This window comes from Cohnella fermenti (assembly GCF_004801405.1).
GTDB classification, from domain to species: domain Bacteria; phylum Bacillota; class Bacilli; order Paenibacillales; family Paenibacillaceae; genus Cohnella; species Cohnella fermenti.
In genome coordinates, this window is record NZ_SSOB01000005.1 from 57,672 (window position 1) to 115,342 (window position 57,671).

At 62.3% G+C, this 57,671-nt stretch carries 34 protein-coding genes (2 of these 34 cut by a window edge); 2 read left to right on the forward strand and 32 right to left on the reverse strand.

What is annotated here, in order from left to right:
• The 20 genes from E6C55_RS05180 to E6C55_RS05275 form a co-directional block, all read right to left on the reverse strand.
• A protein-coding gene (locus tag E6C55_RS05180) for an S-layer homology domain-containing protein (RefSeq protein ID WP_136368730.1) crosses the window boundary here: on the reverse strand, window positions 1-4,945 show its 5' portion. 3,581 nt of this gene lie to the left of the window's left edge; the window shows 4,945 of its 8,526 coding nt (coding positions 1-4,945); its start codon is at window positions 4,943-4,945; its stop codon lies beyond the left edge, outside the window.
• A 514-nt stretch (window positions 4,946-5,459) separates the two neighbouring features.
• Window positions 5,460-7,544 carry a helix-turn-helix domain-containing protein gene (locus E6C55_RS05185; RefSeq protein ID WP_168735468.1) on the reverse strand — a complete coding sequence of 695 codons (2,085 nt, stop codon included), beginning with the start codon at window positions 7,542-7,544 and terminating at the stop codon, window positions 5,460-5,462.
• 562 nt (window positions 7,545-8,106) lie between these two features.
• Window positions 8,107-11,610 (reverse strand): glycoside hydrolase family 44 protein, encoded by a 3,504-nt coding sequence (locus tag E6C55_RS05190; protein ID WP_136368732.1) that lies wholly within the window; start codon window positions 11,608-11,610, stop codon window positions 8,107-8,109.
• Window positions 11,611-11,629: 19 nt separating this feature from the next.
• The gene (locus E6C55_RS05195; RefSeq protein WP_136368733.1) at window positions 11,630-12,394 is read right to left on the reverse strand and encodes an SDR family NAD(P)-dependent oxidoreductase; all 765 of its coding nucleotides are present in this window, start codon (window positions 12,392-12,394) and stop codon (window positions 11,630-11,632) included.
• Window positions 12,395-12,432: 38 nt separating this feature from the next.
• Window positions 12,433-12,864, reverse strand: coding sequence for a DUF2269 family protein (locus E6C55_RS05200; protein ID WP_136368734.1), 432 nt, complete (start codon window positions 12,862-12,864; stop codon window positions 12,433-12,435).
• A 506-nt stretch (window positions 12,865-13,370) separates the two neighbouring features.
• Complete coding sequence (locus tag E6C55_RS05205; RefSeq protein WP_136368735.1) at window positions 13,371-14,210, reverse strand: response regulator transcription factor; 840 nt, start codon at window positions 14,208-14,210, stop codon at window positions 13,371-13,373.
• Entirely contained in the window at window positions 14,197-16,071 is a 1,875-nt protein-coding gene (locus tag E6C55_RS05210; RefSeq protein ID WP_136368736.1) for a cache domain-containing sensor histidine kinase, read from the reverse strand. Before E6C55_RS05210 ends, E6C55_RS05205 begins: the two co-directional genes overlap by 14 nt.
• Window positions 16,072-16,201: 130 nt before the next feature.
• On the reverse strand, window positions 16,202-22,372 hold the full coding sequence (locus E6C55_RS05215; RefSeq protein ID WP_136368737.1) for an S-layer homology domain-containing protein: 6,171 nt from the start codon (window positions 22,370-22,372) through the stop codon (window positions 16,202-16,204).
• 80 nt (window positions 22,373-22,452) lie between these two features.
• Window positions 22,453-24,126: a type 2 periplasmic-binding domain-containing protein gene (locus tag E6C55_RS05220; RefSeq protein WP_136368738.1), complete on the reverse strand. Its 1,674-nt coding sequence runs from the start codon at window positions 24,124-24,126 to the stop codon at window positions 22,453-22,455.
• 93 nt (window positions 24,127-24,219) lie between these two features.
• Window positions 24,220-25,095 carry a carbohydrate ABC transporter permease gene (locus tag E6C55_RS05225; RefSeq protein ID WP_136368739.1) on the reverse strand — a complete coding sequence of 292 codons (876 nt, stop codon included), beginning with the start codon at window positions 25,093-25,095 and terminating at the stop codon, window positions 24,220-24,222.
• Between the two features lie 20 nt (window positions 25,096-25,115).
• Window positions 25,116-26,093 (reverse strand): ABC transporter permease, encoded by a 978-nt coding sequence (locus E6C55_RS05230; protein ID WP_136368740.1) that lies wholly within the window; start codon window positions 26,091-26,093, stop codon window positions 25,116-25,118.
• A gap of 176 nt (window positions 26,094-26,269) precedes the next feature.
• Window positions 26,270-28,660 (reverse strand): alpha-amylase family protein, encoded by a 2,391-nt coding sequence (locus E6C55_RS05235; protein WP_136368741.1) that lies wholly within the window; start codon window positions 28,658-28,660, stop codon window positions 26,270-26,272.
• 316 nt (window positions 28,661-28,976) lie between these two features.
• The gene (locus E6C55_RS34145; protein ID WP_136368742.1) at window positions 28,977-34,652 is read right to left on the reverse strand and encodes an Ig-like domain-containing protein; all 5,676 of its coding nucleotides are present in this window, start codon (window positions 34,650-34,652) and stop codon (window positions 28,977-28,979) included.
• A gap of 295 nt (window positions 34,653-34,947) precedes the next feature.
• Window positions 34,948-36,522 carry an extracellular solute-binding protein gene (locus tag E6C55_RS05245; RefSeq protein WP_136368743.1) on the reverse strand — a complete coding sequence of 525 codons (1,575 nt, stop codon included), beginning with the start codon at window positions 36,520-36,522 and terminating at the stop codon, window positions 34,948-34,950.
• A gap of 87 nt (window positions 36,523-36,609) precedes the next feature.
• Window positions 36,610-37,494, reverse strand: a complete 885-nt coding sequence (locus tag E6C55_RS05250) for a carbohydrate ABC transporter permease (RefSeq protein ID WP_136368834.1) — start codon at window positions 37,492-37,494, stop codon at window positions 36,610-36,612.
• A 105-nt stretch (window positions 37,495-37,599) separates the two neighbouring features.
• Window positions 37,600-38,511, reverse strand: a complete 912-nt coding sequence (locus E6C55_RS05255; protein WP_230986549.1) for an ABC transporter permease — start codon at window positions 38,509-38,511, stop codon at window positions 37,600-37,602.
• A 364-nt stretch (window positions 38,512-38,875) separates the two neighbouring features.
• The gene (locus tag E6C55_RS05260) at window positions 38,876-39,184 is read right to left on the reverse strand and encodes a hypothetical protein (RefSeq protein WP_136368745.1); all 309 of its coding nucleotides are present in this window, start codon (window positions 39,182-39,184) and stop codon (window positions 38,876-38,878) included.
• Between the two features lie 629 nt (window positions 39,185-39,813).
• The gene (locus E6C55_RS05265; protein WP_136368746.1) at window positions 39,814-40,179 is read right to left on the reverse strand and encodes a GntR family transcriptional regulator; all 366 of its coding nucleotides are present in this window, start codon (window positions 40,177-40,179) and stop codon (window positions 39,814-39,816) included.
• Window positions 40,176-40,832 (reverse strand): ABC-2 transporter permease, encoded by a 657-nt coding sequence (locus E6C55_RS05270; RefSeq protein WP_136368747.1) that lies wholly within the window; start codon window positions 40,830-40,832, stop codon window positions 40,176-40,178. The genes E6C55_RS05265 and E6C55_RS05270 overlap by 4 nt, the downstream gene beginning before the upstream one ends.
• Complete coding sequence (locus E6C55_RS05275; RefSeq protein WP_136368748.1) at window positions 40,825-41,679, reverse strand: ABC transporter ATP-binding protein; 855 nt, start codon at window positions 41,677-41,679, stop codon at window positions 40,825-40,827. The genes E6C55_RS05270 and E6C55_RS05275 overlap by 8 nt, the downstream gene beginning before the upstream one ends.
• A 427-nt stretch (window positions 41,680-42,106) precedes the next feature.
• Between E6C55_RS05275 and E6C55_RS05280 the strand changes: the two genes are divergently transcribed.
• On the forward strand, window positions 42,107-42,979 hold the full coding sequence (locus E6C55_RS05280; protein WP_136368749.1) for an AraC family transcriptional regulator: 873 nt from the start codon (window positions 42,107-42,109) through the stop codon (window positions 42,977-42,979).
• Window positions 42,980-43,057: 78 nt separating this feature from the next.
• Here the strand turns inward: E6C55_RS05280 and E6C55_RS05285 are convergent, their stop codons facing one another.
• From E6C55_RS05285 to E6C55_RS05340, 12 genes are all read right to left on the reverse strand, one after another.
• Complete coding sequence (locus tag E6C55_RS05285) at window positions 43,058-45,361, reverse strand: AraC family transcriptional regulator (RefSeq protein WP_136368750.1); 2,304 nt, start codon at window positions 45,359-45,361, stop codon at window positions 43,058-43,060.
• A 19-nt stretch (window positions 45,362-45,380) separates the two neighbouring features.
• On the reverse strand, window positions 45,381-46,160 hold the full coding sequence (locus tag E6C55_RS05290; protein WP_136368751.1) for a DeoR/GlpR family DNA-binding transcription regulator: 780 nt from the start codon (window positions 46,158-46,160) through the stop codon (window positions 45,381-45,383).
• 115 nt (window positions 46,161-46,275) lie between these two features.
• Window positions 46,276-46,830 carry a D-lyxose/D-mannose family sugar isomerase gene (locus E6C55_RS05295; RefSeq protein WP_136368752.1) on the reverse strand — a complete coding sequence of 185 codons (555 nt, stop codon included), beginning with the start codon at window positions 46,828-46,830 and terminating at the stop codon, window positions 46,276-46,278.
• Window positions 46,827-48,056 carry a carbohydrate kinase family protein gene (locus E6C55_RS05300; protein WP_136368753.1) on the reverse strand — a complete coding sequence of 410 codons (1,230 nt, stop codon included), beginning with the start codon at window positions 48,054-48,056 and terminating at the stop codon, window positions 46,827-46,829. The genes E6C55_RS05295 and E6C55_RS05300 overlap by 4 nt, the downstream gene beginning before the upstream one ends.
• A complete protein-coding gene (locus tag E6C55_RS05305; protein ID WP_136368754.1) occupies window positions 48,053-49,219 on the reverse strand; it encodes a Gfo/Idh/MocA family protein in 1,167 nt (388 codons plus the stop codon). The genes E6C55_RS05300 and E6C55_RS05305 overlap by 4 nt, the downstream gene beginning before the upstream one ends.
• Entirely contained in the window at window positions 49,219-50,064 is an 846-nt protein-coding gene (locus tag E6C55_RS05310) for a class I fructose-bisphosphate aldolase (protein WP_136368755.1), read from the reverse strand. Before E6C55_RS05310 ends, E6C55_RS05305 begins: the two co-directional genes overlap by 1 nt.
• A 590-nt stretch (window positions 50,065-50,654) precedes the next feature.
• Entirely contained in the window at window positions 50,655-52,004 is a 1,350-nt protein-coding gene (locus E6C55_RS05315) for an ABC transporter substrate-binding protein (protein ID WP_136368756.1), read from the reverse strand.
• The gene (locus E6C55_RS05320) at window positions 52,001-53,479 is read right to left on the reverse strand and encodes a response regulator (protein ID WP_136368757.1); all 1,479 of its coding nucleotides are present in this window, start codon (window positions 53,477-53,479) and stop codon (window positions 52,001-52,003) included. The genes E6C55_RS05315 and E6C55_RS05320 overlap by 4 nt, the downstream gene beginning before the upstream one ends.
• On the reverse strand, window positions 53,472-55,277 hold the full coding sequence (locus E6C55_RS05325) for a sensor histidine kinase (protein ID WP_136368758.1): 1,806 nt from the start codon (window positions 55,275-55,277) through the stop codon (window positions 53,472-53,474). The genes E6C55_RS05320 and E6C55_RS05325 overlap by 8 nt, the downstream gene beginning before the upstream one ends.
• A gap of 102 nt (window positions 55,278-55,379) precedes the next feature.
• Window positions 55,380-55,721 (reverse strand): hypothetical protein, encoded by a 342-nt coding sequence (locus tag E6C55_RS33665; protein WP_168735469.1) that lies wholly within the window; start codon window positions 55,719-55,721, stop codon window positions 55,380-55,382.
• A 240-nt stretch (window positions 55,722-55,961) separates the two neighbouring features.
• Window positions 55,962-56,189: a hypothetical protein gene (locus tag E6C55_RS05335; RefSeq protein WP_211093525.1), complete on the reverse strand. Its 228-nt coding sequence runs from the start codon at window positions 56,187-56,189 to the stop codon at window positions 55,962-55,964.
• Window positions 56,190-56,276: 87 nt separating this feature from the next.
• On the reverse strand, window positions 56,277-57,050 hold the full coding sequence (locus E6C55_RS05340; RefSeq protein WP_136368759.1) for an AraC family transcriptional regulator: 774 nt from the start codon (window positions 57,048-57,050) through the stop codon (window positions 56,277-56,279).
• Window positions 57,051-57,121: 71 nt separating this feature from the next.
• Here E6C55_RS05340 and E6C55_RS05345 point away from each other — a divergent pair, with 71 nt between their 5' ends.
• Window positions 57,122-57,671: the start of a sulfatase family protein gene (locus tag E6C55_RS05345; protein WP_136368760.1), read on the forward strand. Its footprint extends 989 nt past the window's final position; 550 of the gene's 1,539 nt are visible here — the first part of the coding sequence; it begins with the start codon at window positions 57,122-57,124; its stop codon lies beyond the right edge, outside the window.

The following is a 57,671-nucleotide window of genomic DNA, read 5'->3' on the forward strand; positions in this document are numbered from 1 at the left end:
TGACTTTCGAACCGATGGGGGCATAACCGCTTAAGGAGAAGCGGGGCTTGGCGATAAGCCGAGGCGCTCGCAGCGTCACCGATATGACTCCCACGACAGCCGTCCCCAGAATATCCTCCCGAGAAGTCGTATCGGTATATCTCATCTTGCCGATCATGCTGAGCGGAGAAGCCGCCGGTCGTTCTTGAAGCTGCAGTTGCAGTTGCAGGCTGCCGCTCTCGTTCCGCGACACGTCCCCGATCGGAATCTCAAGCGTTCGCCCGACCGCGTTAGGCCGGGCGGGCTTGCCGTTCAGCACAGCCGTTCCCGGAACAAGCTCCGCCGCCTCCGGCAGTTCAAGAACCATGACCGCTTCGCGGGCCGGATTCGACTCGCTGCCCATGTTGTTGCTGTACGCCGCGCGCACGATGATTCGCCCGTTCGGCGTTGCCCAATCGGACGCCGCCTCGATGCCGTTCCCTTGCCCGGAGAAGCTCCCCGCTGGATTCAGCGTGATGTTGCCCAGATCGGTTATGCCGCCCGAAGCGACAGTGAAGTCGACAACGGCGGACGCATTCGAAGAGGGGTCCTTCAAGATCAGCCTCTGGCTTCCGGTTTCCTTGAGCGGCACGGTAAACAACTGCTGCTTGGCCGAATCGGCGAACAGCACTTGCTCGCTCGTCCGATTGTCCTTGACTTGAATCAGGCTGCTCATCAAAACGCCAATTGTTGAGCCGTCGGGCTTCGTCGCCCGGAACTGCGCTTGTCCGCCGGCATTCTCGAGCCGAATCTCGATTACCGCGCGGCCATCCTCGCCGACCACGGTCTCCTGGCACTGACTCGGCAAGCCGGCTTCAACGCCATCCGTGCAGATGCGGACCGTCTCCCCGGCCGTCACCCAAGCCACATCCGCCTTGCCTTCCGCTTTAAAGACGGAATAGGACTTCTGGACCCGGAAGTGAATCAGCGTCGTCCAATCCATCTCGAGCGGGCCTTGCCAGGCCGTATCATTGAACTTGGTGTAGAGCTTAAGCTCCACCTTCGCGAGCTCCTCCAGAGTCAGATCCTTCTGCATATCTTCTGCCGCGGAGAACTTGATCTCCCGTGACACGCCAAGCGCCGAGCCCGAATTCTTGGCCCTGATCGTCACTTCTCCTGTCGGCACCGTCAAGCTGTAACGGCCGGCTGCGTCCGTCTTCGTGCTGTAGGTCTTGCTGTAGCCTTGCGAAGCAACGGTAGCCGTAACCTCGCTGCCACTGGCCGGCGCTCCCTGCTTGGTCAAGACGCGCCCGCTCAGCAGCGCCTCCGGCTTCCGGCTCAGCTCGACCTCTACCGTCTTGCTGACGGCATCGGCAAGCACCGTCATCGTTCGCGCCTCGAACGCGGGGTCCTCCGGCACGATCGAGAGCTCCAGCGTCTCGGGACCGGCCGCCCGGCGCGGCAAGGTCAGCGCAGCCTTCATCCCCGTATAGCCGCTCGCTTCCCACAGAATCGCCTGACTGGCCCCATCCCGCAGAACCGCCTTGAACCGTCCCGCCGACTGCTTGCCCTCCTGCACGTTCAACAGGAATTGGAAGCGGAATTGCGGGGCGACCGTGATCTGCTCGATCTGTCCGAAGGAAGGCGTGACCGGCTTCGCAATCACGACGGGCTGCCCATCCGGCACGAGCGAGAGGGAATAGTCCATTCCCTCGAAGGGGATGTCGAACGTATACATCAGCGTTCCCGACCGCAGATTCTGCCGCTCGTAATGGGATTGGCCGGACGTTGCCGTTCCCGTGCCGAAGAGCGTCACGCTGCCCGAAGCGAGCTTGTCGGCCCATTCCGCGCCTGCGGGCACGTCGAGCGCGACCTTGATTCGGCCGGCAACGTTCTTCTGGATCGGATAAGGCGGAGCAATCTCCTTCCCTCCCGCTTCCAGCGTCAGCTCCTCCAGCTTGACCGTTCCTTGGGCGATCGTGAACGTTCCCGTATACGTGCCGGGAAGCTTCGCCGACTCCGTCAGCGCGATCCATTCCTCGGCGGCGGCCAGCGAGCCGTCCTCCTGCGATATCCGCTTGCTCAGCTTCGCCCGAACGGGAAGCCCGGTCGGCGCCTTGGCCGTCACGGTCGCCTCGCTGCCAATCACCGGCAGCTTGCCGACGGTCGGTCCGACCTCCCGCGAATAGCGGATCGAATCGACTCGCACCTCGTCGCTCCATTGGTTCAGCGAGACATTCAGCTCGTTGCTTCCAAGCCCCAGCGTAATCGTTCGCTCGGACGGAGGAACATACTCGGACGGCGCCGACACCGTCACCGCAATCGTCTCTCCCGCCGATCTTCCGTCGAGCACCGCCGCATCGCCGTTCTCCCTGGCCGTCTTGCGTCCGATCTCCGCGCCGTTCATGTCCTTGAACACAACCTCGGCGGCGACGGGCGCCTCTCCGTAGCGAACCTTGACCGCCAAGGAAGCGGCAAGCGTCGGAACGAGCGCAACCGAAGCAATTCCGCCCTCGACCACTTGCAGATCGTTCCGCTCGGCATACACGGCGCCGCTGCTCTTGTCCTCGATTCGAATGTCAAGATCGTCCGTTGCCGGCCAATCGAATTCGTAATGCGTCTTGCCGGCGGCAAGCGGCTTCGAGACGGCGCCCGAGCCATTCGCTTGCAGAACGATATGGGCCAGACTCGCCAGCATATCCGGGTAATCCGTCTCCACGTCGATCAGAAGCTTGCCTGCCACAGCGACGGGCAATCCGGCAGCCGACTTGCTCCCGCTGCCGCCCGCCGTTCCGACCGCAATCGCCTCGATCTCCGTCATCCCCTCCTCCACGCGGAACTCCGCCCGGTAGACTCCGGGCAGGGCGGGCTGCTCGATTAGCGGAATTTTCACCGAAGCGGTCTCGGTCTTCTCCGGCTGCCCTGCGCTCCGCTTGCGATAGGTGACCTCGGCTTCGAGCGGCTTGCCCGGTTCGGCAATCGCCTGAATGGCGACGACGGCTCCGAGCGCAAGCCTGCCGTCAACCTTGGCGTTATCCGGCGCCGACCACTCCACCGACGCGATGCTGTCGTCAGGCTCGCGCTGCAGGCATTCCCCATAGCAATACGTGTACAGTTCGCCTTCCCGAACATAAGTCACCCGGTTGCCCGAGTCGTCGATGCTGGCGGAGCTCGAACCGAGCGCGGGATTGCCTATCGCCTCGACATCCCCGGTCTCCCGGTTCAGACGCTCAGTGTAGCTGGAGTGATAGATGCTTCCGGACGGGTTATAGTCATGAAGCTTCGCAAGCGCATCGTTCCCGTCTCCGCTTAACGCCGTCGATTCATACGACTTGTCCTTCCTCTCGGAGCTTGGCCGATTGTCCGGGAACGTGTCCGTCATCCAATTCGCGCGATTGGCGTCCCTCATGTCGAGCGCCCACACCTTGGGCCAACCGGTTCCGAACTTGTTGGTGAAAATAACATATTCGCCGTTCCGATCGATGCTGATATTGCGGATCAAACCGTTGTTATCCTCCAGCCAGATATGCTGGCCGGCCTCGACGTCGTATACGGCGATCGCATTGTAGGACGTACTATCAATAGCGGGAACGCCGCGCAGTTCCACCGCTTCCGTCTCATAAGCGATGCGCTTGCCATTGCCGCTCATAGCGGGAGACGTGCTCGCCCCTTCGCTCGGCGAGCCGTCGGGCGCTTCGCTGACCAGACGATGAGTTCCGTCTGCCGCATCGTACAAGTAAACCTGTGTCCCCTCGGCGTAAGCGATTCTGTCGCCGCTCGAATCGATCGACGGCTTCGCTGCCCGGAACGCCGGGTTCGAGATGAGCTCCAGCGTATCGGATTCGGCCCTGTAGACGTACACGGCATCGTTTCCTTCATTGCTTTCGTTGGATGCCCCCTCCGCTCTCAGATTGGAGGCATTCGAGACGAAGGCGACGCTCGTTCCGTCCCTGTCGATCGCCAGGTCCTTGATCGATCCGTCAGGCTCTTGCCCGTCGGACGTCAAGCTGATCCGAGTTCCGACTCCCGTTGCCGTGTCCATGCGATACAGAGTTTCGTCCTGAACATAGGCGACAACGGCGCCATCGCCGCTCAGAGCGGGAGTGACCGAGGTATTCAGATCGGCGTCAACCAACCTCACTTCATTCTCCGGGGAAGTTCCCGCATAGATCGATTGTCCCGATGATTCATTACCGACCGGGTCGACCGTCCTCACCTCGTAGGAGTAAACCGTCGCCGGCTCCAGATTGCTGAAGACGACTTGCTTCTCCGTCGTCGTCTTTAGCAGATTGCGCGCCCTATCGTAAATCCGATATTCGACCACCGACGGGTCCTCTACCCAGCCGCCTTGTTCATCGCGAACACGCGGCGGCGTCCACTGCAGCAGAATCGCCGTATTGGACGGATAGAGAAGCTTCCAGTCCGCATTCTCCACTTCTCCCGGTGGCGTACGATCCACTTCTATGCTTGCCTCGGACGAGAGCGCATCCGGTTCTCCATCCCTTCGCACGATCGCAACGATCCGATAGACGCCCTCGTAGGCAAGCGGCAGCTCGAACGAGAATCGTCCCTCTTCGTCCGCCTCCGCGCTGTCCTGCTCATAGGTTTGCCCGTCGATCGTCAAGGCGATGACGACAAGCGCTCCCGCTTCCGCTGTCCCCGTCACCGCGATGCTGCTTGCGCTCGTGTAAGCGGGCAACGGGTCAAGCGTCGGGGCGGCGGGATCTGCAGATTCCATGGACAATCCGGCTCCCTCTTCGCCCGCCTCCTCGCCGGGAGCTACCGCTTCCAGAATGCCGAGCGGCTGCTTTACCAGTTCCCCCTCCTCCGTTGCGAGCGCCGCCGTTGGAGCTTCCTGTCCCGCCGCCCCGGAGCTTGCCCCGGCTTGCGGCAGAATGCCCGTCAGGCCGATGACAAGCGCCAACGCCAACCCCGGCAGCTTGCGCCACACGTTGCCGACGGCCCCGCGTTTCCTTACTCTGGCCATAGATGATCTCCTCCTTCATCATACGTCATCCAACGTACCATGAAGGGCTCCGCACCGATATTATACGAACGTATACTCTTTGCGCGGATTCTGAGAGATTCCCGGGGAGGCGCGCGCGGAGATGCGGAAGTTGTTCCTGCTCGACAAAAAGGCTGTCTGCAAGGTGACCGGGGCGTTCACCTTGCAGACAGCCTGTATAAATGATGCAGGTCGATGGCGCAGCCGGCGGGCGGAGCGTTGATGGGCTGTCGGCGGAGATGGGGGATGCGGGGTGGATGGGCGTGAATGTCGGAAAATCCGACATTCGGCCTGCGACGGGCCGCCTGCGAGCGCTCGAATGTCGGAAAATCCGACATTCAGCCTGCGACGGGCCGTCTGCGGGCCCGCTTCTCCCCCTCCGCGCGCCTATCGCCGCTCCAGTTGACCCGTGGTTACTCATCCGCACCCACCATACCTGCTCGTACGCCCGCACTTGAGTAACTGCGACTCATCTCGCTCTCTCCGCACTCCTCGCCTAAGCTCCCACCGGCTTGCCGACCAGCAGCTTGATCAATTGCCCCCGGCCCTTCACCTCGAGCTTGCGGTAGATGGAGCTGACGTGCTTCTTCACCGTAATCTCGCTGACGTACAGCTCGGCCGCAATCTCGAGGTTGGTCAGCCCGTCGAGGATAAGCCCGGCGATCTCCTGCTCCCGGCTCGTCAGCTTGTCGCCCGCGCTCCCCGGCACCGCCAGCTTGCTCGGATAGCCGCCTCTCTGCAGCAGGAACTCGAGGTACTTCTCCAGCTTCTCTCCCCGCGTATCGAGCACGTACGTCGGCGTCGGCGTTCGCCCGTCATAGTTGCAGTGAACAACGCCGGGCACAACCTGGAAGCCGACCTCCTGGTGGCTTACGCTGAAGAAGGGCAAGGGCGGCGGCGAAGCGACAAAAATCCCCCCCGAGCACATATAAGAGAAGATCAAATACATCGCCTCTGCGATCAGATCCTGATTGCGCCAGTCGGCGATGTCGATCGTCCGGATGAACCATCCGGCTTGGCCGGGAGGAGCGACGTTCAAGAGCTTGCGCTCTGCCGCGGTCAGCGAGTCCAGATACGGGCCCGCGAACGGATCGGCGCGCAGATACGCCAACGTAGCCGAATGAATCGGGACGATCGCGGCCACGCCGATCACCTCGCCTTCCGACGATCGCAGCAGCTTGACCGCCTGCCGGTCCAGCTCGATCAGAGCGCGCAGGTCCACCTGCTTGACCGTCAGCTTCATCTCCTCTTCGCCGGCGAAGTCCTCGTGACGTTCGTCCGTCTCCGGATCGAACACCGAGAATTCCAGCGGCGTCGCTTGCTCTCCTCTTCGGCGCAAGTACTCTTCGCCTTCCTCGATATCCGCCAAGGTCGGCGTCTCCCAGGCGTACCGGCCCCGGTCGTGCGTCTGGATAAACGTCCGGACCATGCTGCTTCCCGTGTAATAGAACAGCTCTCCCACTTCCCACTCCGTATTCCGATATGCGGAAGAGTGGCGGATTCGGGCCGCGAAGTGGTGGGCGGATCGGCCCCTTAACTGTTCGTAGTAGCTTGGCGCTCTCTCCTCAAGCTGCTTGCGCATGGCGGCCCGAACGAGATCGTGCAGCATCCAGCCGCGATCCGTCCGGCGGACGAACGACAGCGAGATAAGCCGCTCGAATGCTTCATCGTCCACCTCCGTGTCCAGGACGAACTGCAGCAGCTCGCGATTGACATGAAGCAGCACGGCCGCGGCCTCGACCATCTTGCGCAGCGAGGGATCGGGCACCTCCCGCAGCCACGCCTTGGCCAGATGGTCAAACCACTCCGCTTCGTCCATCGCGCTGTCCGTCCATTCGCTGCGAATGCGCACGAAGGCCGCCAGAGACAGGGCGAGCGGGTGCCCGCGCGTCTTGCGCCAGATGATCTCGATCGTCTCTTCTTCCGTTATGCCCGAGCTGCGCAAATAATCGGCGCATTGCTCGCGGCTCAGATTCCCGAGCGGGATAAACCGCATCCGCTCCCGCAGCACCGGCGAGACGATCCACTTGTCCTTCAGCTTGTACCGGCCGACGACCAGAAGCAGGACGTTATCCGGCAATCTCCTGAAGAACTGCTCCCGCAACCAACCGTCCAGCTCGCCCATCTCTTCGTAGGTGTCCAATGCAATGACGATTTTCGCCGATGCCGCATGCCGCTGCAGTCCGCTTATGCATTGCTCCAGCGGGTCCGTCTGCGGATCATGCCCGGCCTGTGCGCCCGCTCGCTCATCCGGCAACTGACGAAGCAACTGCCGGCACAACTGCTCTCCCTTATGATGGAAGTCCCGGCTGTCCACCCAGAGCGCAAGCGCCCCGGACTGCAGCGCCAACAGGCGGAACGAGTCGAGCAAGCAGCTTTTGCCGACGCCTCCCGTTCCATATATGTTCCACAGCTCGCATCTCCTCTCGCCGCTCTCCTCGGATAAGAATCGACCGAACAACTCCATCGGCTCTTCCCGGCCGACAAGAAACAAGCGATCCCGATCGCCGGACAATTCCTTGAGGCTCTCGCTGCCCGTTGCTGGATAGACGATGCGCACTTCCCCATTCCCCCTGTTCATGACCGAACCTGCCGCGATAGCGTTTTCCGCTCCTTGACTGATTTCAGTATACAGAAAAACATCGGCGCGTTGGCATTTTTTTAACAAATCAGCAAGCCGATCCCTGTCCTCCCGAGCGTCGGCCCCCATCGCTTAAAGCCGGTGAAGTCGCCGATGCCGGTGGCTAACGGGGGTTTTATGTGAAAAACCACATTCGTACTGTCCGATAATGGGTGCTTTGGGCGATTATATGCGAAAAATCACATTCGTGGAGGAATTTCCGACCCAACGTGCTGGATGTATGCGAAAAACCACATAAAACGCCGCGATTCCCCCCAATCCAAGCCGGCGAATGTGAAATTTCATATAAAATCGCAAAAGCCATCGGCCCAGTAGGGCAAATGGCAGAGCGCGGGAAATGGCGGGAGGGAGAAGGATCTTCCCAGACGGCGCGACGAGGCTGCCGAAGACAGCAAAAAAAATCCCGCCAAGCGCCGCCTTGGCGGATCGCTTGATGGGATTGCCCGGCGCTGCCCCGCTCGCCCCACTTGCTGGCTGAGAGCAGCGGCCTTCCTTCCGCCTGTTACGACAACACGAGCAGAGTGGCGGAGCGGGCCGGAAGCTTGAGCGCAAGCCCGTCGTCCGTCCCCTGTGCGGAGCCCGCGTTGTACAGACGCTTCCGCGCCTCGAAGCGGTAAACCTCCGCCGACCGGTTCAGGCCGATGTCCGCCTGAAGATTGGCTTGGCGGGGAGCGGAGTCCTTGTTGAACAGCAGGACATACGTCTTCCCGTCCGGCGCCGCGATCGCATAAGACGACACAGCGTCCGCGTTCGAGCTTGCCGCGCCGACGACATCGCCCTGGATGCGGCTGCCGTTCCCGTCGTAATTCAGGAACAGCTTGAAGGCGTCCTCAAGCGGCGTGTCCGCTTCCAGAGCTCCCCAGCGCATCGCGTAGTCCACGCCTTCGCGGGCGAACAGAGCGAGCGCCTCCGCTTGCGCAAGTCCGCTGCCGATGCCGTTGCCGTCTCCGAAGTTGTATTCCGAGATCGACAGCTTCATCCCCGGAGCGTTGTCCGCGATCAGTTCCTTCATCCGTGGAATGAGCTTGACCGGCTCCTGAATCCACGACGTCGGGTCGACATAATTCGGATCGTACAGCGACTTGAGCGAATTCAGGCGCCGCTTGACCATCGCGGGCGACTCGTCGCTGGAGAACGCGACATTCTCCTCCGCCGGATAATAATGAATGTCCAGCGTGTCGATGAGACGCGTGCCGTTCTGCTGGCGATACTCCTCGTTCTTCTCCAGCAGCCATTCCAGATAAGGCTTGCCGTCGTGGGCCGCCATATCGTCTCCCGGCGAGCAGCCGTCCTTCGCCGAGTAGAAGTATTCGCACCAGCCCCAAGGCACCGGACCGAAGATGTTCGCCTGAGGATCGGCCGCCTTGATCGCACTTCCGTAGCTCTGCGTATAGTCCCATACCTCGTCGTAGGTCGTCATCTCCGGATGCACGTCCCAGTGGGAGTGGCCCCACAGCATCGGCTCATTGTCGAGCGCATAGTTGTGAACCTTGTCGCCGAAGCGATCCTGCAGGTACTCGACCCAGGCTGCGGCGAACTCCGGTCCGGTCTGCATCGACGTGTCTTCCGGATCGTTGCCCGTGACATAGCTGCCGTCCTTGTTCTTCCCGTTGCCCGCATCCGCCCGGCACCAGGCTTCCTTCCAGTCGCATTCGTCGCTCGCCTGCTGGCCGTACTTCTCGACCGAGAAGCTCCAGCCGATCTCGCGGGACTTCGGCGTCCAGCCGATCGTCGGAATCTGAATCAGAACGTCCGTGTTCGCTTCAAGCGATTCCTCGATAAAACGATCCGACAGCGTCTGTTCCGGAAGCTGCGAGGGGTCCCCGTCGTCATACGGCACGTTCAGGAAGTACCAGTCCCCGCCTCTGTTCGTCGTATTGAGCTGCCAGTTGTACCTCGTCATCTGGTTGCCGCCCCAGCGCTTGATCGGCACGCCGAGCTCCGAATGGCCGTCGGACGGCATGTCCTCGAAGTTCAGCCCGAAGATGCCCGGACTGAGCGTATTGCCCTTCTCCGCCGCGTTCAGAACGACCTGAACCTCCGGCAGCTCCGGTTCGGGCAGCTCGACGACGGACGAATTGCGCAGCAGAGAGATATTATCGAAAAAGACCGTTCCCTGATTCTCCTCCCCCCAAGCGGAGATAACGATACCGTCGAAGGTCAGTTCGTCGACCCCAAGGTCTGCGAACTTCAGTTCGACCTCCGTCCAGCCATTGGCCGGGACTCCGTCCGGAAGCGCGTTCTCCAAGTCGAATTCGCCGACGAAGCTGCGGTCGTCCATCAGGCTCACCTTCAGGTGCTGGCCTCCCGCCGTTCCGCCATGCACCTGCAAGGTCAAGCCGTAATAGCGATGGAGGTCCATCGACTCGTCCCGATGCATCCAGATTCCCTCGTAGCCCTTGGCGACGAACGAGATGGAGCGATTGCCGGATGCCGCAGGAGTCCCGTTCTCGAAGTTCTGCGTTCCCCAGCTCCAGTTCGTATACCCGTCTGCAAGCGCATCGTCGTACACCGTCTCCGGCTCGTTCGATACGACCTGTACATAGAGAGAAGCGGTCGCGGCGCCATAGACAGCCGTAATCTTCGCCAGCCCGGCGCCGACCGCGGCGAGCCGTCCTGCATCAACGGTCACGGCCTCCGGATTGTCCGACGTCCAGCTCGCCTTGTCGCTGACATCGGCGCTTGTGCCGTTGGAGTAGCGGGCTTCGAACGCGACCTTGCCCTCGTCCCCCGGCGCGAGCACCATGCCGTATTGCGAGAGAACGCCTTCCAGAAGCGTCGGCGGCGCCACATACTTCTCGAGCAGGCGAATATCGTCCAGGTAGACCGGCGCCTGTTCGCCGTCCTCGAGCCCCCGGAACAGCAGGCCGTCGAACAATTGGTCCGGGATCGACAGCGAAGTCAGATCGACCGATACCTTCGTCCATTCCCCGGCCGGGATCGCGCCGCCTTCCAGCAGACTGTCCAGATCGACGCTCGCCACCGACTGCCCGCCGGAGTTGAACACAAGCTCCAGCTTCTGTCCGCCTGCCTCGCCGCCGTTGACCCAGAGCTGCAAGCGGTCGTACTCCTTCAGACTGACCCCGCCGTTCTGCTTGTACAGATAGAGGCCGCCGCCGAAGCTGGAATCGTAAGCGATCGCCGCGGCTCCCGAATGAACGTGCGTTGCGTCGGTCAAGCTGTGTTGCGCCCAGCTGTTGTCCTGGAAGTCCGCATGCAGCGCATCGTCATACACCGTCATCCCGGCCGCGTCGTCCCCGTCGGACGAATCCGGCTGCTCCTGCTCCTGCCCCGGCTCCTCGGCCGTCGGGTCTTCCGTGCCCGGGTCTTCGACAGCAGGATCTTCATTGCCCGGATCTTCCGTGCCCGGCTCCTCGAGCACCGGGCCCTCATCCTCCGAGACCGTTCCCTCCCCCGAATCTCCGAGCAGAGAGATATCGTCCAGGTAGATCGCCGGCTGCGCGCCCGAGGTCGTTCCCCGAATAAGGATTCCGTCGAAAAGCCCGTTCGGCAGGTCGAGATCATCCAGAGCGATCTCGACCTCGTTCCACTGCCCCTGACGGAGCTGCGAAGGGTCCAGCGCTTGTACAGCCACCGGCTCGCCGCCCGACTGCAGCACAATCTCGACGCGCTGTCCGCTCGCCCCTCCTCCGCTCACCCACAATTGCAGCAGCGGATAGTCGTCCGTCCCCAGAATTCGGTCGCTGTACAGATAGAGACCGTCGTCATTATTCGGCTTCATGCGAATGGCCGACGTTCCTTCATGGACAATCCCTGTCTCCGACAGCGTGTGATCGGCCCAACTGTAATTCGTAAAGTCGGAATGCAGCCGGTCGTCGTACACGACCAGCTTCTTCGGCGCGGCGACCGCGTGGGAGGAAGGAGCCCAGCCGGCTCCCCCGATGCCCGACCAGGCAAGCGCGGCCGAGAGGAACACGAGGCGCGCGGCTTCGTAAGAATGATTTTTGCCGCGTATCGTCCTATTGATCTTGTCGTTTCTCTTCATTGGAATTCGCCTCCGTCCGTTATGCCATCAGAGAGCCGCCGTTGACATACGTGCAAGTGCCGGTCAGGAACCGGCTGTCGTCGCTGCCAAGGAACGCGATCGCCCCGGCGATGTCGTCGGGCAGAGCGATTCTCCGCAGAGGAGTCATCGCCGCCATTTGCTGCAGCACCGATTCCGGCGTGTGGCTCGAAGCCTCCGTCCGGACAAGCCCCGGCGAGACGATGTTCGCCGTAATCCCGTGGGGAGCGTTCTCCAGCGCGACATACTTGGCGTAAGCGTTAAGCGCCGCCTTCGCCGAGCCGTGGGCCGCCATATAAGGAAGCGCGATGTCCGAGGCGTTGCTGGAGATGTAGATCAACCGTCCCCACTGCTTCGACAGCATGGAAGGCAGGACGGCCTGCGTCAGGTTAAACGCCGCCTTCAGCTCGTCGTTCAGCTTCTGCGCGAACTCCTCCCAGGTCATCTCGCTCAGCGGCTTCATGACGAACGCCATATTCGCATTGTTCACCAGAATGTCGATCGTCCCCAGCGCCGCCTCCGTCTGCGCGACCGCCTGCAGCACATTGACGGGGTCCCGGACGTCCGCCCGCACCGCCTCCGCCTTGCCGCCGGACTCGCGAATAAGCTGAACAACCGCCTGCGCCGACTCCTCCGAGCTGCTGTAATTGACCGCGACCGCAGCCCCTCTCGACGCCAGCGCAATCGCCGCGGCCGCCCCGATTCCCCGGGAAGCCCCCGATACCAAAGCAACTTTGCCTGCCAAACTCGTTCCGTTAGAATTCATTGTTTATGCCCCTCCGAATTTTTATTGGTCCCGCGCGCTTACATCGGCTTCACGACCATGAGCAGAATCAGGACAATTCCCAGAACCGACACCACATTGAAGAGATGGTTGGCCTCCTTCACCAGCGACGCAATCGCGGGCCCGTCGCCTCCGTCCAGCGCCTTCGCCAGACGTTCCACTTGGGGGCCGAGCAGCCCAATCGCCACGACCTGAATCAGAACGTACAGCACGATCGACGCCGCGATCCATATATCCGTGAACTCCCACCCCGTCCACACGACGAGCGCGATACCGGACAAGACGGCGATCGTCCCCCCAATCTTGGGAAAATAATTCAACGCCTGAAAATACCCCATCGCCTGCCGGAGCTGATCCGGCTGCTGATTCCTCCGGAACAGGAAGTGGCCGAAGTAAGTCGGGCCGATTCCGAGGAACGCCGATACGACGTGCAGAGCAACTAACCATTGCATTCTATAAGCACCTCCTTCGAATCCGATTGACTGTTATCGCTTCAGAACGTCCTAAATTTAGCACCTCCGGCTATCGCAGCGATATTATACGATCGTATAAAGTTGGCATCGACGCATCCCCGCGCACGCCAACAACCGCCAGGGCGGATCGCTCTGACGGTCGTTGGGATGGGGAGGATTGGCAGGATTGCCCTCTGGTCCGACGACCTCCTGCGTTTTATATGAATTTTCACATTCGCCGGCTTCGATTCGAGGCAATCGCAGCGTGTTATGTGATTTTTCGCATATATCCAGCATTTCGAGCCGGATTCTTCTCCACGAATGTGGTTTTTCACATATAATCACCTAAACTGCCCGTTTCGGGGCCGTGCCAATGTGATTTTTCGCATAAAATTCGGCGTCCGTTGGGTTCGGAGGGTTTGGCAGGTCGGCGTGTTCAACAGGTCGGCGTGTTCGGCAAGCTCAGCGTGTTCGCCGCCTCTATCGACGGGTCCGCTCTCTCGCGCTTACAAGTATTGATTCCGATAGTCGGACGGCGTCAGCCCGTAGTGCTTCTTGAACGTCTCGCGAAAATAATCCTGGTCCGAGTACCCGATCCGGTCGCAGATCTCATAGATTCGGTTGGCCGGGTCCTTGAGCAGTCGCGCCGCTTCCTCCATGCGCAGCCGGACGATCCAATGGTTGATCGTCTCGCCGGTCACCTCCTTGACGAGCGCGTTGACGTACTTCTCGCTCAAGCCGACCTGCTCCGCGACGTCCGACACCGCGAGCTCCTTGCAGGAATAGCTCCGGCGCACCGCACCGATCGCTTGCTCCACGAGCTTCTTTTTCTTGACGTTGCCCGTCCATTGCTCGGGCGGCAGCGCCTCCGCCAGGTTCGGCAGATGCTCCTTCAAGCCTTGCTCCAGCAGCTCGATGCCCCGCCGCTCCTCCCGCTCCCGCCGCAGGTCCGCAACGATTCCGGCGAACACGCGCTCGATCTCCTCCGGGTCGATCGGCTTCAGAATATAGTCCATCACCTGAAGCTTGATCGCCTGCCGCGCGAACTCGAACTCGCTTAGCCCCGAGAGAATGATGCAGCGGATATCCGGCTTGCGGAGGCGAACCGCTTCGATCAGCTCGATGCCGTTCATCTTCGGCATGCCGATGTCGGTCAGCAGCAGATCGGGCAAGTCGGACAAGTCCGGCAAGCCCTGGCGGCGGCTGTCGATCCACTCCAGCGCTTCCTCCCCGTTCTCGGCGGCCCCGATCAGCTCGATGCCGAGCCGCTCCCAATCGACGGCCCGCGCCAGCGTCTCCCGGACCAGCTTCACGTCTTCCGCGATCAGCAGTTTAAAGCGTGTCACCCCTCGATTCCTCCTCCTCTTCTCCGTCGATCGAGCCTCGGGAACGCAGCGGCAGCACCGCTTCGACGCAGGTGCCTTCCTCCGCCGGAACGTAGCGGAGCCCGTAAGCTTCCCCGCACAGCAATTGAATCCGCCGATGCACGTTCAGCGTTCCGTAGCCGCCGGCGGCCGCGGCTCCATTCGCGGCAGGCGCTCCGTCCGGCGCCGAAGCGTCCGGGGCGCGCAAGGCCCGGTTCCGCTCCTCCGCCTCGCAGCCCTTCCCGTTGTCGGCAACGCGCAGAACGAGCGACCGTCCGTCCAGCCGGGCGGAGATCTCAATCCGGCAATGCTCCGTGCGATCGGCGAAGCCGTGAACGATCGCATTCTCCGCGAGCGGCTGAAGCAGGAAGTGCGGGATAACGACGTCCAGCAGATTGTTCGGCATGCGGAGCTCGATCGCGAGGTCGTCTCTCATCATTCGCTGAATGTGCAGATAAGCGTCGACCTGCTTGATCTCCCCGTCCAGGGAGATCCATGGCCGGCCTTTGTTCAGCCCGTAACGGAACACGCCCGCGAGCGAGCGAACGATCGAGCTCGTCTCCCGGTCCCCGTTCAGAATGGCGCGGCAGTTGATCAGATCGAGCGTGTTGTATAGAAAATGCGGGTTGATCTGCGCGTTAAGCAGCTCCAGTTGAAGCTGGCGGCGTTCGATCTCTTCCGCGAAGCTCTTCTCGATCAGCCCGTGCAGCGTCACCAGCATCGTTGCGAACTTCCGCTCCAGCTCCTCCACCTCGTAGATGCCCGAACGCTGCGCCGGCAGCGGCTCCTTAAACGCCAGCACCTCGGGACGATGCATCGCGCCGACGAGCCGCGTGATCGGCACCGTCACGCGCACGACGATCCGGTTGAGGAACAGCCCCGCGAGCAGCAGCGCCGCGACCGCCGTCGCCGCCCCGATCGCCGAGATGACGAGCGTGTACTGGCCGAAGTGGCTCTCCGGCACGACGGTCAGCAGCTTCCAGCCGTTGGGGAACGTCTCGTACATGACGCGATGCTTCTCCCCCTCGATCCGCTCGACCCGCGAGCCCGACGCACCCGAGGCGGAGCGCACGAACGGCAGGTCGCCTGCAGGCGTCAGAAACTCGTAACGCTCGCTGACGATCACCCTGTCGCTCTCGTCCAGCAGCAGATGGTAGCCCTTCTCCAGCTTCGCGTTCTCGAATACGCTGCGGATGCTGCCCGTATCGGCGCCGACGATGACGGTGCCGATGTTGCGGCCGTCCTTGATGCTTGTCTTTTTGCGCGCCGAATAGATCATCGCCGTGAACGGCCCCGCCCGCTGCCCCCACCAGACGGCCTGCGGCTTCCCCTGGCTCAGGCTGCGGTACCAGCTCTCGCCCTTCAGGTCCGCGGACTTGTAGATGCCGGTCGAGAGATCGTAGCGGTCCGGAGCCATGGCGTACAGGCCGCTCGCCGGCTCCAGCGCGATCGAGACGACATAGGAGCGCAGCGGCACGCGATCGGAGCCGAAGCCGCCGACCAGCGACAGCAGCGACAGGTTCTGCAGATTGGTCTGCAGCGCGAAGTAATCGTCCACCGCCTCGTAGTCTGCGGCATATTCCCGCTCCAGCAGCCCCTCGATCGACGGATTGGACAGGATGTAGGCGGCCACATTGCTCATCGTATCGAACTGGTACCAGATGTTCCGGTACACGAACTTCATCGACTGCTCCGCCGTCTCGCGCGTATGGTCGTTCTGCACCCGAATCAGGATGTAGCTGGCCGCGGTGGCGAAGAAGATAATGATGACGACGATCAGCGCAAAAATCGGCACGCGAAGCCGCGACAGCAATCCGGCGTTCGATCTGCCGCGTCCGGGCATGGACGTCTCCCCCCTCTCGCGCGGACGCAAGCCTCCCGTCGCCGCAGGGGCTCGGGGAGGCTTGATCCGAATAGGTGCCGGGTTAATCGGCGAATAGGTTAATCGACGAATGGGTTAATCGATGAATGGGTTAATCGATGAATAGCAAACGCGCGACAAGCAACGCCGCTTCGGCGCGATTCGCGGTGCCCTGCGGGGCGAACTGCCCCGCCCCTCTGCCTTGCATGAGGCCGAGCGCCGCCGCCTCCCGCACGTAGGACAGCGCCCACGGGGAGATGCTGCCGTCATCGGCGAACGAAGCGCCGTCCGCAGCCGCAGGCTCGCCGTGCAGCGCACGGTAAGCCTTCAGCGTCATGACGGCCATCTCCTCGCGCGTCAGGCGGCCGCTTGGGTCGAACACGTTCCCGGTTCGGCCTGTGACGATGCCGGCTGCGTGCGCGGCGGCTGCCGCCGCCGCATACCAACTGTCCGCGGAGACGTCGGCGAACGCCGCGCCCGCTGCGGGAGTCGGCAGCCGGAGCGCCTTGGTCAGCATCGCCGCGAACTCGGCGCGCGTGACCTGGCGGCCCGGCTGGAAGCTGCCGCCGTCGCCCAGCACGATCTGCCGGGCGGCGAGCGCCCGGACCGCGTCGTACGCCCAGTGCGCCGAGGTCAGATCGGCAAAATCGCGCTTGATCGCAAGCACCGCATAGGTGCCGAAGCCCAGGATGTCGGCGCTCAGATAGCCGTCGGCCTCGACGCCGCCGACCCATTCGGGCGTCCCGTCCGCAGCCAGGCGGTAGATGCCCGACAGCTTCGGGTCCAGAGACGGATCGAGCTTGAGCCGGAGCGTGATCGGCTCGTCGAATTCGGCCAGCGAGTAGACGTCCCCGTCGGCTGTCGCAAACGACAGGCCGAGGCTGTACACGCCGCTGCCGAGGCCGATGTCGGCGCCGGTTGCCCGGGCGGCTTGGGCCGCGAGCGCACGCGCTTCGTCCGCTGCCAGCGGCAGCAGGCGCAGGGTGATCGCGCCGTCCTGCCGCTCGGCGGCCGGCGCCTGCTCCGCCAGCCGGCGAAGCGCGGCGGCGGGAACGTCCAGCGCGAGCCCGCCCGACAGCACGGTGAGCCGATTGCCCGCGAGCAGCGCGCCCGCATCGGCAGGCAGCCGCAGCTCAGTTGTGCCCACCGGCGCCGTTATAATCGCAGCGCCGTCCGCGGCGCTATCTGCGGCGCCGCGCAGCGTCGCAGCCGGCACCTCCAGCACGGTCGAGCCGGTTGGCGGCTGGGAGATCTGCCCGTTGCCTCCGGCATTGCCGCCATTGCCGCCCCCGGCATTCCCGCCGTTGCCGCCTCCGGTGTCGCCGCCGTCATCTCCGCCGCTGCCGCCGTCATCTCCGCCGCCCGCCGACGGCGGAACGTCGACGAACACGAACGCGTCGTAGAACGACGTGTTCTTGGCGTCGGCGGTGCCCGGCGTCCATTGGATAAAGTTGTCGCGGCCGTTCTGGTAGTCGGCGTCGTTGATCGCGACGTTGAAGCCGAGCTTGCCGCCCGTCGCCGGCTGCAGGTCGCGGATATAGACCGTCGGCAGCTTGAACTCGTACAGGGTCCGGCCCGCCGCCTCGTCGCGCACGGCCGCGAACGGCACGAGCCCGCTCATATCGCCGTTCGGATTCGGGGCGGTCGAATTGAACACATTGACGAGCAGCGTGCCGTCGTCCGCCAGCGCGAACGCCCACTCGACGTCATCCGCTCCGTACGGCGCCTCGCGGTTGTTCAGCGGGTCGAGGCTGATCTGGACGGAATCGTTCTTCCACATGTTGGCTGCATTCTCGGACTGCTTGTGCACATCGTCCCGCACATCGACCGCGACGTACAGGCCGTCGTCCGCCCACTTGGCATAAGCCGTCGCCTCCAGGCTGGCGGAGTCCTGGTAGCCGGTCGCATTCTGGTCCTTCCTGCGCAGATGCACCGGGTAGGCGTCCTGCCAGTCGGCCAGATCGCCGTCCACCGCGAGCGTTCCCGCCTTCTGGATCAGATCGAAGTCAAGCGGCAGCGCCTCATCGTGGAAAATGCTGCGCCCGTCCGACGTCTCCGTCACCTCCAGGTCGACCTTGTACTCGTTGAACGCTGCGGGCGTATGGTACGTCCAGCGATAGTCCAGCGTGATGCGGTCGTCCTTCTGCAAATTGCTGAACGCAGCGGTCGTCACCGGCTGCAGCGGAATGCCGTCCGGCCCCTTGAGCGTCACCGTGCCCGACTTGGCGGCCGACGATGTGCCGGTCAGTTGCACCGTGACCGTGTCCAGCGCGCCGATCGGCCCGCCGACCGGCAGCAGCCGCACATCGAGGCCGTCCTCCACGGTCAGCTCGACCAGCTTCGTATCGAACAGCGCGCCATTGTGCTCGATCTCGATCGCGACCTCGTAGCGCCCCTTGACCGCGCTCTCCGGCACCGCCACGCTGTACGGCACATCCAGCGCACCGTGCGCAGGTATCGTCAGCTCCGCCTCGGCCGCGCCGGACTGGGCGCTCTCCCAGCCGTCCGGCACCTTAAGGCGCGCTGTCACCTGCTGCTCAGCGGCGGTGTCGTTGACGAGCGAGAGCGACAGCGGCGTGGCATAGCCCGCCTCCCCGGTCGTCTGGCTCGGTGCGACGCTCGCCATGACGCCGACGAACTTGGGCGTCTCGGACGCGACGATCGCCTGTACCGCGCCCGCGAACTCCCGCGCCAGCAGGTTGTAGGCGTAGCTGTCGCCGTAGCCGCCCCGGGCCAGCGCGGCATCCGCCAGCCGCCCGTACCGATTCATGCGCAGCGCGGCGGACGCCGATACGGGCATCACGCTGTCGTCGCCCTTGGCCGCCCGGAAGGCGGCGTCCGCAGCCTGCGTTGCGGCAGCATAGTCCGTCGCCGCTGCGCCCGCGCCGTCCTTGGCATACGCCAGCGCGACGGAGGCGGCCTCGGCCTCATTGTACAGCGCCTCCAGCGCCACATAGCCCGGCGCGGACTTCAGCTCGCCGCCGCCGATCTGCCCGGCCATCTCCGCCATCAGGGCGTAGACGTCCTTGATGCCCTGCTCCAGCCCGGCTGCGGGCGCTGCGCCCTGCGTCGCCGCCTGCAGCGCGGCCGCGATGCGGGCGATCTCCGCCGCATCGGCGGCGGCCGAAGCATCGCCGTCCGCGAGCTTGGCCGCGTCCAGCTTGGCCAGCGCGGCCTGGCTCTTCGCCTCGAGCAGCTTGGCCGCCGAGGCGTACACGAAGCTCGCCGGCGCGCCCGTCACGTATACGGGAGAGCCCGAGACGGTAAGCTTAAGGCTGCCGCTCTCCGCTTCGGCCGGCAGCGCCGTGCCGTTGATGTCCGCCACCCCGACGCCGGCCGTTCCGAACGGCAGCGTGATGACGCTTGTCGGCGGCTTCGCCGTCGGGTCGTCCTTGTGGTCGACCTTCTTCCAGGCGACGATGACCGGCTCCCCGTCGTTCAGGAACACATGGACCGCCACGTCCGCGTTCCCCGTGTCCCAGGTGCCGATGTACCGCGCGCGGTCAAGCTCGGTCATAAGCTGGTTGACCGCATTGTAGGCCAGCTTCGGCCGTCCGTCGTTGTCCGTAATGCCCCAGAAAATATCGTAGTAACGGTCGTCGGTGCCGTCGTTTTTGTAATCGTAATATTCGTAGGCCTTGACCTGGTCCGTAATCATGTAGTTCAAGTAGGCGCGCACGATGTAGTCCCGCTGCACCTCCTCCGATACCGAAGGATACCCGCTCTTGGCCGTCGGCCAGCCGCCCTCGGTCAGATAGTAATCCTTCCAGCCCCCGTACGCGTCGACGAGCTGCTTCACGCCGTCCGTCAGCTTCTGCAGATTGCCGTCGGGCATCGCGTTGTATACGTACGGATGATAGGAGTAGGCGTCGGCGAAGTCGTACGAGCCCAGCTCCAGCTCCTTCGGCAGCACGCTGAGCACGCTGGACGTATGGTCGCCCGCGAGCAGCATCGCGTTCGGGTCGGCCTTCTTCATATTCAGGTAGGCGACCTTCTGCAACTGCACGAACTCCGAGGGAATGTACGGCTTGGTGAAAATCTCCGGCTCGTTGGGCATCTCCCACTGCCGAATCCGGTCCTTGTACCTCGCCACCGTGTTCGCCACGAAGTCGCCCATCGCCTTCAGCGAAGCGGACGTATTGGGGACGCCGGACTGGTAGTAGCCGTTCTTCTCCAGCGACAGCACCGTGATCTGGTTGAAGCCGTAGGAGAACAGCTTGTCGAGCAGAGGATCGGTGCGGCTGTAATCGTAAACGGTCGCGCCCGTTCCGTCCTTGGCATTGCGGTCGACATCCTCCCAGGAGATGCCGGAGCGATGGTGACGGGCCCCCAGCTTGCGCGCGCCGTCGATGATGTCGTCCTTCCAGTTGAGCGCATAGTGGGTGTTCAGCCCGAACTTGCTCTCATTGTCCAGGTCGAGCCCCTGCACCGGCGCGGCCTCCTTGGCGACCGCAAGGCGCAGCGTCTTCGTCAGCGCGGGCTGCTGCACGCCGTCCACCGCGAACTCGGCCGTGACCTCGTACGTGCCGATCTCGCCAAGCTGCGGGGAGAACGGAATCAGCTCGCGCTCCTTGCCGTACTTCTCCAGCTCGTAAGCCTGCGAGCCCGTCGCGACGACCGCATGGTCGCCGTCCGCCCGCCGCACCGTATAATCGATGCCGAATTCATGCGCATCCGCGCCCGCGTCCAGCGCCAGGTCGAGCCCCGGCGTCTCGCCCGCGGCATAGATGCCCGCGTAGTTGCCGGACGGCTGCAGGTCGATGACATACGGCGGCCTCAGCGGCTCGATCTCGAAGTCGTCGATCATCAGGTTGATGCCGCCGACGACATTCCATTGGAAGTAGCCCTTGAGCGGCGCGAGCGCGTCGGAGTCCTCGCCCGATACCGTCTCCACGCCGTCGATGAACAGCTTGTGCGTAATGCCGCTCACCTGCAGCTCGTAGCTGTGCCATTCATCAAGCAGCGACTTGACGTAGTTGGCGATATAGTAGTTGCCGCCGAGCGTCGTCTTGCGCATGATGAAGTATTTGGAATTGTGCGTCGCCCACTCGAGCGCATTGTTGTTGTTGTCGTCTATCGCGCGATAGCGGAAGCGCCAGGTGTTCTGGACGGCCGTGCTCGTGCGCTCGTACTTGACCTTGAACTTGACGACGAAGTTGTCCGCGTACTGGTACATCGGGAGGTTGAGCCGGGCGCTGCCGGAGCCGTTCAGGTTCAGCACCCGGTTGCCGTCCTCAAGCTCGATGACCTTGGTCGCGCCGCCGACCGTCCAGCCCGGCGGGGCCGCGTTCGGCGTCTCGCCGTCGAAGTCGTTGACATACGGGACGATCTCCCCGATCGCCACCGTCACCTCGCCCGTCTCCGGGTAGCGCGCCTCGCCGCCCGTCCCGTTGCTCGCCGTGATGTAATAACGGATATGGTCGGCCCGCGCCGTTCCCGGAATCTTCGCCGAGTAGGCGCCGGTGCCGATCTGCTCTGCGGCCGCGACCGCATCCGCCGGCTCGTCGCCGTAGCCGTAATGGACCGCGGCCTCCGTCGTCCCGTAGGTCGCGTCCGTCACCGAGAAGGCGACGGCGACATCGCCGTTGTACGGCACCTGCGCTGCGGGCGTATGCACGATCCCATAGACAGGCTGGACCGCTGCGATCGGCAGCACCGCAATCCCGTCGACATCGAGGCTGGCGGCCGGTCCGATGCTCTTCAGCCCGAAGCCGACGCCGCCCGACGGCAGCGACGCATCCGTGAATACGGTTACAAGTGTGCCGTCGATGGACAGCTTGAACTCGTCTCCCTGCACCTCCAGGCTGTACGTGTGCTTGTCGGCCGTGTTGAAGCCCGGCAGCGTCTGCGCAATCGCGACAGGCTGGCCGACCTGCATGGCGGTCGCCGAGTCCGGATACTTCCACATCTCTACGCTGCTCGTGTTTTTAAACTCCAGAAAGTAATAGGCCGTGCTCGACGAATAGCGGAACAGCACGCGGAAGCGATCGCCCTGCCCCGTAAAGACCAGGCTGTAGTCGGTCGTCGCGTACGGCAGCATGGACGACTTGACGACCGCGCGCTGGGGACTGCCCCCCGCGATCGTGCCGGTCAGATACGCCTCCTCGCCGCTGCCCTGCACCTGCCAGATCGTGCTGCCGAACAGGTCCCAGTTGCCCAGCCCCCCGGAGAAGCTGTCCTCGAACAGCGGCGCAGGCTCCGCGGCGCGTGCGGCTGCAGGCCATACAGGCAGCAGCAGCGCCGCGACCAGGAGCAGGATCAGACCGCGATAGTTCCTTGTCATACTCTCAACCACCTTTGACAGGAGTTTAAAGCCCCTCGCGCTTCGGCTCCCGAAGGCGGGGGGCTTTGGATCGAATGCTGTTACTTGCCGACCTTCTGCTGGAACGACGCCTCAAGCTCGCTCAGAATTTGGGTGCCGCCCTGGGCCTTCCACTTCTCGACGAATTCGTCGAATTTCTTGATGTCGCCGCCCATGATGATCTGCGTAAATACGGAGTCGCGCATCGTGTTCAGCTCGACGAGCTTGGCGACCTTGGTCGGCGAATCGAGGTAGTTGGACGCATCCGTGATCTGATACGGATTGTTGATCGCGACGTCGAGCGACTCCGAGAAGCGGAGCGGCAGCGACTCGAGGTAGCGCGGCCAGCCGTTCAGTCCCGGCGCGAACAGATAGCTCTGCGTGCCGCGATAGTGGCCGTCCTTGTCCTGCTTGGTCGTCGGATCGAGCAGATCGGTTGCGGTGACCATCTTGTCGTTCTCGATCTTGTAGTCCTCGCCTTCGATGCCCCAGACGGTCAGCATCTGGTTCTCAAGCGACAGCGAGTCCTCGATGATCGCCAGCACGCGCTTCGGGTCCTTCGTCTTGGCGCTGATCGCGGTCATCTGGGAGAACGGAGCGCCCATCGGAGCGACGGCCTTGCCGTCCGCGCCGGTCAGCGAGTCGGTGAGCGCCAAGTATTTGAACGGCTCGCCCGATTGATCCGGAAGCTTGTCGTTCGCGCCGAGCTGCTTGGCCTTGATCAGCTCGTTCGTCTCGATCTGGGTGTCGTAATCGTTGGCCGTCGACCACCAGCCCATCCACGAGAACAGCTTGCCGCTGTACAGCTTGGCGCGGAGCTGCTCCTCCTTGATCGTGGCGAATTCCTTGTCGATCAAGCCTTCCTTGTACATCTTCTGAAGGAACAGGAGCGCGTCCTTCATGCGCGGATCGATATCGTAGTTGCTGAACTTGCCGTCCTGCTCGGTGAAGAAGCCGGGCGTCACGCCGAAGGCGCCGAAGATATGGTCGAAGGAGTTGTTCGCGAACTTCACCTGGCCGATCTGCGCCGTATAGCCGCCCAGCGGGATGACGTCCGGCCGCTCCGCCTTGATCTGCTTGAGCAGGTTGTAATACTCGTCGAGCGTCTTCGGTACCGTCGCGCCCGCCGCCTCGATATAATCCTTGCGCATGACGAGGTCCCAGCGATAGCCTGCGCCCGGTCCGCCCTGGTACGGGATGCCGTAGATGCGGCCGTTCACCTTCGCCTGCTCGAACACCTCCGGCGACACCTCGCGCATGATGTTCGGCGTATCCTGTTCGTTGATCAGATCGGTCAGGTCGACGAACGCGCCGAGCGGCGCATACTTCTGGAAGTCGTCCGCGAAGTCGATCCGCACCACATCGGGGATGTCCTCGCTGGACATTTTCAGATTAAGCTTCGTCTTGTACTGCTGGACGTCGACCATCTCGGCGTCGATCTTGATGTTCAGCTTCTGCTCGATCGCCTGCTTGACGACATCGTTCTCCGGATCGTACGGAACGGAGATGTCCTGCGCCTTCAGCCACTTGAGCGTATAGGGCTCGGTTGACGCCGCTGCGGAGCCGGACGGCGCTGCCGAAGCCGATGCGCTCGCAGGCGGCGAAGTTTGCGGTTCGGCCGACGGGGACGCGCCGCCTTCGGTATTGTTGTTGCCGCACCCCGCAATTGCGAGCGTGCCGATCAGGACGGCGGCGGACGCCATGCCGATCGATTTTTTCTTTCTCTGCTGGAACATGCAGATGGACCTCCTCGATATTGAGCTATTATATTTACCCTTGGGGGATAAACCGAAGTTGACGTTGCCGCGCGCTGCGGCGAATCTTGCTTGCTACCCCTTGACCGAGCCGACCATCATGCCCTGATCGAAGTAACGCTGCACGAGCGGATAGATGATGAGCATCGGCAGCGCGACGATGACGATCGCGGCCATCTGGATGCCGACCGTCGGCGGCGGCGTGCGGCCGGCCGTCTCGAGCAGCTCCGGCGGCAGGCTGGAGCTGGCGACAATCGAGCGGAGCACGAGCTGCACCGGCGCTTTGCTCCAGTCGGAGACGTAGAGCATCGCGCTGAAGAAGTCGTTCCAGTAGACGACCATGTACAGCAGGCCGACGGATGCGATGGCGGGCATCGAGAGCGGCAGGATGATCTGCCGCAGGATGCGGAACTCCGACGCCCCGTCCAGCGCCGCCGATTCTCTCAGACTCTCGGGAATGCTCTCGAAGAACGACTTCATAATAATCATGTTGAATGCGCTGAACGCCATGACGAGAATAAGCACGTAGTTCGTGTTGAGCAGGCCGAGCTGCTGGATCGTGATATAGGTGGGGATCATGCCCCCCTTGAACAGCATCGTGAACACGAAGATCAGGATGATGAACCGGCGTCCGGGCAGCTTCTTCTCGGCCAGCGCGTAGGCGGCGGTCGTCGTCAGGAACAGGGCGAGCAGCACGCCCGCCGCCGTATTGCGAATCGTATTGCCGTAGGCGTGATAAATAAGCGAGCCCTTCTTCAACAAGTAGACGTAGTAGTCGAAGCTCAGCGAGCTGGGGAACAGGACCATCCCGTCCTTGGCGCTGAATTCGGAGTACGGTGTGATCGAGACGGTGATGACGTACCAGAACGGCAGCACGATCACCAGCGTGAGCAGCGTCAGCACGATATAGTTGGTTGCGGAGAAGGCGGACTCTCCTCGCGTTAGCTTCATCTGTCGTCTTCTTCCCTTCGTCAGAAAATACCGGAATCGGGATCGATCCGCTTGGCGATGCGGTTGGCGGCGAGCACGAGCGCCAGTCCGATGACGCCCTTGATGACGTCGGCGGCGGCGGCCAGGCTCAGGTTGAACTGCTCGATGCCTACCCGGTAGATGTAGGTATCGAGAATGTCGCCCACCTCGAACACCATCGGATTATACAGGTTGATGACCTGGTCCAGTCCGGCGCTCATGACGAATCCGACCCGGAGGATGAAGATGACGATGATCGTCGAAGCGATGCCCGGCAGGGTGACGTGGACAATGCGCTTGAAGCGGGTGGCTCCGTCCACGACGGCCGCCTCGTACACCTCGGGGTTCAGCCCGGCGATGGCGGCGATGTAGATGATCGCGGCCCAGCCCATCTCCTTCATCGCGTCGGTGACGACGAGAATCGTGCGGAAGTAAGCCGGCTGGACGAGCAGGTAGGCGGATTCGCCTCCGAACAGGCCGATGAGCTTGCCGATCAAGCCGGTCTCCGGCGACAGCAGCAGCGTGATGATGCCGCCGTACACGACCCACGATACGAACCGGGGCAGGTACACCGCGGTTTGCAGCGTCTTCTTGAACCAGCGCGTCCGAATCTCGTTCAGCGCCAGCGCCAGCAGGATCGGGCAGATGAAGCCGCTGATCATCTTGTACAGGCTGATGATCAAGGTGTTCCTGAAGGCGTGAACGAACATCTCCGAATCGAACAAGGTGCGGAAGTACTTGAGTCCCGCCCAGTGACTGCCCGCGAAGCCCTGAATCGGGTTGTAGTCCATGAAGGCGATGCTGACCCCGTACAGCGGCAGGTAGTCGAACACGAGCACCCACAGCAGGGCGGGGAGCAGCAGCAGGTACAGCAGCTTAAACTTCCAAATTCGCCTGAACGTCCGTCCGACCTGCGGCCGTGTCCGCTCCAGGCTGTCCGGCGCCGTGCCGGGCTTCGCGCCGGGCGATGCCAGTTCCATGCGGCAAGCCTCCTATCCTTCTCTCTGTGTCTCTGTAGCCTGAAAGTGCTTACAGTAGCCATTTTATCGGATCGGGACGGCCCGGAACACCGGAGCGGAGGACGATATACCCGGTGAAAAGTCGGATGTAAAAGGCCGCTGAACAGTCGCATTGTGTGCAGGGACGGGCGCAGCGTTTACTGTCTGTTCAGCTCCGCCGTGCCGGCGGGCGGGACCGGAAGCGGATGGACGCCGGCGCGAAGGCTCAGTGCCAAGCGCGCTGTTGTCCTCCCGCGGCAGTCGCGGATGTGCGCCTCCCATTCGCCCGCTTCCTTGGTCAACTCCATATGGACGCCGTCCTCGCGTGTGCCGTTGACGAGGATGACGGTGTCCGGCAGCTCGCGGCGCAGCGGGAGAATCGTATGCGGCTGATAGACGGCGGCGATCAGCTTCGCCGTGTCGGCGGCGAGGACGTACGGGTAGAGCAGCTCGGGATGGTACGGCTCAAGGCGGCCGTCCAGCAGCGTGTCCCGATGCTCTTTCCAGAAGGCGAGCCCGTGCGCGACCGTCTCCAGATGCGCGGGCGGCAGCCGGTCGAGCCGCAGCGAGATTTGGGGCACGGCGAACAGCACATTGATGAGCTGCAGCGCCGCGCTCTCGGCCGGCTCGTCGGGATGCCACATCAGCATGTCCGCGTGGGCCGCCGTCTCGCCGCAGAGCAGGCGGATGTCCAGCGTGCGCACCCGGTTCTCGACCGCATCGTTCGGGCAATCCGCCGCCCTGAACATGTTGCCGTACTTGCGCATATAGGGGCCGACGTACGCCTGGCGGAATTCGATCAGGACGTCCGGGTCGACAGCGGACAGCCGGGCGATGATGTCGGACATAAGGCGGTCGACCGCTTCGGGCACCGCATCGCAGTCGCGTCCGCCGCCGAATTCAAGCCGGTTGCCGGCCGGCGGGTTGATGCTGTCGATAAAGTCGAGCTTGAACCCGTCAAGCTTCCAGGCGCGCTGCGCGGACGTGTAGATGCCGATCAAATATTCGCGCACCTCGGGAAATCTTGGGTCGACAACACCCCAGCCGCGCTCCTCGATCGTGTACAGCATCCGGCCGCAGAATCGCTCCCATGCCCGGCTGTGCCTGCCGACATACGGTACGGCGTACCATACATCGACTCGCAGTCGGGGCAACAGGCGAATGTGTGGTATGGAGTACCATACATCGGCGCGCAGTCGGGGCAACGGGCGAATGTGTGGTATGGAGTGCCATACATCGGCGCGCGGACGGGGCAACGGGCGAATGTGTGGTATGGAGTACCATACATCGGCGCGCAGACGGGGCAACGGGCGAATGTGTGGTATGGAGTGCCATACATCGGCGCGCAGTCGGGGCAACGGGCGAATGTGTGGTATGGAGTGCCATACATCGGCGCGCAGTCGGGGCAACGGGCGAATGTGTGGTATGGAGTGCCATACATCGGCGCGCAGACGGGGGAACGGGCGAATGTGTGGTATGGAGTACCATACATCGGCGCGCAGTCGGGGCAACGGGCGAATGTGTGGTATGGAGTACCATACATCGGCGCGCAGACGGGGCAACGGGCGGATGTGTGGTATGGAGTGCCATACATCGGCGCGCGGACGGGGCAACGGGCGAATGTGTGGTATGGAGTACCATACATCGGCGCGCAGTCGGGGCAACGGGCGGATGTGTGGTATGGAGTGCCATACATCGGCGCGCAGACGGGGCAACGGGCGAATGTGTGGTATGGAGTACCACAGCATGTACTTCATGCCGAGCGCGTGCACCCGCTCGACATGCGCGGCCATATCGGGCATCTTGTCCGCGCAGGCCTCCCAATCGCCGCAATAGGCGTAGCCGCGCTCATTGTTCGCCGTCTGCCAGCCGTCGTCCGCGATCACGGCCCCGCAGCCCAGCTCTGCGGCCAGGCGGCACTCGGCCTCGATCTCCTCCGGGCTCAGATACTGGTGCAGGCTGTACCAGGTGGAGTACATCGGCTCGCGCGCCGCGGCGGGCACGGGGGCCGGCGCGAGGCCCGGCAGGCCGCTCCACCAGCGCCGCACGCCGTCCAGGCTGTCGAAGCAGGCGAGCTCGCGCCGGTCGACGCGCAGCGTGGCCTCGTAGCGGTCGAGCGGGGCGCCCGGCTCCTCGAACAGCGACACCGAGCAATGGAGCTCGGCCGTCTCCTCGTGGACGCCGGCTTGGCAGACGACAGGATTCAACGTGTCGGAGAAGGCGAACGTCAGCCGGCTGCGGCTATCCCCGCCGAACAGGCAGACGACGGGGGCCGAGCTGGCGGCATTGCTGCGCCAGCCGGGGAACCAATCCGGCGCCAGCCCGCGGTTGCGGTAGGCGTTGGGATGCCATACGCCCTGAATATCGATGACGGGATGCGTCCAAGAGAGCTTGAGCGGCGGCGGAATATCCGGCCGGTCGGCCGTTATTGTCAGATGCACAAGCTCGATGCCTTCCTCTGGCGTCTCTACGGTCAGCGCGGCTCTGAAGCGGTCGGCCACGCCGGATAGGCGGTAAGGAAGCTGGCTGTCGGTTTGCATGTGGGACATGGTACGAGAACCTCCGATAGGCATGAGAAGTTACAGCATGCCGCAGGCGCAGGTTCGCGTCGGCAGCATGCTGCGAGAGAATGAAGCGATGGGTGCGTCTCGATACTCCACGATCTGGCCGCAGACTGCGAAATGTAATCGAAATTTCAAGCTTATTCGCTCGACCTGGCCGCAGACCGCGAAATGTAATCGAAATTTCAAGCTTATTCGCTCGATCTGGCCGCGGGGCAGGAGTTTCCGGCTCGCAGTTGTGTGCGATTGCAGCTTAAAATTGCTCGGTTAACTTCATTCGTTCAACGTATATAGATTCGGTGCGTTAAATCCGGTCGAGCTGCAGCAGCCGCAGGATGAGCTGGGCCGCCTCGGCGCGCGTCGCTTGGCCTTGGGGCGCGAAGACATCGTTGCCTCGGCCGTTCATATAGCCGAGCGCAGCGGCCTCTTCCACGTAGGCGGCAGCCCACGGGGAGATGTCGGCCGCATCGGCGAATGGCGCGCGCGCCTCCGCCTCCGCCTGGGCGGCTCCGCCCGTCAAACGGTAGGCCTTCACCGCCAGCGCAGCCATCTCCTCCCGGGTCAGCAGCCCGTTCGGGTCGAATGCGGAGGCGCTCTTGCCCGAGGCGAGTCCGGCGCCGTAAGCGACGGCTATCGCTTCCGCGTACCAGTTGTCCTCGGCAACGTCGGCGAAGGGGAGCTCCGCCGGACGGGTCAGCCGGAGCGCGTTCACCAGCATCGCCGTAAATTCGGCGCGCGTCACGACGCGGCCCGGCGCGAATGCGCCGGCAGCGTCGCCGCGCACAATCTGTCTGGCGGCCAGCGCCCGAACCGCATCGTATGCCCAGTAGCCGGGCTGCACATCGGCGAAGCTCTTGCTCACTTCAAGCACGGCGTATCGGCTGAGATGCCGGAGCTCCGCCGTGAAAACACCGTCGGCGTAAGTGCCGCCCGCCCATTCCAGCTTCCCGTCTTCGGCGATGAAGTAGATGGCGGACAGCTTCGGGTCCAAGAGCGGGTCGGCCTTGAGCCGAATCGTAATCGGCTGATCGAGCTGCGTCAGCGATGCGGTTCGGCCATCGGCCGTCGCGATAGCCAGGCTCAGCTCGTAAACGTCTCCGCCCAGCTTGACGACCGCGTCCGCGGCCTGACCGCTCTTAAGCGCAAGCGACTTGGCGTCGGACGGCTGAAGCGGTACAAGCTTCAAAGAGATTGCGCTGCCCGCCAGCTCCGACGCGGGCACCTGCTCCGCCAACTGCCGGAGCAGGCCGGACGGAATCTCGAGCGCGAGCTTGTCGGCGTTCACTTGCAGCCTGTTGTCCGCGAGCAGAGCGCCCGCATCGGCCGGCAGTCGGACCTCGGTCGTCCCCGCATCCACGGTCACGGCGCTCACGCCGTTGGAGGCGTTCCGCAACACTTGCTCGGATACGACCGCAGTCGCGGGATCGGGCGTCGGTGTTGGCGTGGGCGTCGGTGTTGGCGTGGGCGTCGGTGTTGGCGTCGGGGTCGGAGTCGGCTCTGGTGTCGGAGTCGGAGTCGGCGTGTCGGCCGCGTTCACGGTGACCGCGCAGCTCGCGACGAACCCGCCGTCCGCCGTCGTCGCCGTAATCGTCGCTTCGCCGGGGGCGACCGCCGTCACATGGCCGGCGGCATCCACCGTCGCGACCGACGGATTGTCGCTGCTCCACGCAACCGCCTTATTCTCCGCGTCCGCCGGCATCACGACTGCCGTCAGCACCTCCGTGTCCCCCTCCGTCAGCGTCAGCGCCGAAGCGCCGAGCGAGACGCCGGTCACGGCGATGGGAGCCGGAGGAGCGACGATCGGCATGACCGTCACCCCGTCCACGAGGAGCTGCACCGGCGTCGCGCCCGCTCCCTTCACCGAGAAGCCGACGCCGCCCGCGGCCAGCGAATCGTCGGTGAAGGCCGTCACCGCGGTGCCGTCGATCGACAGCCTGAATTCGCCGCCCTCCGCTTCGATCGCATACTGATGATGCGCCGTCAGGTCGAAGTCCGGGAGCGTCGCTCCCATATCCACCGTCCCGCCCACCTGAACCGGTGTCGAGCTGTCCGCGTACTTCCACATCTCCACAACGCTCGTATTTTTAAACTCCATGAAGTAGTAGTTCGTGCTCGAGGAATACCGGAACAGCGCCCGGAATCGATCGGATTCCGCCCCGAAGGACATCGTGTAGTCCGTCGCGCTGTACGGCAGCGAGGATGTCTTGACCACGGCCCGCTGCGGCCCCGTCGATGTCGTGGAGCCCTTCAGCATGGCCTCCTCGCCGGTCCCCTGAATCTCCCAGGCCGTGCTGCCGAACAGGTCCCAATTGGTCATGCCCCCGGCGAAGGTGTCCGCGAACAGCGGCTCGACGATGACGGTCACCGCGCTGGTCGCCGTGAAGTTCCCGTCCTCGGTCGTCGCAGTGACGATCGCCGTTCCCGGCGCAACACCCGTAACGGTGCCGCTTGCGTCGACCGTGGCGACGGACGGATGATCCGAGCTCCACAGCACCTTCTTGTTCGACGCATTGGCGGGCGACACAATGGCGGTCAACGCGGCTGTTTGGCCGGCGCCCACCGTCAGCGAAGGCGCGCTCAGCGCGACGCCCGCGACCGGCACCTGCACGCTCGGATCGTCGGCCGTGATCGTCCAGCTCGCGAAGTCGTAGGTGAGCCGCTCCTGGCCCTCGGTTGCCGTGAAGGTCGTGCCGCCGCGGTCCTGCTGCAGCCACGGCGTATCGAACAGCTTAAACGCCGGATAGTCGATCGGCTGTCCATTGATCTTGTGCGTCCCGGCATAAGCCGCGGAAGCCCGGTCGAAGGTGAGGTCCAGCGTGTCTCCGCCCAGATTCGTATAGATCAGGCGCGGATTGTCCTCGTCGATATGCGAGCTGTCGACCGTCGTATCCGTCAGGATGGCATTCTTGAACGCAGCGAAGTCGGCGTATTCGGACAGGCCCGCCGTCTCCAGCACCCAGCCGTTCTTGTCCGCCTGGCTGCGCAGAATGTTATAGTCGTACGACAGTTGCTTGGTCGGATGCAGTTGCGCCGTCGTCTTGACCTTGTTGGCCGGATCGGTCGGCGACTGCGCGTACCAGGCGTACGGCTTGATCATCCTGAAGGCGAAGTACATCTGCTCCGTCTTGCTGAACACCCAGCCGTCCTGCTCCTCCTTGGCGAGAATCGAGCCTGTATCCGGGAACATCGCGTTCAGGTAGTTGTCGGTCGCCCCCGGCGCGGTCAGCGACTTGTACACGCCGATCGCCGTTTTGCCGTCCTGCATGACCCGATGGTTCTCCGGCTGATCGTAGTTGCCGATCGGGCTGTCGCCCTGGTCGGCGTTCACGCGGAACAGACCGTCAGGCTGCGCGGATTGCCAGCGCAGAGCGACCTGGATGTTCTCGATCCAGTTGTCGACCCGGTCATATGTCACCTCGGAGGCGAGCCCCCAGGCAGGCTTCACATAAGCCTGGCGATACACGCTCATCGCGCGCCCGCTGGAGTTCTGCAGGTTCGTCTTGCGCGAGACGTAGTCCTTGTCGGTCTTCTGCCCGATCCGCACCGCCATCTCTGGCGGAGTATAATCCATCCCCGGCGCGATCAGCAGACCGACGTACTCCAGGAACGGACGGTAAGCCGCAGGCACCATCGCATCGGTATCGCCGAAGCCCTGCTGCGCGCGATGGGCGCCGAAGACCATCCACGACAGCAGCGTATGGTCCGCGCCTCGCCACGACGGATCGCTGGCCGAGACGCTGTCCCCCTTGGCCCGGCTCGTGCTGGACACGAAGGTGCCGTCGATCCAATCGTTCGCCCATTCGAACCACATGACGTCCATCGCCATCTTGACCTTCATCTTGAAGTCCGGCTCGTCGCTGTACTGGTACAGCAGGTTCAGACACAGGTACGTCATGTACGTGTACTCCGGACTCTCGTATTCCGCCCAGCCTCCGCGCACGGCCGCGTTCAGCATCTCCTCGATGTTGGCCCGGTTCGCGCTCTTCAGCGCCGCGCCGGATGCGCCGTTCAGATCGACGACATCGGGGAGAACCTGGCCGACGAGGTAACCCGCCGCATAATTGCTCATCCGCAGATTCTCGGTTTGCGGCAGCTTGGCGTACGCATAACCCGCGAAGTAGCTTTGCACATGGCTCAGCATGGTCTCATCGAACTGGTCGCCGACGAGCAGGTAAGCGTACATCTTGCCGACCGTCTTGTACTGCTCCCAATCATAGGTCTGGAACATCGTGTCGAGCTTCTGCAGGTTGACCGCCGTGTTCTGATTGTCCATGAGTTGCGCGACGATCTGCGTCGGATTCGGCTGGCCGCCGATCTCCGCCATCGACTTCGTCTTGTCCCACAGCCATTGCTTGCGCGTCTCGATCGTCCCCGGGAACGGCGCATAGCCGCTATCCGCCGGCGGCGCCTCGCCGACCGTCACATGCTCGAACTTCGCCGTGCTGAGCCGGTTGTCGTGGCTCGTCAGCGCCAGCCCGAAGATCACCGTCTCCGGCAGGTTGACCGTCTCCCGCTTCACCAGGTTCCAGACGACGCCGTCCGGCGAATCGTAGGCCGCGATCACATTGCCGACGCGCGTCAGCTTCACCCAGTAGGGCGCGGGTGCGACCGTGCCGGAGGTCAATGTCGTAGCCCCGCCCTGCATCAGCCGATTCTCGTAGAAAACGCCGTTCGAAGGAGACACCGCCATCAGCGCGTGCGGCGACCCGCTCGTCATGTCGGTGCGGATCATGACCCCCGCCTTCGTCCAAGCGACCGTATTCGTCATCTCCCCGACGCGCGCCACGATCTGGCCGTCTCCCGTCCACGGCCGGTATACGTAGTGGAAGGCATCGTCCGTCCCCCAGATGTCGGCCCCGGAGGCCCGGAGCGTGTAGGTGTCGTCCGCTTCCTCATAGCTCGCGCTGCCCGGCTGGTTGACGGCGCCGACATCCGTATTGCCGAACGGCTCCGGCAGCCCGGCAGCCGACGGATTCGTGGTTACGGCCAGCTCGTCGCTCGGCTCCGACACATTGCCCGCCGCGTCTCTGGCCTTGACGGTAAACCGATAGGTCGTATTCGGCGCGAGCCCCGCGACGGTGCAGCTCGTCGCCGCGCCTCCCGTCGTCGCCGCGAGCTGGCCGTCCCGATAGACGTCGTAGCGGCTGACCCCGATGTTGTCGGTCGCGGCCGTCCACGACAGGTCGACGCTTGTGTCGCTCTTGGCCGAGACGGTCAGTCCGCTCGGCGCGGCCGGCGCCTCGTCGTCCGCCGCCGCATCGTGCGTGGCCTCGTACACCGCCACATCGTCGACGACGATGGCTTCGTCGGTGCCGTCGGTATTGACCCGTACGTTAAAGGCGATCTTGAAGCTGGAGATGAGCCGCTGCCCGCCGTTCGGCACAATCGTGAAGCGGTAGGCGGCAATATCGCTATCGTTCACCAGTTGCAGCTCGTCCGGCACGGTATTGAGATAGGCGGCCGTTCCCGTGATCGTCTGCTTGTCCGGAATCGGGAACCGGGGCACGAGCACATTGTCGTAGTTGCCGAATTGAATCTGGGCGTAAATATCGGTATTCAGCGGCTTGTCGCTCGCCGCGCTGCGCCTGAGCCTGTATTCGAACACGAACTCAACCGGCTCCGACCCGGTCGGCAGCCTATAAATCTCGTTGATCCGCGACACTAACGCGCCGCTCGATAATTGATAGTAAAAATAACTGGCGGCATTCCCGCCAAGCGAGGAATCGCGGAACTCGATCGCGTAATTGCCGCCGATCTGCACGACGGACTGCGAGCCGCTCGGCTCGTTCTTGTCCAGCGTGAACGGGCTGACGCCGCTGTCGAAGCCGGTGTCCATGTCCTGCGCAAGCCAATTGACCAGCACCTCGTCCTCGCTCGCCGCCGCCTTCCCGACTTCCGCCGGCCAATACCCGACCGCCAGCGCGCACAACAGCAGCCAGCAGACGGCCTTCCTCGTTATCTTCATCCCGCTGCGAACCATATTCGATCAACCTCCATCGTGTTATTGAGTCGATTCGAATTGCAAGTAAGCGCTTACTTAACATGCCGTAAAATATAGTCGTTCCCGCGAACGAGTGGGGGAGGAATCCCGGCTATTGCTCAGGGTGCAGTCCCCGCCGGACATGCGACATGCGGCGGGGACGTTGCTTCATTCGGCATTACCCGGGCTTTGCCCCATGCTTGCTCGTCATTGCTCCATGCTTGCTCGTCATTGCTCCATGCTTGCTCGTCTTTGCTCCATGCTTGCTCGTCATTGCTTCATGCACACCCGGTCCTTACTGGTTCTGCGCCAGGAACGCATCGATCTGCTTCTGCAGCTCGACCTGGATCTTCTTCGCGTTCCCTTCGGCTTCCTTCTTGAACTTCGCCCACGTCTCGTCCGGATCGGTCACGCCGTCGAACAGCGCGTTGTAATACTTGTCCTCGGTCGCGTTGTACAGCGAGATCTCGTTGATGACCGGCGCCGGATCGAACGAGAAGCCCGTCAGGATGCTCGCCGTCAGGTTGGACGCGTCCTTGTTGAACTGATAGTGCTTGATCGACTCCTCGTCGAAGCCCGCGTTCAGGCGGTCCGTCGTCGGGTTCCAGATCCAGGCGTACGGGAAGTAGCTGTAGCCCGAGCCGATCTGCTTGTACTGGTCGTCGCCGATCTTCTCGTAGTTCGTCCCTTCGATGCCATAAGCGAGCAGATCGTAATTGTCCTTGTCGGCGGTCCAGTTGAGGAACATCATCGCGCGTTCCTTGTTCTTGCTGACCTTCGGAATCGCCTGGAAGTTCGCTTGCTTGAAGTTCGTAATGTTCTGGCCCTTCTCGTTCTTGATGAACGTAACCGCCTCCAGCTCGGCTCCCGGAGCGTTCTGGGCAAGCGCCGCGCTGATCGACGAAGGAACGCCGAATTCGTTGTACACGGCGACGGCGACCTTGCCGGAATTGATGACCGAATCCACGTCCTTGATCGCGAGCACGTCGGGATGGATCAGGCCGTCCGTGTACAGCTTGCGGGCGTCTTCGATCCACGACCAGACGCGCGGCTCCATCTCGTCGAACAGGTTGTACACCTTGCCGTCGTTGTTCTTGTAGTAGAGCACGAGACTCTGGCCAAGCGCGTCCGAGCGGAGCAACTGCGGGTCGTATTCCATGAAGGCGCGGAACGCCCCCCAGGTGACGTCCTTCTGGCCGGACTGCCCGTACGCGAGCAGCGGCACGACGTCCTTCTCGTTCTCTTTGACTTTATAGGCGAAGCTGATGAGATCGTCGTAGGTTTGAATCGGAGCAACGCCGTACTTCTCGCGGAGATCCTTGCGCACGAGGTACGTCCTGCCCGCCAGGTGCGTGTTGCCGAGCGGAAGCGCGTAGATGTGGCCCTGGAACTTGTTGGCGTCGAACATCTGCTGCGAGCGAACCTTGACGGCGTCCTGGCCGTACTGGTCGAGCAGGTCCTCGAGCGGCTCGTAGTAGCCGGCGCTGATCATCTGGTCCATATGCAGCCACGGCGCATCGAAGATGAGGTCGACGTCCTCGCCGGAAGCGAGCATGACCTGCGTCTTCTGGGCCAGGTCGGACCACGGGACGAACACGAGGTCGAGCTTCACGTTGATCGTATCGGCCATGCGCTTCTCGGCTTCCGCGATGATCTTGTCCATGTCCGCCGGACGGTCGCCCGGCATGACGATCTTCAGCGTGACGGGGTCCAGCTTCGAGGACGAAGACTCCGCAGCGGCGGTGCCGCTCGCCGAACTCCCCGTGCCTGACGCATTGTCGCCGTCGCCCGAATTCGAACCGCCGCACGCCGCCGTCGCCAGCAGCAGCGCGGTTGCCGCCGCTGCCGCCAATCCTTTTCTAACAACCATGTTTGATGACCTCCTGTATATTGTCATTCTATCCTTAACCGGACAAGTTGTCCCGGATTAAGACGCCTGGAGCGAAGCCTGCCGAGCCTACCCCTTGAGCGCGCCGATCGTAATTCCCTTGACGAAGAACCGCTGAACGAACGGATACAAGAGGAAGATCGGGCCGATGGTCAGGCAGACCGTTGCGAGCTGAGCGCCGTACGTGGGCAGAGGCTGGGTGTACGTGGTCTGGCTGCCGCCGACATAAGCGCTGATGTTGATGTTCGAGATGAGCTGGCGGATCATCATCTGCAGCGGGTGCAGCTTGTAATCGTCGATGAACAGGAGCGCCAGGAAGAAGTCGTTCCAATATTGCAGCGCGTAGAAAAGAGCCACCGTGGCGAGAACGGGCTTCGAGATCGGCAGAATGATGCGGAAAAAGATGCGCAGCTCGTTCGCCCCGTCTACCGTTGCGGCTTCGTTGATCTCGTAGGGCAGCGTCCGGTAGAACGACACCATGATGAAGGCGAAGAACGGGTTGAGCAGATACGGAAGGATAAGCGCCCACAGCGTATCCTTGAGATGAAGCCAGTTCGCGATCAGAATGTAGAACCCGACCAGCCCCGCGCCGAAAATCATCGTGAAGTAGGTCAGGAAGCTGAGGATGTTGCGGTACTTGGCCTTCGGATGAGCGAGCACGTAGGCGTACATCGCCGTGATGAGCAGCGCCAGCAGCGTGCCGACGACGGTGACGGTCACCGAGACGCCGTAGCTGCTCGCCACCTGCTTGCCTTGCATCACGAATTGGTAGGAATACAGCGTGAAGTCGTGCGGAATGAGCTGGTAGCCGTGCTTCTTGATCGCGGACTCGGCTGCGAACGAGTTGATGAACACGAGCCAGAACGGCAGGAAGCAGAGCAGGGCGAATAAGCCGCTGAACGCGTAGAGGAACACGACGAACAGCTTCTCCCGGAGCGTCCGGTCGTTGCGGATTCGGGCCGGTTTGGCTGCGGTCTTGCCGGAGCGGGCCCGACGAAGAGCGTTATCCACGGTTGGCGCCTCCTTGTTGTCGGTATCGGAATTGGAATATAAATCGGATCAGAATAAACCGGCGTCCTTGTCGATCCGCTTGGCGATGGCGTTGAAGATGACGATCGTGACGAGCCCCATCACCGACTGGTACATGATGACGGCCGACGACTTGCCGAAGTCGCCCAGTTGCCTCAGCGCCCGGTACGAATACGTGTCGATGACGTCCGTCGTCGGGTACAGCGGCGCGGTATCGCCCACGATGCCGTAGATCATGCCGAAGTCCCCGTAGAAGATGCGCCCGACCCCAAGCAGCGCAAGCACGATCAAGACGCTGCGGATAAGCGGAAGCGTAATGTGGATAATCTGCTGGAAGCGCGTCGCCCCGTCGATGCGTGCGCTCTCGTAATACTCGCCCGAGATGCCCGCAATCGCCGCGAGGAAGATAATCGAGTAGTAGCCGGCGAACTTCCACACGTAGATGATCGTCAGCACGGCCGGCCAGATGCGCGGCATGAGGTACCAGTTCTGTGTGTCCAACCCGTTCGCGGCAAGCGTCCGGTTCAGGATGCCGTCGGTCGTGTTCAGGAACGCGAACACCATCATGCTGACGACAAGCCAGGAGATGAAGTACGGCATGAAGATGAACGATTGGGCGATTTTCTTATACAGGGCGTTCTGAATCTCGCTTAAGAAGATGGCGATCAGAAGCGCGATGCCGAGGCCGCAGACGATAAACAGCCCGTTCAGGAGAATCGTGTTGAACGTCACCTTGTACCAATCGCTGCTCATAAAGAAAAACTTGAAGTTGTCGAAGCCGATCCACTTGCTCCCCCAGATGCCGTCGGCGAGCCGGTACTGCTTAAACGCGATCAGATGCCCGGCCATCGGCACGTAGGCGAACACGATCAAGAACATTAATCCGGGCAGAGCCAATACGTACAAATAACGGTTGCGAATTATTTCCCTGGCAATTCCCACCGATCCCCCGTCTCCTCTCTTGCTGCGTGGCGTTGAACTTGCTCTGTGTCCAACATTACGGGCGGCGGGGTCGGTCTGTATAGTTCTCATCTTGGAAAAGAGGCTCGGAAACCGCATAAAATCAAGGTTCTCGATCCGGAAATGGAGTTCTCAGGGCGGAGATAACACGAGGAATGAGGCGGGATGGAACGAATTCATGCGAATGGATCGCCAGTCATAAGGGGGAGGCCAGGTTGAACGAACGGAGTGCGGGGAGCAGCCGGAGTACGGCGCGTATGTCGGAAATTCCCACTAGCCTTGCACGGAAGCTTACATCGACTCGGAGGAGGCACTCCGTGAATGAGAATGCCCATTTTTTGAGCATTCAGCCCGCTCTCGGCGGCACAACCGGCGCTGAATGCCCATTTTTTGAGCATTCAGCTCGCTCTCGGCGGCACAACCGGCGCTGAATGCCCATTTTTTGAGCATTCAGCCCGCTCTCGGCGGCACAACGGCGCTGAATGCCCATTTTTTGAGCATTCAGCCCGCTCTCGACGGCACAACGGCGCTGAATGCCCATTTTTTGAGCATTCAGCCCGCTCTCGGCGGCACAACGGCGCTGAATGCCCATTTTTTGAGCATTCAGCCCGCTCTCGGCGGCACAACCGGCGCTGAATGCCCATTTTTTGAGCATTCAGCCCGCTCTCGACGGCACGGAGGAGGCGACCAATGTAAGAATACCTATTTTAGGCTAGGCTTAAATTGTCATGTCAGCTTTGATGCAATGCTAGTGGGAAAATCCGGCATTCGGAGCGCGGGTGCAGCCGGAGTGCGGCGCATATGTCGGAAATTCCGGCATTCGGAGCGTGGGTGCAGCCGAAGTGCGGCTCGTATGTCGGAAAATCCGGCATTCGGAGCGTGGATGCAGCCGGAGTGCGGCGCGTATGTCGGAAATTCCGGCATTCGGAGCGTGGGTGCAGCCGAAGTGCGGCTCGTATGTCGGAAAATCCGGCATTCGGAGCGTGGGTGCAGCCGAAGTGCGGCGCATATGTCGAAAAAACCGGCATTCGGAGCGTGGATGCAGCCGGAGTGCGGCTCGTATGTCGAAAATTCCGGCATTCGGAGCGTGGATGCAGCCGGAGTACGGCGCGTATGTCGTAAAATCCGGCATTCGGAGCGTGGATGCAGCCGGAGTACGGCGCGTATGTCGTAAAATCCGGCATTCGGAGCATTCTGCAGCGGGTTCGAATCCGTAAACAACCCCGTACCTCCACTGCAGAAGCTCCCGCCCGGACGGCACCGCACCGCTTGTCGAACAGACCTTCAAAATATTTTCCGCATCAGCTCGAATACTTCCTCCAGGGTCAGGCCGAACGACTTGTAATAGGCGGCGTCGACCGCCATCTGCTTCAAGATCATATCGTTGCGGATGCGCAGCATCTCCTCGGGCGTGAACTCGGCGACGAAGCAGCCTTTGCCTGTCACCGTGTGGATCAGGCCGCACCGTTCGAGCTCTTCCCAGGCTTTCTTGACGGTGATGACGCTGATGCGCAGCTCCAGGGCCGCTTGCCGAATGGGCGGCAGGAAGTAGCCGCTTCTGAGTTCGCCCTTCAGGATCTGGGCGCTGATTTGTTCGAAGAGCTGTTGGTAAATCGGCTTGTCGGAAGCGCTTGAGATAGCTACATTCATTGGATCTCCACTTTGAGGAATCGTTTAATTGCCATTCGATAGGCCAGGAAGGTAAACCCGGCATACACCAGCACTCCCGCGAGCAGCAGCGAGGCCTGGGCCGCCGTGTTGTCCGCTCCGCTGCCGCTGAACAGATCGGCGAGATACGGGCTCTGAATGCCCGCCCACTGAGCAACCCCGGCAAAGATCATGGCGCCGGCAATGGCTGTCGTCGAAGCCGCGCCGTATTTATACGCCGTCTTGTAGTACATAGGAATCAAGAGCAGGTTGAAGATCGCCAGCATGGCGAAGCAAAGTCCCCAGAAGCCCGGATGAGGCTCGAAGAAATAGACGGTCATGTCCGCGTACAACCGAAGATTGACCGCTCCGAAGATCATCGCGACGACGAGATGCAGCAATTCCAGGATGACGATAACGGACACCCTCGCCTTCACCATATCCTTCTTGGTAACGGGCATCATCGACGTAAACATGAGATCGTTCTGGGATTTATAGCCGCCGAACATGTTGGGAATCGTAATCCAGCAGAAGTACATCGGAACGAGAAGGTAGAGCCAGCCCGGAATCAGCATCAACGCTCCGGTGAATAGAGGCAGAACAAAGAAGAGCGGGCTTACTCCCAGCTTCAAGTCCTTCAGCAACAAATTATACATGCGAGTGCTCCTTCCGCGCAAAATAAATCATGATCTCCTCAAGGTTCGGGACGGTGGACGGAATGCCGGAGGAAGGATCGAAGTCCGCGGCGTGAATCAATCCGGTGAAGCCGAAGGAATTGATTTTGTAGGAGATAAGCTTATCCTTCACATCGTTTAACTCGCTTTCTTTGCCGTTCAGCAGCCGGTAGGTCTCCACGAACTCATTCTTCTCCGAGCTGCGGATGACCCTCCCGTTATCGATAAAGGTAATAAAATCCGCGCACTTCTCCAGGTCGGACGTAATATGCGTCGAGAATAGAATGCTGATCTCCCCGTCCACGACAAGCGATTGGAAAATATCGAGCAGATCGTCTCTCGACACCGGATCGAGCCCGCTTGTCGGTTCGTCGAGGATAAGCAGCTTGGCGCCATGGGACAGGGCAAGGGCCAGACTGTACTTGACCTTCATGCCCGCCGACAGCTCGGCGATCTTCTTGTTCTCGTCCAGCTTGAATCTCCGAAGATAGCCGCGATAGGCGTCCTCGTCCCAATGCTTGTAGAACCTCCGGATGGCGTCCGTCAACGTCTTGAGCTTGCTGCGGGTATAGAAGTCGACGCCTCCGAAGGCGTAGCCGATCTCCTGCTTCAGCTCGAGCTCATGCTCCGCCATGCTCTTGCCCAGAACATGAACCTCTCCGCTGTCGATATGAAGCAAATTCAAGATCGACTTGATCGTGGTCGTCTTCCCCGCCCCGTTGGCGCCGATAAACCCCATGATGTACCCTTGCTCCAACTGAAACGTGACGTCCTTAAGCTGAAAAGCCGGGTAGCTCTTATTCAAGTTTCTGATGTCCAAGGCGAGCATACGGGTCCTCCTCGAAATTGTGTATGTCGTATATGCACAATATAACATCCACCCGCTTCGGAAGTCAATCGGGACAGGCGCGGCGCCAGAAGCCTCCAACAGACGCGCTCCGAATGCCGTTCCCAATAAACACGCCCCGACACATGCCGCCCGTTGCCCCCTCCTTTGCCTTCGCCCCGGCGATCCACGCGATTTTATGTGGTTTTTCACATTCGTCGGTGCGATTTCGCATGAATTACGCTGTTTTATGTAGTTTTTAGCATACATGGGGCAATTCGGGCCGACTTTGCCGTCATGGATGTGATTTTTCACATTCGTTGTGCTCCGCCCCCCCTCTTAGCACCGAGTCTATGTGGTTTTTCGCATAATTGATCCTGCGAGAAGGATTATTTTCTGCAGATACTTTTTGCCATGGAGGCGCGAGCCCTTGATTCCATTCCATCTGCCCGGAGACCTGGAGCTTCACGGCAGCTTCCCGTTCACTCTCAAAATTCACGAATTAAACGACGACGTCCCACCGCACACGCACAGCTTTATCGAATATACCTACGTCATCTCCGGAAGCGCGACCGAGATCGTGAACGGAACTCCGCGCCCGCTCGAGGTCGGCACCTTCACGCTGCTCTTGCCTCATCAGGTTCATCAGATCCGCATTCCGAAGGGAACCGAGCTGCGGCTTTATGTCGGCGCCATCGGCCTGCAAGCGCTGTTCGCCCCGGACGACACCTCGGCGGCCTTCCATGAGCTGCTGCTTCGCGCAGGCGCGTCGGGCGAGCCGTCCTACGCCTTGGAGGAGAGCCTGGCCTCCCGAATACACGCGATTCTTGCCTATATGTACGAGGAGATCCGCAGCGACCGGCAGAGAAGCCGGCTCATGTTCAAGGCCAAGCTGACCGAGGCGCTGATTCTGATAGAGCGAAGCTGCTTCCCGCTCCCGGACGAAGGCCCCGCCGGAGCCACGTTCAACAGGAAGGGGAAGATGCGGGAGATCGTGCAGTATGTGTACGAGCATTATCGCGAAGACATCAACCTGAGCTCCTTGTCGGAGAAGTTCCAGCTGAGCGTGCCGCATATCAGCAGCTCGTTCAAGCGGTTCATCGGGGACAACTTCCACAGCTTCCTGGAGAAAATCCGCATCTCCCACGCCTGCAGCCTGCTGACGGCAGGCAATGAGACGGTGACCGCGATCTGCTTCGAGGTCGGCTTCGTCTCGTACCCCACCTTCGCCCGCGTCTTCCAGTCGCGGCTCGGCATGTCTCCGATCGCCTACCGGAAGCTGAATCGCCGCGTGCCGGAATAGCCGAGCGAACGAACAAGCCGGCTCCTCCGCCGCGCCCGATTAGGCGAAGCGGAGGGGCCGGCGGTGTGCGGGAGGCGCCTACAACGCTTCGCGATACTGGCTTGGGGTCATCCCCGTCGCTTTCTTGAACACGGTGAAGAAGTGGCTCTTCGTCTGGAAGCCCGCCCGCTCGCCGATGTCCGTCACCGTCCATTCGGTCGTGCCCAGCAGCTCCTTCACCTTCTCCACCCGCTCTTGCAGAATGTAGTCCGACAGCGTCATATCCCACACGTCCTTGAAGAGCTGCCGCGCATGGCGGCTCGACAGCGAGACGTGTTCGGCGATCTCCTCGACCGTCAGCATCGGATCGTGCAGGTGGCCGCGCACATAATCGACGATCTCCGTCACCACCTCGTCGCGGCGGCTGGAGCCTCGCCGATTGCTGAGCTCCTCGACGATGGCGAGCAGCTCGGCCTCGAGCCAGGAACGAACGCCCGCAAGCGTGTCGAACGACTCGAGCAGACCGTCGATCCCTTCCACCGACTCGACCGACGGAAGCTTGTTGAACGCCTTGAACAGCGTGTACAGCATATGCGAGAGCTGGAACTTGCTCTGGGTGTAGAGCATCGACTGCATCGGCTCGAAGATCCGGTCAAGACCTGCCGCCAGTTCCTCCGTCCGGCCCATTCGCACCTTCGCGATCAGCTCGTCCAGCAGGCCGTCGTCGGGAAGCGGCTCGACCTTCCGCATGTACGCCTCGAAGTCGCGCTCCAGGAACACCTTGCTCTCGCCCGAGACGAACTGCAGCATCGTCAGCTCGTGGATGTGCTGATAGACGGCCCGCAGATCGTCCGCGATCGACTTGCGGCCGCTGACCGAGAGCGCCACCCGAACCTGCGTCCATTGGCGAATCTGCTCGCCTGCCTCCTCCAGCAATCGCGGCAGCCGATCCCCGTCCAGCTCGCCTCCGGCGATCAGCAGCACAAGATGGTCGCCGCCCAGATCGACCGCTTCCGCGAAGCCTTCGCGGCGCACAACCTCCTCTGCGATGTTGCCCATCGCGTACTTGACCAGCTTGCGCGACGCGAAGCTGTACTGCTCCTTAAACGCGCTGTAGCCGCTGATCCGGACGACGCCGACGCAGAGGCCGTCCGCCTCGAACAGGGCGGGCATCTCCTCGCGCAGATACGTCTCGACCGGGGCGATGAGCTTGCCCTGCAGAATCCACTGCCGCAAGTACTCCGCCTTGATGACGTTGCGGTGCTCCCTCATCGAGGAGTCGAGCCGGTCCATCCGATCCTCCAGCATCTCGATGCCGTAGCGGATGACACGGTATTCCTCCGGCACCGACGCTCCCGCCCCCTTGCCCGGCTTCTCCCGAAGCGCCGACCCGAACCTCGTCTCGAGCTGGCTCGCGAGCTGGGAGAACGGCCGGTACGTGCGGCGGGAATTCCAGAACAGGATGGCCAGCAACAGCACGATCAGCCCGGCCAGGAAGGCGAGCATCTTCGTCCGGAACGATTGGAAGTCGGCCCGGATGCCCGACAGCTTCGCCATCTGATAGAACGTCCAGCCCTGCGGCTCGATCTTCGCGTATTGAACCGACCAGGTCTCGCTGTCGTACCGGTACGTGAAGCTGCCCTGCTCCGCGGCCGCCCGGGCGGCGAAGCCGCCGTACAGCGGTTCGAGGGACTCGTCCGCCGAACCGAGCATCGCTTGGCCTTCGTCGTTCAGAATGAACGACTGCACCCCCGCCTTCCCGTTGTTCTTGAGCAAGTATTGCTTCAGCAGGTCGTCGTTCAGGATCAGAACCAGGTAGCCGAACGACGGCTGGCCGGACGGAACGGTCGGAATGACGAGCGCCAGCTTGGTTCTGCCGCCCAGCTCGTGCGGGATGAAGCGCTGGTACGAAGGCTGGGGATGGCGCGCCTGCTCCAGCATCCCCTGATCGCGGAACTGCCCGAACGAGGAGATGCCGTACCGCAGATCGATGACGTGCTCCGTCCGCATATTGATCATGTAAACGTTCTCAAGAAACGACTCGGTCGCCATGTACTGCGTCCCCGCCGCCAACGCGTCGACCTGCGCCTCCTGCGACTCGGCATCCGCCATCACCCATGCCCGGATGCTCTTGTTCGCGTACATGTTAAGGCCGTAGGAGATCATCTTGCTGAGCAGGAACTGCGCGTTGTCCCGGGAATGCGCCATCTCCGCTTCGCTCACCTGGTCGATCTGATGAATGGCGTAACGGGAGAACTGGCTCGACAGCAGGAACGCGAACGGAACGGACACAAGCGCGAAGAGAAGGCCAATCCCGAGGAAAATCCGGATATACGTCTGCTTCGGAATGAGCCGGTTAGCCCCGGCCGCCGTACGCAATCTGCCGATCCATGAACGTCTCACGCCGCTTCAGCACCCTCTCTTATCGTTGTCCGTCCGCTACATCCGTCTGCACGCCATTTTCCGCGCAGGCTCTCAGCAACGCTTCGTCCGGCAGCCGGTCGACGACGATGCGGCCGATGCCCTTCAGCGGGGAGAACGAGGCGAGCGCCCGGGCGCCGAACTTCGTATGATCCAGCACAACGACCGCTTCCGCCGCTTGCCGGACCGCCGCCGCCTTGATCTCCGCCTCGTAGAAGTTCGAATTGCTGAAGCCGTGCTCGGCGTCGATGCCGGTCGTGCCCAGGAAGACGCGGTCGAACGCCATGCCGGACAAGCTCTGGACCGCGATCGGACCGACCAGCGAGAGCGTCGGCTCCAGCAGCGTTCCTCCCGTCACGATCGTCGGAATGCCTCTGGCGGCAAGCTCCTGCGCCACGTTCAGCGCGTTCGTCACCACGGTCAGCTTCTGGTCCGACGGCAGGCTGCGGGCCACCTGCAGCGTCGTCGTTCCCCCGTCGAGGAACAAGGAATCCCCGGGACGAACAAGCGCCGCAGCCCGGCGTCCGATCCGCGCCTTCTCCTCCGTCAGAATGCCCGTCCGCTCCTTAAGCGCCACGTCTTGCCCGACGAAGATCGCTCCTCCGAACGTCCGCTTGACGACGCCCGTCTCCTCCAGCTTCTCGAGATCGCGGCGAATCGTCATCTCCGTGACGGGGAACGTCTCCCTCAGTTCGGCGATTCGGACCTCCCCTTCGCGGGAGATCAGATCCAGCATCTGCGATTGTCTCGTATTCAGTTGGCGATGGACATCAGGTCTCATAAGCGGCTTCCTCCGGTTTTCTGCTTGGACATAGTTCTTCTATTATCGCCTGACCATAGGCGGGATTCAATCCTCAATTCATAAGTCGCATGGCTGCGGCATAGTCTGTTCGTGCCTATTCGTCCTCTTCAATGGCCGGCATCCGCACGATCGCCGGATCGGTGAAGACGTCGAACTCGTCGCGGCTTGTGCTCGAGAACTCGGAGACGACCGCGCCGTCCGGCCCGCCCTGGAACCAATGCTTCGTTCCGGGCGGAATCGTGTACTGCTCTCCCGGCCGCAGCTCGATCTCATGGAACACCGTGTACGCCTCCCGGCTGCTCTCGGGCACGACCGACTTTATCGCGGCAGCCGGCTCCCCTTCGACGTACAGATAAACGCTTCCCCAGCGGCAGCGGAACGTCTCCTGCTTGCCCTGTTCTCCTCCGATTGAAGGATGGAGATGCTCGGGACAAGTCTGCCGGGGAAAAAGCACCAGTTCCTTCGCGCAATACCGATCCGTGTTGATGTACGTGACCAGCTCCAGCCCTTGCTCGCGCAGGCGGCCGAGCCCGAAGCCCGCTACCTCGATGCCGCCCCTCTCCTCTTCGGTGAGCACGATGCCGGCTCGGGCGAGCAGCTCCGCAGCCTCGGCCTGCGCCTTCCGAACTTCGCTTCTTCTTAATGTCATCGAACGTTCCCCGCCTTCTTCTCCCATAGTCCGCGCTCGTTATCGCAATCCCAGCCGTCGAGCGGCAACCGTTCGCCGCTCCGCTCCCAACCGGCCGCAATCCGTTCCTGCGTGTCGTCCCAGCCGCGGACGCCGCTGGTGGCGTCCGAACGCTCCACGCAGCAAGCGCCGACGCCGGCCGCCGCGATCAGCGTCCGCTCCGGCGCGAGTCCCTTCGCCAGGCCGCCGAGGAAGCCGGCGATCGAGCTGTCCCCCGCCCCCGTCGTGCCGGCGGCTTCCACCCGGAAGCAAGGAACGAGCAGCTCCCGCTCCCGCCAGCTCTCGATCAGGCCGGGCTCCGGCGCGCAGGCCCCCATTGTCCGCAGCCGCTGCGCATCCGCCGTCGTCCGCAGGTAGAAGCCGTACGCGCCGAGCTTAAGGCCGGCGATCGCAACCCCCATGCCGAGCAGCTCGCCCGCGAGCGCGCCGAGCAGCTCCCCGTTTGCGAACGGCAGCAGCTCCGTCGTGCCGTGACGGCCGGCCAGCTCCCGGTACGTGTCCGGCCGCAGCATGTACAGAATCTCCTCGAAGCTGGGCAGGAACACGTCGACGGAAGGAAGCGCCCGGCTCAGAATGGCTCGCCAGTCCGCCTTCCCCGCATCCGAATCCGGGTCCGGCCGCGCCAGATCGAGCGATACCGTCAAGCCTTGCGACTTGACCGCAGCCAGCATCCGCTCCAGCTCCTCGCCGCCGTGCTCGTACATCTTGCGCATCAGCGGCGGGTAGCCGAAGTGGAACAGCCTCGCGCCCCGGAGCGCTTCGGGCTCCACGTCGGCGGCGGCGAACGTATCGTTCGTGCCGGTGTGATGCAGGAAGATCCGGTCGACGCCCGGCGGGCTGATGACGAGCGAATACGAGCTGGACTCGCCGGGCGATACGATCATCCCGTCCGCCATCCCTTCCCCGTGCTCGCGCAGCAGCTGCAGGATCAGGCCGCCGAACGGATCGTCGCCCGCCTTGCCCATGAGCCGGACCGGGAAGCCGAGCCGATGCAGCGCCAGCCCCGTGTTCGAGACGGCGCCGCCCGTGGACAGCGTGGCCGAACCGACGTCGACCAGCTTGCCGGGTACGAGCAATTGCCCCAGACCGCCGTGCTCGCCGCGAATGTCCGGAATAACGTCCAGGCAGATGTGCCCCGCGACGACGATATCCGCCGCCGGGCCCGCCGCCGAGTGAACCGTCTTCAATGCAAACCCTCCCAGTCTACGGCGACCGTTCCGCCCGTGCGCTGCGATTCGAGCGCCGCGGTGAACAGCCTGTGGCTGCCGGCCGCCTCCTCGGGAAGCGCGTTGCGGAACGGCTGCGCCATCCCTTCGGCTCCATGGACGATCTCGTCGCAGAACGCCGCCCACATCTGCAGAATCGAATCGGAGAAGCCGAACTCGAAGATTCCTCCCGTGATCGTGCCGTACGCGGAGCGATAAGGCGCATCCACGACGTGCCAGGCTTGCGAGCCTCCCGGCGTATAGGGCAGCGAAGCGACCTGCTTCGGATTCTTCGTCGTGAATTCCGCCGAGAACGCCGTGCCCTGGATGCGGATAAACCACGTATTCGCATGGCCCGGAGCGATTCGCTTCGTCGAGAGCAGCATCGGGAACGCCTGATCCTCCGTCTTCACATCGCATGCGAGAATCGCATTGTCCCACGTCTCGCACGGCGCCATTCCGCCGCGTCCGTCGGGGCGCTGCTCGACGATCTTCGTCAGCAGCGCCCTTACGCTCGCCGGCTTCCACCCGAAGCGCAGCGGCAGGTGCAGCACGTGCAGGCCGAGGTCGCCCATGCAGCCGTACTCGCCGTTCGTCGCGATTCGGCGCTTCCAGTTGATCGGCTTCGTCGGGTCGAGATCGCTCGAATGCCAGAAGCCCGCTTCCACTTCGATAATCCGCCCGAACCGGCCCTCATTCACCCATTGTACAATCTGTTGCGCCCCCGGGTAAAAAGGAAATTCCGAGGAGGAACGAACCACGACGCCGGGATGGGACCGAATGGCCTCCAGAATCGCTTCGTTCGCCGCCCGGTCGATGCCGAACGGCTTCTCCCCGAGCAGATGCTTGCCCGCCCGGATGATATCGAGGTAGATCGATTCATGCAGATTATGGGGAACCGCACAATAGACGGCTTCCACGTCGGGATCGGCCAGCAGCTCGCGGTAATCGGTGTACGCCTTCAAGACGGACGGCACATTGTCCTGGAACCAGCGGGCCGCTTCCGGGTTGGCGTCGCAGACGGCGACGATGCGCGGCTCGAAGTCCACGCCCGTCAGGTGGCACCAACGGGCCGCCGCGCTGGCGAACTCCTTGCCCATCAAGCCGCAGCCGATGACGCCGAAGCGAATGATTCTCTTCGCCATCAGACCTCGCCTCCCTTCAGAATTGACAGAGCCTGCTCCGCCGAAGCTCCTTCGTGCACCAGCGCCATCAGCGCGGACGTCATCGCCGCCGGCTTCGGATGCTGGATAACGTTGCGCCCGTAGACGATGCCGGACGCCCCTTGCTTCATAAGATTCTCCGTACGCACGACGATCTCCTCGTCGCTCGCCCGTCCGCCTCCGCGTACCAGAACCGGAATGCCGGAAGCGACCTCGATCACGCGGTGGTACTCGCTCACATCGTCCGTCGGGTCCGCCTTGATTACATCCGCGCCGAGCTCGACGCCTTGACGCACAAGCGCCATGATCTTGCGCAGGTCGCCGTCGGTCATGTAGCCGCCCTTCACTTCGTTCGGCAGCATCACGAGCGGCTCGACCATCAGCGGCATGCCGTACTTCTCGCATTCGGTCTTCAGCGTCATAATGTTGCGCACGCACTGGCGGTGCAGCTCCGGCTGGCCCGGAAGCAGCAGCAGGTTGACGCAGACGGCGACGGCATCGAGGCGCACCGCCTGTTCGATCGCCCGGTCGATCAGCTCGCTGAACAGGTGGCTCGGCAGCGAATCGCCGTAGATGTTGGCGGCATCCGTCCGCAGCACGAGGCCGGGCTTGCGCTTGCCCGGAATCGCTTGCAGATGGCGAGCCTGGCCCGAGCTGAGCTGGATGCAGTCCGGTCCGGCCGCCACGACCGTCTCGATCGCCAGCTTCATATTCTCGATGCCGCTGAGGAACGTAAATTCATTAAAGAAGCCGTGGTCGATCGCCACGTCGAAGCATTTGCCTTGTTCGCTGAACATCCGGTTAAGGCGGGCCGTCGTAGATCCCATCGGTTTGACACTCCTTTTGTTATAAACATCATTATGTTCGTTTATAACATTAACATATTCACATCGAACATATCAACATCCAAAACGCTCGCTGCACCAACAAAAACAAATAAAGCCAGGGAAAAAGTTCCCCGGCCCGCTCACTGTTGCGATTTTATACGATTTTTCACATTCGTCAGCTTGGATACGGGGGCAATCGCGGCGTTTTATGTGATTTTTAGCATATATCCGACAACTCAAGCCGGATTTTGCTCCATGTATGTTATTTTTCACATATAATCGCCCAAACCGCCCGCCATCGCGCCTCTCCAATGTGATTTTTCACATAAAATCCGGCAGTTCTTGGTTCCAGCAGCTTCGGCGGTCCAGCCACTTCGGCAGTCCAGCAACCTCGGCGGTTCCGGCAGCTTCGGCAGTCCAGCAACCCCGGCGGTTCAGCAGCTTCGGCGGTCCAGCACCCCCGGCGGTTCAGCAGCTTCGGCGGTCCAGCACCCCCGGCGGTTCAGCAGCTTCGGCGGTCCAGCAACCTCGACGGTGCAGCAACCTCGACGGTCCAGCAGCCTCTTGGCAGTTCCTGCACGGGAAGCTTCCTACTCCGAATCCAGCACCGCCTGCAGCTCCGCCATGTAGCGCTCCGGCGTGAACTTGGCGCTGGTGACGAGCAGTTGGGCGTTGTTCCACGCCAGCAGCGTCGCCTTCGTGCCGAACTTCGCTTCGAACCAGCCCGAGGCCTTCGTCACTTGGCCGATTCGTTCCTGGACCATGCGGGTCAGCGGCGGCACGTTCTCCGGCATGCTCTCCACCCGGAAGCCGGTCACGAGACCGAGCTCGCTCATCGCCCGGTCGCCGTAGCCCGCGAACACGTCCTTCATCCACTCGCCGACTTCCTCCGTGTAGGCTTCCTTGGAGAAGGAGGTCGTCAGCCCCGCGTTCATCGGGTATTCGTCCAGGCTCCCTGCTCCTCCCTCCACAAGCGGCACGCTGAAAAACCCGATGTTGTCCGCGCCGATCCCGTTCCGCTCCGGAACGTTGAAGTCGCGCAGCATCCAGCTTCCCGAGTAGTACATCGCCGCCTTGCCCTGCAGGAACAGGTCGGTCGCCGCATTCACGTCGAGCGTGTTGACCGCGCCTCCCAAGTAGCCCTTCAGCCCCATGCTCTGCACGACGGCCGCCGCCTCGACGAAGGAAGCTTCGGTCAGCTTGAGCTCTCCCTTGTCGACCCGCTCCATCGCGTCGACGCCGAGCTTGCGGATCGCATAGCCGTTGATCAGCCGCGTAATCTGCCACTTGTCCTTGCCGGCGACGGAGAACGGCTGAACGCCTGCCGCCTTCAGCTTCCCGGCGACTTGCAGCATGTCGTCCCACGTCTGCGGCTCCTCCAGCCCGTACTCCGCGAAGATCGCTTTGTTGTACCAGAAGCCTTCGATGTTCATCTCCAGCGGCAGCGCATACAGGCCGGCTCCGTCCACGGCGTTCTTGAGCAGTTCCACCGCCGCCGGGTTCAGCCGGTTGTACAGGCCAAGCTCCTTGAACGTCCCCTCCAGATCGAGCACGGCATCGCTGCGAATCAAGTCCAGAAGCGGCCTCCCCGACTGATACCGGAACATCGTCGGAAGGTCGTTGCTCGCGGCGAGCAGCGTGATCCGCTGGGACAGATCGCCCTCCGGAATCGCCTCGATCGCCAGCGAGACGCTCGGGTGCGCCGCCTCGTATTCCGCGGACAGTTGGCGGATCATCTCGACGCTGGAGCCGACCTCCTCGTTCGAGATGTAGACGATGTGCGTCGTGTCGTCCGCTTGAGGCTCGGCCACGCTGCCCGTCTTCCCGCAGGAAGAGAGCACCCCCGCACACAGCCCGAGCAACCCGGCCAGCCCAAGCATTTGTAGACGCCGCCCCATCCCCAGCCCCGCTTGCATCCTTCGCCCCGTCAGCCGCTTCATCGCGCCGCCCTCCCCTCGCGGAACTGTCCCGGCGTCATGCCCGCATACTTCTTGAACACCTCGGAGAAGTGCCGCGCGTGCTGATACCCGACCTTCTCGCTGATCTCCTGGATCGACTCCTCGCCGCCCAGCAGCAGCTTCGCCTTCTCCATCCGCACTTGCGTCAAGTATTTAATGTAGGAGATGTCCATCTCTTCCTTGAACAGCAGGCTAAAATAAGTGGCGTTCATCTGAACGTGATCCGCAACCTCCTGCTGGGTGAGATCCCTTCCGTAGTTCTTGCCGATGTATCGCAGCGCTTTCTCGATCGCGGCATGCTTGGAATGATGGCGGACGCTCAGAATTCCGTCCATGATCGTCTCCATCTGCTTCCGCAGCCACGCCGCCATCTCCTCCTGTGTCGTCAGATCGCGAATCTCAAGCTGCGGCCGGTAATCGGCCGGGTACATGTCGGGCAGACTGCCCCCCGTCTCCTTCGCGACGTCCAGGCCGTGCATCACAATTCTCAGCAGCTCGACCTCCGCCGCTTCGGGAGTCCGCTTCGCGCCGCGGAACTCCTCCAGGTACGCGTCGATCTTCTCCAGCAGCCCCGTCTTGTCTCCGATCCGCAGGTCGAACAGGATCTCCTCTTCCCTCTCGGACAGCGCAGGGCTCTGGGCATCGGTCTCCCCCAGGTCCTCGAAGCGAACCCAGCCCTTGCCCTCCAGGAACTTGCCGTATCTGAGCGCTCTTCTGGCTTCCATGCAGCTCTTCGGAGCGTCCGCAATGTCGGGGTACGTGCGCCCCGAGCCGATCACGGCGGACGACCAGGCTTCCAGGCCCCGGCTCCATTCGTCCGACAGCGAATCCAGGTGGAACACGACCGCGATGCGCTCCGGCCCGCTCGCAAGCCGAACGACGCGATGCCCTTCCCCGTCCGCGACGACGTTCTCCTCTTCCGTTCCGACCAGAACCGTTACCCCCGCGACTCTCCCGCTGTCGTCTCCGAACTGCTTTTGCCACTCTGCGGCCGCTTCTTCGCCCTTGCCGAGCAGATTCGCGACGGCCTTCTCCAGCAAGCCCTGGTGCCACTTCCGCTTCAGCGACGAATAATCGTTCAGCTCCGCAAGCCGCGCGACCGCCTTGCCGATGCCTTCCCGAATCTTCTCGATGTTGACCGGCTTCTCAAGGTAATCGACGACCCCGAGCTTGATCGCGCTCTTCACGTATTCGAACTCGTTGTAGCCGCTGAACACGATGCACATCGTATCCGGAGCCTCCGAGCGAATCGCCTCGATCAGCTCCAGCCCGTTCATGCCCGGCATGCGAATGTCCGTCAGGACGATGTCCGGCTTCTTCTCGCGGAACAGCGCCAGCGCCGAGATGCCGTCCGTCGCCGTGCCGACCAGCTCGATCCCGAACTCGGCCCAATCGATCAGCCTCTCGAGCCCCCTAAGCACAATGAACTCGTCGTCGAACACCGCCGCTTTAAGCATGCTTCTCCCCTCCGTTCTCTCCGCCGCCTTCTCCGCGTCCCTTGCGAGGCAAGCGCATCGTAATTCTTGTCCCTTCGCCCGGCTTGCTCTCGATGACGAACGAGCTGCCTTCTCCGTAATACAGCGCGAGCCGTTCCTTGACGTTCCGGATGCCGTACCCCTGCTCCGTCCGCCCAATATCCTCCATCCCGACGCCGTCGTCCGCGACTGCGAAGAGGAGAGCTTCCCCTTCCTTGCGCCCCGTCAGAGTGATCGTCCCGCTGCCGACCTTCGGCTCGAGGCCGTGATAGATCGAGTTCTCGACGAGCGGCTGCAGCAGCAGCTTCATAATCTCGTAGCCCATAATCTCCGGATCGATGTCCGCGATGTAGCGGAAGCGGTTGTCGTAGCGCAGGTTCTGAATGATCATGTAGTGCTCGATATGCTTCAGCTCCTTGAAGACGGGAATCGTCTCCTTGCCCTTGTTGAGGCTCAGCTTGAAGCTCTCCGACAGCGACAGCGCCATCTGGGCGATGTCCTGCTTCTCCTCGAGCAGCGCCATCCAGTAGATCGAATCGAGCGTATTATATAGAAAATGCGGCTTAATCTGGGACTGCAAACTGCGAAGTTCCGCCTCTCTCTCCTTGAGCTGGGACTGGAGCAGCCTCTCGCCCATCAACTGATACTCCGATGACAGCCGCCGGAACGTCTGGCCGATCACCCCGACCTCATCCGCCACGAACGCCGCCTCCTTGCTTCCTTCGGCCGGATGGCCCTTGGCCCAGTCGACGATCATCTTCTTCAGTTGGAGCAGCGGTCTCGTAATCGAGCCGGAGACGAAGTAGGAGACGAGCAGGGCGATCACGGCCATGAAGGCGGCAAGCAGCATCGTGAACGTGCCGATCCGGTTCGATTGCTTCAGCAGCGTCTCCTCGCGGACATAGTGGACGAATTGCCAGCCGCTTGTCGCGTTCAAGTAGCGGCTGTACAGGTAGCCCGCCTCCGTCAGCGACCGGAACGGATCGGTCGCCTCCTGCCCGATGCCGGCTCCGGCGGTCAGCTCGGGATGGTGATCGTAGACAAGCAGCGGGGGCTCGCGGTCGGCGTCCAGCACCCAGAAGCCGCTGTCCTCCCCTTCGTTGACCGTCTGGCTGAACAGCGAACGCCGAATGTTGATCACCAGGAAGCCGAGGTTCGGGCCGCTGAGCTGGTTCGGGTCCCGAAGGATTTTGACGCTTGAGAACGAGTCGCCGGACAGATCCTCCTCCAGCACGTTGTAACCGAAGAAAACCTCCTTGCCGTTCGCGGCCAGGCTCTTCAAGTACCAATCCGTCCCGGCGATCAGCCCCCTCGCCCCCTCCGAGCCGTACGGCCCGGCCAGCTCCGACCTCCCGTAGCAAGCCGAACGGAACTTGCGGTCGAACAGGCAGATCGACTGGATGTACTGCGTGTCGAACAGGTTCGTCACGACGAGATTCTGCAGCCGGTTGGCCGTCGTCACGTCGATGACCTCCGCCCCCGTGCCCTCCGCATTGCCGCTCTCGTCGAGCTGCTGTCTCAATTCGTCGCTCGACAGAATGATCCGGTTCATGTCGATGACGCTCTTGAACAGAAGATCCGCCATCTCGCTCGACGTCTTCAGGTGGCTCTGAATCGTCTCGATGTGGTTGTCCACCAGCGTATCCTTCGCGATATTGAAGCTGACATAGCCGAGCACAATAAGCGGCGGCAGCGACACCGCAATCATGGCGGTCAGGAAGCGGCTGCGGATGCGCTGCAAGCGGAAGGAGTTCAGATAAGCCCTTATCCTCTTGGTCATGGGGATCGTCCTTTTTTTTGGCGCGGTACTTGGTGCAATGGCGGAACACAGAAATCCCCGGCCAGCCGAATCGTTCGATCGGGCGGCCAGGGTCGTCGACGCTCATGTTGATGCTGTTGTTATTGTAACCAATTGCGGTGCAAATAGGAAATCCGCTGTTTTTGGAATGGAGTCCGGATTTATTGGATCGGGCCAACGGCCCGGCTTCCTCGTCCCTCCGAACGCTTCCTTCTTTCCTTCCTTCTTTCCTTCCTTCTTTCCTTCTTTCCTTCTTTCCTTCTTTCCTTCTTTCCTTCTTTCCTTCTTTCCTTCTTTCCTTCCTGCCTTCCTTCCTGCCTTCCGTCCTTCGTGCCCTCTTGCCGCCTTCGTGCCCTCCTTCCTGCCTTCGTGCCCTCCTTCCTGCCTTTCCTTCGCCCCCTCGCAAGCGAATACGCCCAAAGCCAAGGCCGGCGATGCCGTCTTGGCTTTGGATCTGCTTTTTGGCGATTCTTTTTGGCGTTTTATATGATTTTTCACATTCGGCGGCTCGGATCGGCGGCAATCGCAGCGTTTTATGCGGTTTTTAGCATATATCCGGCAACTCGAGCCGAAATTTTCTCCATGTATGCTATTTTTCGCATAGAATCGCCCAAACTGCCCGCTATCGCGCTTCGCCAATGTGAATTTTCGCATAAAATGCCGGCACTACGACAGGTTAATCGCCCGAATCTGCTCCAGCGGGAACATCGACCGGCGATCCTCGGTCAGCAGCCCGTTGATCTCCTGCTGCACGTCGGCCACCTGCGTGTAGCAGTAACCGCAGATCGCGCCAGCGCTCTTGATCGCTTGCGCCAAGCCTGCGAACCGCTCAAGGAACTCTTCGTTCGTGGACACCTGCTCGCCGCAGCCCCAGCCCTTGTCCGAGCCGAACATGCCAACGGAGAAGGCCGCATAGCCGCCCCGATGCGTGCAAAAGTGTGAAGCGGCAGGCGCGGTGAAGCGCTTACATACAGTGCCGCCTTATGCCCGTCCGCCGGCGGCCCGGCAGGCCATCGGCGTCGCCTTGAAGTACGTCTTGAACGCCCGGGTGAACGTGTACAGATTCGGATAGCCGAGCGACAAGGCGATCTCCGTAATCGTCGCCTCCGTCTCGGCCAGCAGCCGGCTCGCTTTATCCATGCGAATCTTCTGCAGGTACTTCTGGGGAGACATGCCGACGAGGCGCGCGAACCGGCTGGAAAAGTATGAGCGATGAATTCCCGCGTAATCGGCAACCTGCTGTACGGTGACCCCTTCGGCGGCGTGGAGCTCCATGAACGACAGGCAGTCGCGCAGCCAGCCGATCGGCTCGTCGTCGCAGCCGCTGCCGGACGCATCGCCGGGCATGAGCCTCGCGAACAGCTCGCAGATCGACGCCTGCAGCAGCAGCGCTTCGGCCGGGCCGGGACCGGGGCGCTCCGCCCGGATCAGCCCTGCGATCGTCCGTTCTACGGCCTCCTTGACGAGGGCGTTAAGCCGCCTTCTGGCATAGGGCCGCTCCGGCGTTATTCCCGCCAGCGCCAAGAGCGGCCCGACCCGGCCGCCGTCGATCGCAAGCCAGCTCATGCGAAGCGGCTCGTCGTCCGGAACGATGCGGTAGTCGTACGTTCGATCCGGGAACAGGCAGAACAGATCCCCCTTGCGCAAGTCCGCGGCAACGCCTTCGGACTCGAGCCGAACGCTTCCTTCATACACGAGGTGCAGGCTGTAGCACTCGATCCGGCGCGGCACGAACCGGAGACAACATAATGACAATCGACAGACAACACCATGCTATTTTTAATCCTGCATAAATTATATATTATCATACTAGGAGGCGATTCCCTTTGTCCAGACGACCTAACATTTTGTTAATTACAAGCGACCAACAGCATTGGAATACCATCGGCGCGTTCCAGCCGGAGCTGTCCACGCCGAATCTCGACCGCCTGGTCCGGGAGGGCACAACCTTCGACCGGGCGTACTGCCCGAACCCGACCTGCACGCCGAGCCGCGCGTCGATCGTCACCGGCACGTACCCGAGCCAGCACGGCGCCTGGACACTCGGCACGAAGCTGCTGGAGGACCGGCATACCGTCGGGGAAGACTTCCTTGCGGCCGGCTACCGGACAGCACTGATCGGCAAGGCCCACTTCCAGCCCTTGAAGTCGACGGAAGCTTACGAATCGGTCGAAGCCTATCCCGTCCTTCAGGACCTGGATTACTGGAAGCGATTCAACGAGACCTTCTACGGCTTCGAGCACGTCGAGCTGGCCCGCAACCATACGAACGAGGCGCATGTCGGCCAGCACTATGCGCTCTGGCTGGAGGAGCAGGGCTGCACGAACTGGCGGGACTACTTCCTGGCCCCGACCGGCACGATGGACCCGACCGCGA

What these genes read in the sequence shown, in the direction of transcription:
- E6C55_RS05185 (WP_168735468.1), bottom strand. Translation starts at nt 7,544, where the DNA reads ATGAACAGGGGGAATGGGGAAGTGCGCATCGTCTATCCAGCAACGGGC.
- E6C55_RS05190 (WP_136368732.1), bottom strand. Translation starts at nt 11,610, where the DNA reads ATGAAGAGAAACGACAAGATCAATAGGACGATACGCGGCAAAAATCAT.
- E6C55_RS05195 (WP_136368733.1), bottom strand. Translation starts at nt 12,394, where the DNA reads ATGAATTCTAACGGAACGAGTTTGGCAGGCAAAGTTGCTTTGGTATCG.
- E6C55_RS05200 (WP_136368734.1), bottom strand. Translation starts at nt 12,864, where the DNA reads ATGCAATGGTTAGTTGCTCTGCACGTCGTATCGGCGTTCCTCGGAATC.
- E6C55_RS05210 (WP_136368736.1), bottom strand. Translation starts at nt 16,071, where the DNA reads ATGCCCGGACGCGGCAGATCGAACGCCGGATTGCTGTCGCGGCTTCGC.
- E6C55_RS05215 (WP_136368737.1), bottom strand. Translation starts at nt 22,372, where the DNA reads ATGACAAGGAACTATCGCGGTCTGATCCTGCTCCTGGTCGCGGCGCTG.
- E6C55_RS05220 (WP_136368738.1), bottom strand. Translation starts at nt 24,126, where the DNA reads ATGTTCCAGCAGAGAAAGAAAAAATCGATCGGCATGGCGTCCGCCGCC.
- E6C55_RS05225 (WP_136368739.1), bottom strand. Translation starts at nt 25,095, where the DNA reads ATGAAGCTAACGCGAGGAGAGTCCGCCTTCTCCGCAACCAACTATATC.
- E6C55_RS05230 (WP_136368740.1), bottom strand. Translation starts at nt 26,093, where the DNA reads ATGGAACTGGCATCGCCCGGCGCGAAGCCCGGCACGGCGCCGGACAGC.
- E6C55_RS05235 (WP_136368741.1), bottom strand. Translation starts at nt 28,660, where the DNA reads ATGTCCCACATGCAAACCGACAGCCAGCTTCCTTACCGCCTATCCGGC.
- E6C55_RS34145 (WP_136368742.1), bottom strand. Translation starts at nt 34,652, where the DNA reads ATGGTTCGCAGCGGGATGAAGATAACGAGGAAGGCCGTCTGCTGGCTG.
- E6C55_RS05245 (WP_136368743.1), bottom strand. Translation starts at nt 36,522, where the DNA reads ATGGTTGTTAGAAAAGGATTGGCGGCAGCGGCGGCAACCGCGCTGCTG.
- E6C55_RS05260 (WP_136368745.1), bottom strand. Translation starts at nt 39,184, where the DNA reads ATGCTCAAAAAATGGGCATTCAGCGCCGGTTGTGCCGCCGAGAGCGGG.
- E6C55_RS05265 (WP_136368746.1), bottom strand. Translation starts at nt 40,179, where the DNA reads ATGAATGTAGCTATCTCAAGCGCTTCCGACAAGCCGATTTACCAACAG.
- E6C55_RS05270 (WP_136368747.1), bottom strand. Translation starts at nt 40,832, where the DNA reads ATGTATAATTTGTTGCTGAAGGACTTGAAGCTGGGAGTAAGCCCGCTC.
- E6C55_RS05275 (WP_136368748.1), bottom strand. Translation starts at nt 41,679, where the DNA reads ATGCTCGCCTTGGACATCAGAAACTTGAATAAGAGCTACCCGGCTTTT.
- E6C55_RS05290 (WP_136368751.1), bottom strand. Translation starts at nt 46,160, where the DNA reads ATGAGACCTGATGTCCATCGCCAACTGAATACGAGACAATCGCAGATG.
- E6C55_RS05295 (WP_136368752.1), bottom strand. Translation starts at nt 46,830, where the DNA reads ATGACATTAAGAAGAAGCGAAGTTCGGAAGGCGCAGGCCGAGGCTGCG.
- E6C55_RS05305 (WP_136368754.1), bottom strand. Translation starts at nt 49,219, where the DNA reads ATGGCGAAGAGAATCATTCGCTTCGGCGTCATCGGCTGCGGCTTGATG.
- E6C55_RS05310 (WP_136368755.1), bottom strand. Translation starts at nt 50,064, where the DNA reads ATGGGATCTACGACGGCCCGCCTTAACCGGATGTTCAGCGAACAAGGC.
- E6C55_RS05315 (WP_136368756.1), bottom strand. Translation starts at nt 52,004, where the DNA reads ATGAAGCGGCTGACGGGGCGAAGGATGCAAGCGGGGCTGGGGATGGGG.
- E6C55_RS05320 (WP_136368757.1), bottom strand. Translation starts at nt 53,479, where the DNA reads ATGCTTAAAGCGGCGGTGTTCGACGACGAGTTCATTGTGCTTAGGGGG.
- E6C55_RS05325 (WP_136368758.1), bottom strand. Translation starts at nt 55,277, where the DNA reads ATGACCAAGAGGATAAGGGCTTATCTGAACTCCTTCCGCTTGCAGCGC.
- E6C55_RS05335 (WP_211093525.1), bottom strand. Translation starts at nt 56,189, where the DNA reads ATGTTCGGCTCGGACAAGGGCTGGGGCTGCGGCGAGCAGGTGTCCACG.